We start from the raw sequence: 55392 nt of genomic DNA, 5'->3' as shown, positions 1-55392 counted from the left end.
CCCGGGCCGGCACGGCCGGCGAGGCCGCTGCTGCGACGGCCGCGCCGAAGCCGCCGAAGGGCGCCAGGGCGGTGGTGCAGGTCAGCCCCAATCCCACCACCAGGCGCAGCCAGGAGGTGACGATCACCGGTCACTGCGGCGGCGGCAAGGGGCTCAAGGCCGTGATCGCCGGGCTCGACAGGGAGCACCCGGTGCTACGGAACATCCGCATCGTCGAGGACGACCCGAAGGGGTTCATGGCGAAGGCGACCCTCGCCCCCAGGATCGGCAACGGCGTCGGTCCTGTCCTCGTCGACTGCGGCGGCGAGGCAGGCGTGACCCTCCTGGTCACCCACGTCTGATTCACGTGGCCGATCCGCATCCGCGACGTGGGCCCGCGCCGGTCCGGCACCTGGCCCGGATCACCGACATCACGCTCGCCGCCCTCACGCTGGTCTTCTTCGTCGCCGTGGCCCTCGCCACCGGGGTGCACAACCCCTGGGAAGGCGCGATCCCTCTCGGGCTGCTGCTCGGAGCGCTCCTGCTGGTCAGACGCCGCCGGCCGATGACCGTGCTGCTGCTGTCGATCGCTGGGATCCTCGTCTATCACCTCACCGGACACTGGTCTCCCGCCGGTTGGATCTGGCCGGCCGCGGTCGCCTACTTCACCGCCGCCACCACGCCACACGTGCGGTGGGTGCCGGCCATCGGCCTGGTCCAGCTGGTCTACTCCGCCGTCGACTTCCGCGGGGTCCTGGACCGCAACCCGGTCCGCTACCTGGTCCACGTCGCGGGGGAAGGACTGCTCCTGGCGGTTCTCATCGCCGCGGGTCTCACGTACGCCGCCGCGATGCGCTGGCGCGAACGGCTGCGTGAGACCGACAGACGCGCGCACGCCGCCGAGGAACGGCTGCGCGTCTCGCACGAGGTTCACGACGTCATCGCCCACACGCTGGCCGTCGCCGGCGTTCAGCTCAACGTCGCCGCCGACGCTCTGGAGGAGGACCCCGCCGCGGCCGCCGAAGCGCTGCACCTGGCGAAGAACGTCAGGAACCGGGCGATGGCCGACCTCCGCTCCCTCGTCACGGTCCTGCGCGACGACCCCGCCGGCACCGCACCCCAGGCGGATCTGGCCTCCTTGGACACTCTCATCGCCGACACCCGCGCCGCCGGGCTCGAGGTGACCCTCGACGAGCACGGCGACCGCGCGGCCGTCCCCGCCATCACCGCCATCGCCGTCCACCGCGTCGTGCAGGAGTCCCTCGCCAACACGCTCAAGCACGCGGGGGCGAGCAGGGCCGAGGTGACGATCGGCTACCGGCCCCGCTCGGTCACCGTCGAGATCACCGACAACGGCCGCGGCACCCCAGGTGGCGCCGATGCCACCGAAGGGCATGGCCTGACCGGCATGCGCGAGCGGGTGAGCGCACTCGGGGGCGAGCTCACCGCGGGGCCGGTCCCCGGCGGCTTCGCCGTGCGGGCCGACATCCCTGTGGCAGGCTCGGCCGCATGACGATCAAGGTGCTCCTCGCCGACGACCAGGCACTCGTACGGGCCGGCTTCCGCAGTCTGCTGGCCCGGTCCCGGGACATCACGGTCGTCGGCGAAGCCTCAGACGGCGACGAAGCCGTGCGCCTGGCCGCGAGCACCCGCCCCGATGTGATCCTCATGGACATCCGCATGCCGGGCACCGACGGGATCACCGCCACGAAGCGCATCATCACCGGGACGGCCGCTCCGGGTTGCCGGGTCATCATCCTCACCACGTTCGACACCGACGAACACGTCTTCGCCGCCCTGCGCGCCGGAGCCAGCGGCTTCCTCACCAAAGAGGTCGAACCCGCCGAACTACGCCGGGCGGTCGCCGCCGTCGCCGACGGAGACGCGCTCCTGTCTCCGGGGGTGACGCGCCGTGTCATCGAGCAGTTCGCCCACCGGCAGGACCTCACGCCCGGCGCGGGACAGCGGCTGACCGTCCTCACCTCCCGGGAGCTGGAGACGGTCAAGCTCGTGGCGCTCGGACTCTCCAACCACGAGATCGCCGAGCGCCTCGTCATCAGCCCTCTCACCGCCAAGACCCACATCACCAGGGCCATCGCCAAGCTGGACGTGCGCGACCGGGTCCAGCTGGTCATCCTCGCCTACGAGAGCGGCCTGGTACGCCCCGGCACGTGACATCGAAAGCAAAGGCCGGCCACCAACGCCGAATCCCGGCGTCCGTCCGTCCAAAAAAGCGCCCTCCAGACATTGACGGTTTACCACTTGTCAGGTGATCTTTACTAGAAGAGATCATCACGGGAGGCTAGCCATGAATCGACTGAAAAGACGCGTAGCCGGGGCAGTGCTCGCAGCGGCAGGATTCGCAACCGCCAGCGCGCTGGGGACGGGTACCGCGCAGGCGTACACGGAGGTGAACTGTGTCGTGAACCTCGGTTCCTCCGGGTGCACCACCGCCAACATTCCCGCGAGCGGCGCCCACGAGATCGCCTACTACGTGGAAGGCGGCTTCCTCTGCGCTCAGGCCGACTTCCAGATCATCGACGCCGGCAACGGGGTGGTCGTCTACCACCGCCACGTCGGCTCGGGGACCGTGAGCGGCACCGTAGGGGGCCTCTATGGGTCTTACTACCTCCGCATCTACTGGAGCTGCGGCGGCGCCAGTGGGAAGCTTCACAACTGATCACCCAGTCGCCGACCAGTACTCCAGGGAACTTCGCGTTGAGGTGGCATGAGAACAGCCACCACGTGATCATGCGGAGTTCGTGACGCGGATTGCACGTCGGGGTGCAGCCGCAGCTTCGACGGGGAGAGTCACCGCATCAGGCCCCTTCGGGGGACTTCACCGGCGGGTACGAGCCGGCGGGCAGGCACTCGACCAAGATGCCCGCCGGTTACCCCACCTCGCTGGTGTCGTCGCCGGCCGCACGAGCTGACGACATCACCCGGCTCCTGCCGCGCACGGCCGGGGCGCCGGCCGAGAGGTGCTGCGCGACCTCGGCGCCTGACCGCAACGGGTCAGGTGACCGGGTGGCCGTCTTCCAGGTAGGCCATCCGGCCGGCCGCCCGCGCCTGGACGGCTGCTCGCAGGCGGCGCACCCGCTCCGGAGGCAGGTACGCGGCCGCGTCAGCAGGGTCGGCCAGCGTCCAGTCGCTCAGCTCCTCGACCGGCAGCCGGATCTCCGCCAGTTCGCCCGCGGTCATCACGCCGCCGTCGAACACGAGGCGGAACCCCCCGAGGTCGTGGCCACGAGGGCGCATCCAGTCCGCGCACAGCAGCACAGGGGGCATGCGGCAGGTGATGCCGAGTTCCTCGCCGGCCTCCCGGACGGCGGCCTCCCAGGGGGTTTCACCGGGGTCGACGGCCCCGCCGGGAAACTCCCAGCCGTCTTTGTACGTGGGCCGCACCAGCAGAGCCCGGCTCGCTTCGTCGGTGATCAGCAGCGCGGACGCCGACGGGTGCCGGGCCGGCGAACGACCATACCCCTCAGGTGTCATGCCCTCGTTCCTCCCCAACGTGACCGGGTGTGGCAGGTGTACGGAGCACGCGTGCATGCCGATGCCCGTCCGGACAGGAGCAGAGCCGCCATCTCCTTTGACCTGCGCCAGGAGGGCTGAACCCCGGCCCTGAGGCCGGGGAACCCGTCGACGGTGTCGGCGTCTCGTTTTGTCGTGCCGGCTCCCGGCCGCGCCGGGTCAGGAGGCGGGCCAGGTCCAGTCGCGGATCTCGGCGGGGTCCTCGCCGTACTCGCGGGTGTAGGCGCGGGCGCGCAGCCGGGCGTCGGCCATGCGCTGGCGCAGGTGGGCGGCCGTGCTGCCCAGGCCGGGCACCCGGTCGATCACGTCCATCACCAGGTGGTAGCGGTCGATGTCGTTGAGCATCGCCATGTCGAACGGCGTGGTGGTGGTGCCCTCCTCCTTGTATCCGCGCACGTGCAGGTTCTCGTGCCCCGTACGCCGGTAGGTCAGGCGGTGGATCAGCCACGGGTAGCCGTGGAAGTTGAAGATGATCGGCCGGTCGGTGGTGAACAGCGCGTCGAACTCCACGTCGGGCAGCCCGTGCGGGTGCTCGGAGGCCGGCTGCAGCCGCATGAGGTCGACCACGTTGACCACCCGCACCTTCAGTTCGGGCAGGTGCTCGCGCAGCATCGCGGCGGCGGCGAGGGTCTCCAGGGTCGGCACGTCCCCGGCGCAGGCCAGCACGACGTCGGGGTGGGCGCCCTCGTCGGTGGAGGCCCACTCCAGGATGCCCAGCCCGCGTGCGCAGTGGACGGCCGCCTCGTCCATGCTCATCAGGTCGAGCACGGGCTGCTTGCCGGCGACGACGACGTTGACGTAGTCGCGGGAGCGCAGGCAGTGGTCGGCCGTCGACAGCAGCGTGTTGGCGTCCGGCGGCAGGTAGACCCGCACCACCTCGGCCTTCTTGTTGACCACCACGTCGAGGAACCCGGGGTCCTGGTGGCTGAACCCGTTGTGGTCCTGCCGCCACACGTGCGAGGACAGCAGGTAGTTGAGCGAGGCCACCGGCCTGCGCCAGGGGATCTTGCGGGACGACTCCAGCCACTTGGCGTGCTGGTTGAACATCGCGTCGACGATGTGGATGAACGCCTCGTAGCAGTTGAACAGCCCGTGGCGGCCGGTCAGCAGGTAGCCCTCCAGCCAGCCCTGGCACTGGTGCTCGCTGAGCACCTCCATCACGCGGCCGGCCGGGCCGAGGTTCTCGTCCGTCGGCAGCAGGGCGGCCTCCCACTCCTTGCCGGTCGCCTCGAACACCGCCGACAGCCGGTTGGACGCGGTCTCGTCCGGGCCGAGGAGCCGGAAGTTCTCCGGGTTGGCGGCGATCACGTCCCGCAGGAAGCCGCCCAGCACGCGGGTCGGCTCGGTGGAGGCGGTGGCCGGGCTCTTGACCTCGACGGCGTAGTCGCGGAAGTCGGGCAGCACGAGCGGGCGCAGCAGCTCCCCGCCGTTGGCGTGCGGGCTGGCGCTCATCCGCAGCGGCCCGTCCGGCACCGTGGCCGTGACGGCCTCGACCGGCCGGCCGTCCGCGTCGAACAGCTCCTCGGGCCGGTAGGAGAGCATCCACTCCCGCAGCGTCTCCAGGCGGTCGGGGCGGTCGCGCACGTCGGTCAGCGGCACCTGGTGGGCGCGCCAGGTGCCCTCGACCGGGAGCCCGTCGACCTCGCGCGGCCCGGTCCAGCCCTTCGGCGTACGCAGGATGATCATCGGCAGCGGGCCGCCGTCGGCCATCTGGTCGAAGACCGTGTCGAGGGTGCCGGCCATCAGCTCGTGCATCTCGGCCGGTTCGTGGCCGGAGACGATGTGCGGGCGGTAGCCGTACCCCTCGAACAGCTTGAGCAGCTCGGGTTCGGGGATGCGGGCCAGCACGGTGGGGTTGGCGATCTTGTAGCCGTTGAGGTGCAGGATCGGCAGCACCACCCCGTCACCGCCCCGGTTCAGGAACTTGTTGGAGTGCCAGGCGGTGGCCAGCGGGCCGGTCTCGGCCTCGCCGTCCCCGACGACGCACGCCACCACCAGGCGGGGGTTGTCGAAGGCCGCGCCGTACGCGTGGGACAGGGCGTAGCCGAGCTCGCCGCCCTCGTGGATGGAGCCGGGGGTCTCGGGGGCCACGTGGCTGGGGATGCCGCCGGGGAAGGAGAACTGGCGGAACAGCCGGCGCATGCCGGTCGCGTCCCGGGTGATGTGGGGGTAGCGCTCGGTGTAGGTGCCCTCCAGCCAGGCGTGCGCCACCGCGGCCGGGCCGCCGTGCCCGGGACCGGCGATATAGATCATTTCCTGGTCGCGTTCCCGGATGACGCGGTTCAGGTGGGCGAAGCAGAAGTTGAGCCCGGGGGTGGTGCCCCAGTGGCCCAGCAGCCGCGGCTTGACGTGCTCGGCACTCAGCGGTTCGGTCAGCAGCGGGTTGTCCATCAGGTAGATCTGCCCGACGGACAGGTAGTTCGCGGCCCGCCAGTAGGCGTCGATGCGCTCCATTTCGTCCATGCCCCTGAGACTTTCCTGCACGGAACGATCGAACCAGGGTCTTTGGCCCACAAAGATTGTGCCGACCGACCGGTAGTCTTGGCGCATGTCCGGCACGCGATGGCTCGACGATGAGGAGCAGCGCACCTGGCGCGCCTACATCAGGACGAGCCAGCTCCTCCAGGACGCCCTAGAGCGGCAGTTACAGCGTGACTCGGGCATCCCGCACGCCTACTACATGATCATCGTGGTGCTCTCCGAGTCGCCGGGCCGGACCATGACGATGAGCGAGTTGTCCTCCATTCTCCGCTACTCCGTCAGCCGCCTCTCCCACGCCGTCTCCCGCCTGGAGGAGAAGGGCTGGGTGCGGCGGGTCAAGCGGCCCGAAGACCGGCGCACGACCGTCGCGGAACTCACCGACGAAGGCTTCGCGGCACTCGTGGAGGCCGCGCCGGGCCACGTGGAGGAGGTCCGCCGCGTGCTGTTCGACCCCCTCACCACGACCCAGGTGCGGAGGTTCCGGGAGGTCCTCACCACGATCCTCACGGCCCTGGAGTCCCAGGAGCCGCCGGACGAGGCCGAGCGCTCCCCCCAGCTCGACCCCGCCGCCCAGTAGCCCCCGTCCCCGACCCGTCGCGGAGTCCGCGCGCCGCGGCCCCCCGTTACGCCTTTTCCGGCGGGTTCCGGCGGGCGATGGAGGCGTTGAGCGCGGTGGCGAAGAGCGTCCACCCCGTGTACGGTAGCAGCAGAAGGCCCGCCGCGCGGTCCTGACGGAGGAAGCGGCGGGTCAGCAGGACGTTCGACGCGTTGAGCGCGACCAGTTCGGCGAGCGCGATGCGCGGGCTGCGGGCCTTGAAGAACAGCGGCGGCCAGGCCGCGTTGAGCGCGAGGTTCGCCGCGAGCGCCCGGCGCAGGGCCGGCCGGGAGCGCTCGTCCCCCAGGGACAGCGCGCGGGCGGAGGCGTAGGCGATCGTCGCGTACAGCGGTGTCCAGACCAGGCCGTACGCCTGCCGGGGCGGCTGCCAGGACGGCTTGCGCAGCCGGTGGTACCAGGAGGAACGGGGGTCGGTGCCGAGGCCGCCTGCCACGGCGGCGGCGGTCACGGCGAGGGCGGTGCAGGTCAGCGTCTTCTTCGATGTGCGTCCCATAAGGGGCCTTTCTTCCCTTTCAGCCCGGTGTACTCACGGATGCGGCGGGCCCGTCAGGCGGGGACGTGGTTGCGCAGGCGCAGCGCGTCCGGGTAGGGCGACAGGTAGGTCTGCTCCTGGACCTGACCCGCTCCGGCGCCCTTCGCGTGGTGGCGCAGCAGGGCCAGCGGCACGGCGAGGGCGACCCGGTGCGCCCGGTACGCCTCGATGACCTCGGTGAGGTCGGCCCGGCGGACCGGGTCGAGGTCCGCGCTGATCCTGCCGAGGAAGTGGTGCAGCACGTTGACGTGACGCCCGATGGTGGCCCGCACCAGGAGGGCGGTGCGGAAGGCCCAGCCGTACTCGCGGGCCAGCGCCTCCCTGGGCAGGTCGCCAGCGGCGGCGACGAGCCGCCCGATCACCCGGTACGCCCCGGGCGAGTGGGCGAGGATCTGCATCTTGTGCCGCGCGTGGAAGTCGACCAGGTCGCGGGGGCGCCAGTCGCCGGACAGCAGCGCCCGCAGCCGGGCCGCGGCGAAGATCCGCTCGACGAACGCCTCCCGCAGCACCGCGTCGTGCAGCCGGCCCTCGTCCTCGACGACCAGCGACGGGTGGGCGTCGGTGACCGCGGAGGCGAAGAGGCCGGGGCCTCGGCGCCCGGGGGCGCCCGGAGCGGACCCGCCGTACACGGGGACGCCGTGGAGCCCGCAGCTCGGGCTCTTCGACTTGAACACGTAGCCGTCGACGGCACCGATCTCCGCCGCCCGATCGGCGGCGAGATCGGCCATCTCGGCGGTCAGGTCGCGGCGCGTCCGCCGGGTCAGCAGCCGGGGCCCGTCCGGGCCGCCCTCCAGGCGGAGCGTCTCGCGGGGCGCGCCGAGGCCGATCTCCATCTCGGGGCAGATCGGCACCCAGTCGACGTGCTCGTCCAGCTCGCCGGCGAGGAACCGGTCGCGGCTGTGGCCGCCGTTGAACCGCACGGGAGCGCCGAGCAGGCAGCTCGACACCGCCACCCTGGGCCTGACCTCCGCCGTCATGCTCTCCATGGTGCTCTCCGTGGTGCTCTCCGTGGCGTTCTCCATCGTGCTCACGCCGCCTCCAGCAGTGCGGACAGCCGGTGCAGGCCCCGGGCCGTCCGGGCCTTGACGGTGCCGAGCGGGACCCGCAGGTGCTCGGCGATCTCACGCTGAGTCAGATCGCCGTAGTACGCCAGCTCGATCGCCTGGCGCTGCACCTGGGGCAGCGCGGCCAGCGCGCGGAGCACCCGGTCGCGGTCGGCGAGCTCGTCGCCGTCCCGCCGTCCGTCGTGTCCCGCCGGGTCCGGGACCGCCTCCAGCGGCACCGTCGTCGGCGTACGCGCCCTCAGGTGGTCGACGGCGCGGTTGTGCGCGATGCCGAACAGCCAGGCCGCGAGGCTGCGGCCCGGATCGAAGCGGTGCCTGAACCGCCAGACCTCGGTGAAGACGACCTGGAGGACGTCTTCCACGTCTTGTGGCGGCACGAGCTTGCGTAGGTAGGAGCGCACGGCCGGGGAGTGCTCGCGGTAGCACTCCCCCAGGGCGCCCGTGTCTCCCGCGGCGAGGCGGAACTCCAGCGTCGTCTCCATGGTCCCCCCATGCCCCGAAAACCTATTCAAAACCTATTCATAGCCCCCCGCGCGTCGTCATGACAACCAAACCGGCCGGACCTCAGGTCAAGAGTGCGCCAAAGAGGGCGAATTACCGCAGAGTGGTCATTACCGCCGAGATGGCGTCACGAAACGTAGTCACCCGAACGACTTCCGTAGGCACGCCGTCGCCCCATCCGGGGCCGCCGGCGATGATCCGGCAGGCGGGGCGGAGCCCCGGCAGGCCGCCGAGCGGGGCCGGATCGCCGGTCTCGGGGGTCTGCGACCAGACGAACACCGCCGCCGGGCCGACGCGGCGCATGGCGTCCGCGAGCGCGGAGTACGGCGTGCGGGCCCCGAGCACCCGGGTCTCCACGGCGAGCCCGCCGAGCGCGGCGGCCAGCGCCTGGATCGCCAGCGTGTGCTGCTCCTCCTCGGCGGCGGCCAGCAGGACCGGCCGGGGGTGGACGGGCGCGGGCGCGTGCGCGGCGAACCGCACCAGGGCGGCCTGGAGCCGGTTGGAGAACAGGTGCTCGATGTCGATCCCGGCCCCGGTCTCCTGCTGCCTGCGGCTGATCGCCGCGAACACGGGCAGCACGAGCCGCTCCCACGTCCACAGGACGCCGTGCGCGGCCAGTGCCGCGTCCAGCGCCACGCTCACGGCCGGGGCGTCCATCGCCGCCACGACGCGGGCCAGCATGGCCGCGGACAGCAGGCCGGGTTCAGCGGCCGGGAGTTCGGGTGCGACTCTGGGCGTGACCTCGCGCGCCGATGTGGACGGGGACGTGAGCCCGGATTCGGGCGGCGCGGCGGAACCCGCCGGACCGCCGGTCAGGCCGCGCGCCGGACGCGGCGCCGGACGGCCCGGCGCCGCGGCCACCCCTCCGGCCGGGAACGCCGCCTGCTCGGCGGCTCCCTGCTCGGCGGTCCTCGCCCTACCAGTCCTCGGCTCACCGGCCGCCGGCTCGCCGGTGCTCCGCTCCCCCGCCGCCGCTGGGCGCTGCCGGAGCGCCAAATTGGCGGCGTCGGCCGGCGGCATCCCCGACCGGACCAGCCGGTTCATCTCCTGGAGCCGGCGCAGGTCCGCCTCGTCGTAACGGCGGTGCCCGCCCGGGCTGCGCCGGCTCGGGCCGATGCCGTACCTGAGGTTCCAGGTGCGCAGCGTGGACGCGGGCACGCCGAGCCGGCGGGCGACGGCTCCGATGCCGTAGCCCGGCTCCTCCTCGGAGACGGCGTCGCCGTCCGTCCCCGGCTGCCCGTCCCGCCTCACCCGCTCACCCCCGTGTCCGCCGTGTCCGCCGTGTCCGTCCGCTGCTTCCGATCCGTGCTTCCGGCCACTGCGTGCGGCCTGTGCCGGCCGCCGTTTCCCGAGGCCCGCCGTCGCTCAGGCCCCTGCCGCCCCACCGCTCCCACCCTCCGGCCACCATGCCGTGCCGGTCGTCCCTCGCCTTGTTTCGGCCCGGAGGCCCGGTGCGGATGCACGCACGGATGCGATCGCATGGATGCAACCGCCGGAGCGGGAGGGCGCGAAAACTCTACTGACGGCACCGCCGATCACCGAAACGGCCGCCGATCGCCGGACCGGCCGCGATCACCGGAACGACCGAAGGAGCAGCGCGCATGACGACGACGACCCGCAGGACCGTCTGATGGCCGCGGGCGGGCCGGTCGTGGTCGTCGGCGCGGGCCTCGGCGGCCTGGCCGCCGCGATGCGCCTGGCCGGGACCGGCCGTGAGGTGATCGTCGTGGAGGCCGCCGACGTGCCGGGCGGCTGCTGCGGCACGGCCGTCCTCGGCGAGCACCGCGTCGACACCGGCCCGTCGGTGCTGACCATGCCGGGGGTGCTCGCCGACACCTTCGCCGCGGCCGGGCAGGACATGGAGCGCTGGCTGCCGCTGCGCCGGCTCGACCCGTACTACCGGCTGACCTTCCACGACGGGTCGCGGCTCGACGTGGTCGCGGGCGCGGACGCCATGGAGGACCAGGTGCGGGCGCTGTGCGGGCCCGCGGAGGCCGCGCGCTACCGCCGGTTCCGGGGGCTGCTCGGCGAGATGTTCGCGGCCGAGTGGGACGCGTTCATCGACAGCGACATGACCCGGCTGCGCGCGCTGGCCCGGCCGTACGCGCTGGCCCGGCTGACCGCGCTCGGCGGCTTCCGCCGGCTGGACCGCCTCGTGCGGCGCCACCTCACCGACGAGCGGCTGATCAGGGCGCACACGTTCCAGTCGTTGTACGTCGGCCGGTCGCCGCAGCGCGCGCTCGGCGTGTACGCGGTGATCGCCCACATGGACACCGTCGGCGGGGTGTACTTCCCCCGCGAGGGCGGCATGCACGCCGTCCCCCGGGCCATGGCCGCCGCCGCGGAGAAGGCCGGGGCGGTCTTCCGGTACGGGGTGCGGGCCACCCGCATCGAGACCGACGGCGCCGGGGTGAGGGCCGTACGGCTCGACACGGGCGAGCGGATCGCGGCCCGGCACGCGGTGGTGGCCTGCGACCTCGTCGGCGCCCACGGCGCCGGCGGCGACGGCCTGCTGCCGGAGGAGGCGGCCGACTGGCGGCTCCGCCGTCCCCGGTTCTCCCCTTCGTGCCTGGTCGCGCACTTCGCCCTCGACCGGCGGCCGGACGGCCAGGCCCACCACACCCTGCACTTCGGCCGGGAGTGGCGGGCGACGTTCGCGGCGCTGGAGGCGGGCGCCCCGCAGCCGGACCCGAGCCTGCTGGTGACCTGTCCTGAATACCACGGGCCAGACGACCACGGGCCCGGCGGCGCGGGGCCCGCCGTGCTGAGCGTGCTGGAGCCCACCGCGAACCTGACGGGCGGCGCCGGCTGGGCCGCCCTCACCCCCCGTCTGGTGAACCGCATGCTCGACCGGCTCTCCGGCCTCGGGTACGGCGACCTGTCCGCGACGCCGCGGCTCGTGTTCGATCCCCCCGCCTGGCGGCGGCGCGGCCACTCCGCGGGCACGCCGTTCGCCCTCGACGCCCGTTTCACCCAGACGGCCTGGTTCCGGCCGTCCGGCGCGGCGCGGCGGGTCCCCGGCCTCCACTTCGCGGGCATGTACACCGCCCCCGGCGTCGGGGTGCCGCCCGTGCTGATCTCCGGCCGCCTGGCCGCCGAACGCATCCTGGAGAGCACTCCATGAGAACGTCGCCCCCACCGTCGTCCGCACCGTCGTCCGCCACGCTGACGGCGGCGTACGAGCGGTGCCGCAGGCTGCACGCCCGCTACGGCCGCTCCTACTACCTCGCCACCCTGCTGCTGCCCGCCTGGAAACGGCCGCACGTCCACGCGTTGTACGGCTTCGCCCGCTACGCCGACGAGATCGTCGACTCGTTCTCGATGGGCGGCGACCGGTCCCGGGCGCTGGAACGGCTCGCCTCCCGGCTGACCGCCGCGCTGGGCGGGGAGCCGGTCCGCGACCCGGTGCTGCCCGCCTTCGCGCACACGGTCAGGGCCTTCGGGATCGACCACGCCGACGTGGCGGCGTTCCTGGCGTCCATGCGGGCCGACCTGACCGTGCGCAGGTATGCGACGTACGACGACCTGCTGGGGTACATGGAGGGCTCGGCGGCGGCCATCGGGACGATGATGCTGCCCGTGCTGGAACCCCTGCCAGGGGAGGACGAGCGGGCCCGCGAGCCCGCACGGCAGCTCGGCCTGGGGTTCCAGCTCACCAACTTCGTTCGCGACGTACGCGAGGACCTGGCGCGGGGCCGGATCTACCTGCCGCTGGCCGACCTCGACAAGTTCGGCGTGACCCCGGCCGACCTCGCCGCGCCGCGCGCCACCCCGGCCGTACGCGATCTGGTGGCCCTGAACTGCGAACGCGCCCGTGACCACTACCGCCGGGCCTGGGAGGGGATCGCGCTGCTCGCGCCGTCGTCGCGGCCCTGCATCCGGGCGGCGTACGAGCTGTACGGCGGCATCCTGGACGAGATCACGGCGGCCGGCCACGACGTGCTGGCGCGGCGGGCCACGGTGCCGCGCGGGCGCAGGCTCGCGATCTTCACCCGTAACCTGCTCGCCGCCCGCGCCGCCGCGCAGGCCGAGCGCCGGGTGGGGGTGGCCTGACATGCGGGACGTGCCGACCGCCTCCCCGCCGGTCGTGGTGGACGCCATGGGTGGAGACCACGGGCCCGCCGAGATCGTGCGGGGGGCGGTCCAGGCCCGGCGGGAGCACGGCGTGCCGGTCGTCCTCGCCGGCCGGGCGGGAGTGGTGCGCGCGGAGCTGGCCCGGCTCGGGGCGGTGGGCGAGATCGACGTGGCGCACGCCGACGACGTCGTCCCGATGACCGAGCGCGGCGCGGGGGCGATCCGCATGGCCCGCTCCAGCCTGGCGGTCGGGCTCGGCCTCGTCCGGGACGGAGCCGGTGCGGCCTTCGTGTCGGCCGGGTCCACGGGAGCCGTCGCCGCCTGCGCGGTCGACCGGCTGGGCACCGCGCCCGACATTCTGCGCCCCGCGCTGGCCGTTGCGCTGCCGACGACGGCGGGCGGGGCCACCGTGCTGATCGACGCCGGCGCCACCGTGGACCCCACTCCCGAGATGCTCGCGCAGTTCGCCCTGCTCGGGGCGTCGTACGCGCGGCTCGTGCTGGGCGTGGCCGATCCCCGCGTCGGGTTGCTGTCGATCGGCGCCGAGCCCGGCAAGGGAAACCGCCTGACCCGCCGGGCCGAGGCCCTGCTGCGCGACCTGCCGCTGCGCTTCCACGGGCCGGTCGAGGGCGGCGACGTGCTCACCGGGGTGGCCGATGTGATCGTGACCGACGGCTTCACCGGCAACGTCGTGCTGAAGAACGTCGAGGGCACCGTACGGGCGACGCTCGCCCTGCTGGCCACGGAAGTGGGCAGCAGTGGGGTGGGTGACGGGGCGGGCACGCGGGACGCGGCCGGCGCCGAGGCGCTGCGGCGGGTGGCCGGCCGCTACGACCCTGAGACGCACGGCGGCGCGGCGCTGCTGGGCCTGACCGGCACCGTCGTGGTGGCCCACGGCTCCTCGCGGGCCCGGACCATCGCGCGGGCCTGCGTCGTGGCCCACGACCTGGCCCGGGGCGAGGTCGTGGCCCGCCTGGGCGATCGTCCCGCCGTCCGCCCCGCCCGTTGAGTCAGCGGTGGGACAGGGCGAACCCGGGCGAACCGGGGCCAAGACCGGCGAGGGGATCGGTCCCGTCCCAGGTGCCCGCGCTCGCGTACGGCACGAACCGGGCGAACAGTTCCTCGGAGTACCAGTCGTGCGCGCGGACGCGCTCGATCACCTCGCGGTGCGCGCGTCCCGCGTAGGCGAACGCGCGGACGGCGGCGGCGTCACGCCACACGGAGAAGGTGGCCTGCCGCGCCAGCGGCCACTCCCCCAGGCCGACCGAGGCGAGGCAGCCCTCCTGCGCGCGCAGGAGCCGGTCGACGGAGGGGACGGACCGGTAGAACGCCAGGAGCCGCGACGGCCTGATCGACGCCCGGGTCAGCACCGCCACCGGCCCGCCGCCCGCCCGCTCCCCCGAAGACACCACTGGAGACACCACCGGCGAGGACGCCTTTCCCGGCGCGAGGCGCTCCAGGGCTGGGAGGTTCGTCCCCTGATGTTCCGTGCCCGGCGGCGTCGTGCCCTGGATCAGGCCCTCCGCGATCCGAGGGCCGAAGGGCGCGGGAGTGAGCGGCGCGGAGGCGAGCGGCGGCGCGGGGGTGAAGGGTTCGACGCCGTTCCAGCGGCCGCGCGAGGAGATCGGCGCGAGCCGTACGTGCCAGGTCTCGACGGCCTCGCGCCGCCAGCGCGCCGGGATCGGCGAGCGCTCCAGGAAATCCTCCAGCGCCCGCTCGTCCCGCCACACGGCCAGCAGCGCCCAGCGGCGCAGGTCGGCGCCGAGCGTCGTGGACGGCCCCCGGCCCGTGCCGAGCAGCCGCCAGAACAGCAGTCCCGGGGTCCGGCGCAGCACCGGACGGTCGAAGGCCATGTGGCGCATCGCCCCCCGATCCGCGTACCTGTGGAGGTGGAACGTGACGACGCTCCCGCTGCTCGTCCCCCCAGCCGGTTCCCCGCCGGGCCCCTCGTTCGTTTCCTCGTTCGTTCCGCTGCTCGTCGCGGTCATCGGTGGCTACCTTCTCGGCTCGATCCCGGTGGCGGTGCTGGTGGCCGGGCGGCGCGGCGTCGATCCCCGTGAGGAGGGCGACCGCAACCCCGGCTTCTGGAACGTGCGCGAACGGCTCGGGGCGCGGGCGGCGGCGCCCGTCTTCGCCGGGGACATGGCGAAGGGCGTGGCCGCCGGGCTGCTCGGCCTGGTGGCCGGGGGCGCCCACACGACGGCACTGGGAGTGGTCGCCGGGCCGAGCGTTCCCCTGGCGTACCTCGCGGTGGGAGCGGCGATGCTCGGCCACGCGTGGCCGGTCTTCGCCGGGTTCCGCGGCGGGCGGTCGGTGCTGACCTTCGCCGGGGGGATGGCCGTGATCTGCCCGCCCGCGTTCGTGCCGGCGCTCGCCGTCCTGGCGGTGACGCGGCTGGCCACCAGGTCGTTCGCGCTGGGAGCCAGGGCCGGGGTGTTCGCGCTCCCGGTGCTGCAACTGGCCTTCGCGCCGATCGGGCACGTCGCCGCGACCGGCGCGCTGATGTGCCTCATCGGTCTCCGCTTCGGGCAGGCGGCGCTGGCCGCCCGCCGTCCCTGACCGGCATGGTGGGGTAGGAGCGGTCGCGCCAGGTGCGCACGGGCCGCAGCGTCGCCTGCGTCAGCCGTACGGCGGTCGCCGGGTCGAGCAGCAACGACAGCGCCACGCCCGCCCCCGGCCGGGCGTAGGCCGGTCGCAGGGCCGTTGTGAGCAGCAGTCGCACGGCGAGCAGCCCGAGATCGAGCCGGGTCGGCCGTCCGGCGGCCAGGCGGAGCACCGGCAGCGCGGCGGCGAGCCAGACGACGGCGAGGTCGGCGGCCTGCCAGGCGGGGCGGGTGACGTCGCCCAGCGGCAGCGACCGTCCCCATTCCCGCCACACCTCGGCGGCCGACTCGTGCATGTCGACCTCCAGCAGATCCCGGGCGTCGAGGAAGCCGACTCTCCAGCCGTCCGCCGCGAGCGCCCTGGCCAGGGCGACGTCGTCGGTCATGTGCCGCCGCACCCGGGCGAAGCCGTCGGCCCGGAGCATCGCCGCACGGCGGAAGGCCAGGCACTGGCCGTTGGCCATGACCCGATGCGGGGGCGGCGGGGCCGGAGGACCGATCGGGCCGAACCGGTACACCAGCGTGGCGAGGAACGAGGCGTGCAGCGCCTGCTCGGCGAGTCCGTCGCAGACGAAGCGCGGACCGGCGCTGACCAGGTCGTGGTCGTCCAGCGCGGCGGCCAGCGCCGCGCACAGGCCGGGCCGGGGCCGCGTGTCGGCGTCGAGGGTCATGACGATCTCGCCGCGCGCCTCCCGCAGCCCCTGGTGCAGCGCCCACTGCTTGCCCACCCAGCCGTCCGGAAGCGGCCGTCCCGGCACCACGCGCGCGCCGTGCGCGGCGGCGAGCCGGGCCGTGCCGTCGGAGGACTCGTCGTCCACCACGATCACCTCGATGACGGCGGGGTCGGCCAGCACCGCGCGCAGGCAGGGCGCGAGGCGGTGCTCCTCGTTCCTCGCCGGGATCACCACCGATATTCCCCTGCCCCCACCGCCCGGCGTCCCGCCGCTCCGTGCCCCGCGATCCGGCGCCCCACTGCCGGGTGTCCCGCCGCCTTGTGGCTCGCCGCTCAGTGCCTCGCTGCTCAGCGTCCCGCCGCCCTGTGTCCCGCCGCGGGCGGCCGATTCTGATGCGGCGACTTCCCGGCCGTCGGGGCCCGCCGTTTCCGTGCGCGCGGCGGGCGGGCTGAGCGGGGGCAGGCGCCGGCGTCCGCGGGCGAGCCGCGCCAGCACCACGAGGGCGGCCGCCGCCTGGGCGGCCCCGAGCACCCACCGGCCGGTCGTCACGGTCTCGCCCTTCCCCGTCACGGTCTCGCCCTTCCCCGCCGCGGGCCGGAACGGGAGAGGTCGCGGGCCACGAGTTCGGCCACGATGCGCCCGCCCATCGCCACCAGCGGCAGGCCGCCCCCGGGGTGCGCGGTCCCGCCGACGAGGTAGAGGCCCCGCCGGGGCCCCCGGTTGCCGGGACGGCGGAAGGAGGCGAACGGGCCTCCGTACGCCCCGCCGTAGATCGCCCCGCCCCAGGCGCCGTACCGGTCCCGCAGGTCGGCCGGGGTCAGCAGGTCGAGGAAGCGCAGCCGCCCGGACAGGTCGTGCCCCCGGCTCGCCAGGCGCTCCAGGACGAGTTCCGCGTACGCCTCGGGCGGCATCGGCCATCGGGCCGGGTCGCCGGCCGGGACGTTCACCAGCATGCTCCAGCTTTCCGCGCCGTCGGGCGCCATCGTGGCGTCGTGCCCGGACGGGCAGCCGATGTAGACCGTGGGGTCCTCCGGCGGCCGTCGCCGGTCGAAGATGTCGCCGAACTCCCGCCGGTAGTCGCCGGAGAACACGATCGAGTGGTGGGGCATGCCCTCCGTGCGGCCCTCGACGGCGGCGAGCATCAGGAAGGCGGACGAGGACAGGCCCAGCCCGGCGATCCGGCGCAGCCGGGTGCGGTCGGGCAGCAGCCGCCCGTAGAGCGCGGCCGCGTCGGCGTTGACGACCACGACGTCGGCGAGAGTCACCTCGCCTCCGGCCGTACGGACGCCGTGAACCCGGTCCGCGCCCGCGATCACCTCGGTGACCTCGGTCTCCGTACGGACCTCCACGCCCGCCTTGTCGAGTGCCGCGGCCAGCGCGTCGGCGATGCGGGGCAGGCCGCCCCGGACGTACCACCCGCCGTCGCCGTGCTCGATCGCGGGGACGCAGCCGAGGGCGGCGGGCGCGCGGTAGGGGTTCGATCCCGCGTAGGTCGCGTAGCGGTCCACGTACTGGCGCAGGCGGGCGTCCCGGAAGAAACCGCCCGCCAGCGCGTCCAGGGTGCGGCCGGGCGCGACCGCGAACAGGTCACCCAGCCGTGCCCGCGGAACCTGCCCGCCCCGCCAGGGGGCCGGTGGCTCGACGACGGGCCCGGTGAGCGGCCCCACGAAGAAGGTGCGCATCGCGGCGTCCAGGCAGCGCTCGGCCCAGCGGTGGTAGGCCCGCCAGTGGCGGCCCTCGCCCGGCGCGAGCCGGTCCACCTCCCCGGCCGTACGGCCCGGGTCGCGGTAGGTGGACAGCACCGAGCCGTCCGCGAAGCGGTACCGGCACAGCTCGTCGAGTTCGAGCAGGTCGAGCGGGATGCCGAGGTCCAGGAAGAGGCCGGGCAGCGTGAGCAGCGAGGGTCCGATCGAGAACGTGAAGCCGTCGCGCCTGTGCTCGGCCAGCTTGCCGCCGAGCCTGGGCAGCCGCTCGTGGATCCGCACGTCGTGCCCGTCCCGCGCGAGCAGCAGGGCGGCCACCATGCCGCCGACGCCGCCACCGACCACGATCACTTCCGCCATGTGCCCCTCCAGGCGAGCAGCGCGCACATACCCATCGCGGCCCCTCCGGCGGCGGCCACCAGCAGGTCGGGCGGCCGGAAGACCACGGCGAAGCCGACGGTCTCCATCACCGCCATCACCGTGTAGAGGGCGACCAGCCCGGTGGCCCCCGCCCGGGCCGCCGTCCCCGGCGCCGCCGGGGCGGGGTGGTGCGCGATGCGTTCGATCAACGTCATGACCAGGAGCGAGACCAGCAGCCACCCGGCGAAGTTACCGAGCGGCACACCGCGGTACGGCCCGGGCTCGGCCCAGACCCACAGCCCGAGCCTGAGCATCTGGGGGTCGAGGAAGAGGTCCCACGCGGTGAGCGCGACGGCCCCGAGGCAAACCCGGCCCGCCACGCCGTACGGCACGGCCCGGGCGGCGGCAGCACGACCGGCCGCGGCACGACCCGCGGCAGCACGGGTGGCGACGGCGTGGGCGGGGACGGCGCGTCCGGGGACGGCACGGGTGGCGACGGCGTGGGCGGGGACGGCGCGTCCGGGGACGGCACGGGTGGCGACGGCGTGGGCGGCCAGGCCCATGCCGCCCCACGCGAGGGCGACGATCAGCGGGACGCCACCGGGCCGCGGCCACAGCACATCGGTGTAGTGGTAGTCGCCGAAGGGCAGGCCCGTCCTCGTGCCGATCCACTCGGCGGCGTAACCCGCCGCCACCGCCGCCCCGAACGCGCCCGCCGCCCTAGCTGGGGTCGTGGCCGCGGACGCGAAGGCGAGCGCGCTCGCCGCGATCAGCACCACGACCACGGTGGTCAGGCGCAGGTCGTCAGGCCGCAGCCCGGTCGCGATCTGCGCGGCCACCATGACGCCCAGCAGCGCGACGCCGACGGCGTTCAGCCACCACCCGCGTCTGCGGGCGCCGCGCGGCGCGGGGGGCGTGCCGTCCGCCTCGGCCGCCCGTTTCTCAGCGGTCTCCCATCTCTCCACGTACGGTCATTCGATCGGACGCCGGCGACCGGATGCCCCGGGCGGGCACATCCTCATATCACCGCCTCGATCGCCGACGACCCGAAGGATTCCGACGCCTGGGCGGCGCTTCGGGCCCGCCGCCGGTCAGGCCGGTGGGGCGGTGCTCCCGCGTACGACCAGGTGGGTGGCGAGCTCGATGCGGTGGTGTTCGGACGTGTCGCCCGCGCTGACGGCCATGACGAGCTCCGCGGCGGCGGCGCCCATCTTGGCCAGCGGCTGATGGACGGTGGTCATCGGCGGGTCCGTCCAGTGGGCGAGCGGCAGGTCGTCGAAGCCGACGACGCTGAGGTCGTCGGGCACGCGCAGCCCGGCCCGCAGGGCCGCCTGGTAGACCCCGAGTGCCTGCAGATCGTTGCCGGCGAAGACGGCGGTGGGCCGGTCGGGGAGGGCGAACAGCGCCCGCGCCTCGGTACGGCCGGTCTCCACGTAGAGCGGGCCGGTCCGCAGGAACCGGGGGTCGACGGGCACGCCCGCGGTCTCCATGGCCGCGCGGTAGCCGTCGAGCCGGGCGCGGCAGCACATCAGCGCCGCCGGGCCGTTGATCATCGCGATCCTGCGGTGCCCGAGCTCCAGCAGGTGGCGGGTGGCCGACAGGCCGCCGTTCCAGTTCGTCGCGCCGACCGAGGGGACGCGATGGCTTGGCTCGCCATGCGGGTCGAGCGCGACGAGCGGGATGGACCTGCTGGCGAGCTGCGCGTACTCGTGGTCGCTCAGCTCGGCGGAGACGGCGATCACACCGGTGGGGCGCCGGGCCAGGACCTCCTCGATCCACTCGCGGTGCGGGGAGTTGTGCCCGTGCATGTCGGTGACGGCCACGGTCAGGCCGTAGGACTGGGCGACCTCGTTGACACCACGGATGAGCTCCAGCGCCCACAGGCTGTCGAGAGCCTGGAAGAGGACCTCGACGATGGCCGCGGACTCGGTCCTCTCCGGCCTGCGCTGCCAGCCGTGCTCGCGGATCAGTTCCTCGATCCGGCGCCGGGTGGCGACCGACACGCCGGGGCGTCCGTTGATCACCTTGGACACGGTCGGCGGGGACACCCCGGCCAGCCTGGCGATCTGCGCGACCGTGATCTCCTGGCGGCGCCGCGGTCCTAGCTCGGTGGGAAGGCTTGTGCCGGTCACACGCGAAAGTTTAGAGAGTCCGCGAAAGCGTTCGTGAAATATTCAGAATCATTCGTCAGCCCGATGCGATGACCTGCGGGTGCGAAACGCGTGATGACTGAGGAATGTCTCACGGCCACGTCTCCCCCTCATGATGCGGTCACGAAACATAAACGCCGGAGGTGTTAATCATGAAGAAGCCAGGATGGACACGTCGCCCACGCGCGGCGCTGTCCCTGGCGCTTGCCGTCGGCGCGGCGTCGTTCGCCGTCGTGACCGCGACGAGCCCGGTGCACGCCGTCACGCGACCGCCGCTCGGGCAGAACATCAAGGTCAACCAGGTCGCCTACGCGCCGGGCGCGGCAAAGCAGGCGACCGTCGTCAACTCCTCCTCCTCGCCGCTGACGTGGAGCCTGCTCAATGGCTCCGACCAGGTGGTGGCGACCGGGACCACGACCGTTTTCGGGCAGGACGCGCCGTCGGGCGACACCGTTCACAAAATTGACTTCTCTTCGTACACCGGGACGGGCACGAACTTCGTGCTCACCGTGGGCAACGAGTCCAGCCGGCCCTTCGACATCGGCGCGGACGCCTGGAAGAAGCTGCCGTACGACGCGCTCGCGTTCTTCTACCACCAGCGCAGCGGCATCGCGATCAACGGTCAGTACGTGGGAAGCCAGTACGCCCGGCCCGCCGGGCACCTGAACGTCTCGCCCAACCAGGGCGACAACAACGTGCCCTGCCGCACGAGCTGCGGGTACACCCTGGACGTCCGCGGCGGCTGGTACGACGCCGGCGACCACGGCAAGTACGTGGTGAACGGCGGCATGTCGGCGTGGCAGCTCGTCAACGTCTACGAGCGGGCCAAGTATGTCTCCGGCGCCGATCCCGCGGCCTTCGGCGACGGCACCATGGCCATCCCGGAGCGGGGCAACGGCGTGCCCGACATCCTCGACGAGGCCCGCTGGGAGATCGACTTCATGCTGAAGATGCAGGTCCCGGACGGGAGGCCGCTGGCGGGCATGGCACACGCCAAGATCCACGACCAGGCGTGGACCGGCCTGCCGCTGCGGCCCGACCAGGACCCCCAGCCCCGGCTGTTGTCGGCGCCCACCACCGCCGCCACGCTGAACCTCGCCGCGTCGGCCGCGCAGTGCGCCCGCGTGTGGGCCTCCATCGACTCGGCCTTCTCCAGCCGCTGCCTCACCGCCGCCGAGAAGGCGTACGCGGCGGCCAGGGCCAACCCGTCCATCATCGCCCCGAGCAGCGACGACCAGGGCGGCGGCTCGTACGTCGACACCAAGGTGACCGACGAGTTCTACTGGGCGGCCGCCGAGCTGTACGTCACCACGGGCAAGCAGACCTACCGCGACGGCCTCACCGGCTCGTCCCTCTACTACGGCAAGAGCTTCTCCAACGAGGGCGCCCAGTGGTCGGAGGTCGGCTCGCTCGGCGACATCACGCTCGCGCTCGTCCCGAACGGCCTGACCTCCACGATCGGGACGCAACTGCGCAACCGTTTCGTGAGCAACGGTGACACGTTGCTCACCGCGATGCGCAACCAGGGCTACCCCGTCCCGTTCGCACCGTCCGGCGGAGGCTACATCTGGGGCTCGAACAACCTCATCCTCAACAACGCCGCGCTGCTCGCGCTCGCCTACGACTTCAGCGGGCAGGAACGCTTCCGCAACGGGGTGTTCGAGACGATGGCCTACGAGTTCGGCCGCAACCCGCTGGGCCAGTCGTACGTGACCGGGTACGGCGACCAGCCCTCGCGCAATGTCCACCACCGGTTCTGGGCCCACCAGCTCGACTCGTCGCTGCCGATCGCGCCACCCGGCGCGCTGGCCGGCGGCCCCAACAGCGGGCTGCAGGACCCGGTCGCCCAGGAGAGGCTCGGCGGGTGCAAGCCGCAGAGGTGCTACCTGGACGACATCAACGCCTGGTCGGTCAACGAGGTCGCGATCAACTGGAACGCGGTGCTGGCCTGGGTGAGTGCCTGGACCGCGGAGAAGGCCGGCACCTCCGTGAGCCCGTCGCCCTCGGCTTCCCCCTCGGATTCGCCCAGCCCCAGCCCGTCACCGTCCCCCTCACAGAGCCCGTCCCCCTCTCCTTCGCCGAGTCCCTCCCCGTCGCCTTCGCCTTCGCCTTCGCCTTCGGCGAGCCCCTCCTCGTCCCCTTCACCCTCGGCGAGCACCGGCAAGGCGTGCACCGCGACGTACGCCGTCACCAGCCAGTGGCCCGGCGGCTTCGGGGCGACCGTCACCGTGACGAACACCGGCACCATCGCCACCAGCGGATGGACGGTCGCCTGGACCTTCCCCAACGGCCAGACGATCACCCAGCTCTGGAACGCCTCGCACACGGTGAACGGATCGAACGTGAAGGCTACGAACCTGTCCTGGAACGGCGCGCTCGGCGCCGGCGCCTCCGCCTCGTTCGGCTTCAACGGCTCCTGGAACGGCGCCAACTCGAATCCGTCCCAGGTGACCTGCACGGCCGTCTGACGAGCACGGGCCCCGCGCGGCGACCCGCGCGGGGCCACCCCGGGTGGTCGCCAGGGCGGTGGTCACCAGTGGTGGCCCGGACGACACGGCTGGCGTCCCCGGCCCGCCGGTCCGTGACAGCGCTGATTCTTCAGGCGGCGTGCTGGTAGGCGGAGTAAGTGAGGTAGCCGGCGTCGCCGCCCTGGTACCAGGTGGACTCGTCGTGCGGTGCGATCGGCAGCCCCTGGCGCAGCCGCTCCACGAGGTCGGGGTTGGCGATGAAGGCGCGGCCGAAGCTGATCAGGTCGGCGCCGCGCTCCAGCCAGTGGTCGGCCGCCACCCTGTCCGTCTGCCGGGGGCCCATCGGGAAGACGGGGTTGACGATGAGCGTGCCAGGCCAGGCCTTGCGCAGCCCGACGAGCACCTCCTCGTCGGCCGTGGCCTCGAGGTGGACGTACGCCAGGTCCAAGGGGGCCAGTTCGGCGAGCAGCGCGCCGTACAGGCCGGGAACCTCCGCGTCCTCCGCGCCCCAGAAGCCGGCGCCGGGCGAGAGGCGGATCCCGGTCCGGTGGCCGCCCACCGTCTCGACGGTCGCGGACACCGCCTCGACGGCGAACCGGATGCGGTTGGCCACCGAGCCGCCGTAGGCGTCGGTTCGCAGGTTGGCGGTGCTGGAGAGGAACTGGGCGATGAGGTAGCCGTTCGCGCCGTGCAGCTCCACGCCGTCGAAGCCGGCGTCGACCGCCCGGCGGGCGGCTTCGGCGTAGGACCGGGCGTGCTCGGGCACCTCGGCGGTGGGCAGCGCCCGCGGCACGGGCGCCGGCTTGGGTCCAGCCGGGGTGAACACCTCTCCCGGGGCGGGGACGGCCGACGGGGCCACCGGCCGCATGCCCGTGGTGTCGGGGTGGGAGACGCGGCCCCCGTGCATGATCTGGGCGAAGACACGACCGCCGTTGGCGTGGACCGCACCGGTGACCGGCCGCCAGGATTCGGTCTGCTCGTCGGTGTACAGGCCCGGGGTGCCCGGATTGGACTGCCCGACGAGGCTCGGCTGCACCCCTTCGGTCACGATCAGCCCGGCGGTGGCGCGCTGGGCGTAGTAGGTCGCCATGGACGGCGTCGCCAGGCCGCCCGCGGCCGCGCGTACGCGGGTCATCGGGGCCATCACCACGCGGTTGGGCAGAGTCAGCGCGCCGAGACGGTAGTGATCGAACAGGGACGTCATTACTGCGTGCCTCTCAGGTGCTTCGTGGATGGTCACGTCCGCCGGCTGGACAGGACCACGCTAGAACCTGACACTGACGTTAGATGCAAGTGTTTCGAGTGGAGATTTTCCCAGGGGGAGGCTCGATGCGGATCGGGGAACTGGCGGCACGGGCCGGGGTGAGCGTCCGGTCCCTGCGTTACTACGAGGAGCAGGGCCTCATCACCAGCACCCGCAGCGCCGGTGGCCAGCGCCACTACGCCGACGGCGACATCGAACGGGTGGCGTTCATCCAGCGCCTGTACGCCGCGGGGCTCTCCAGCCGTACGATCGCCGAGTTGTTGCCGTGCGTGGAGTCGCCGAGCGAGCAGAACTCCGCCGAGGCGTTCGAGCGGCTGGTGCGGGAGCGGGACCGGATCAGCCGGCACGTCGAGGAGCTCGTGACGGCCCGCGACGCCCTCGACCGGCTCATCGACGCCAACCGCGCGCACCACGGGCGGCTCGCCGCCGCCCGCTGACCCTCGGGGACGCGCCGCCGTCGTGCGGGTGGGTGAGCCCGTACGGACGGCGGCGGACCCCCGTGGTCACCAGCGGTGGTGGACCTGGGGGCGGATGAGGTCGTCGTAGATGTTGCGGACCTCGTCCTGCGCCTCGGCCGTGAGGGGCGGGAACTGCGCCGCGGCGGCGTTGGCCTGGGCCTGCTGGGGGTTGCGGGCGCCGGGGATCACGACGCTCACCCCCGGCTGGTCGATGATCCAGCGCAGCGCGAACTGCGCCAGCGTCATGCCCTCGGGCACGAGTCCGCGCAGCCGGTCGACGGCCTGGAGGCCCACGCCGTACTCCACCCCGGAGAAGGTCTCGCCGACGTCGAACGCCGCGCCCTGGCGGTTGAAGTTGCGGTGGTCGTTCTCGGCGAAGACCGTCTGCGGGCCGTACTTGCCCGACAGGAGGCCGCTGGCCAGCGGGACCCGCGCGATGATGCCGACGCCGGCCTTCTCCGCGGCGGGCAGGACGTCTTCGAGCGGCTTGAGCCGGAAGGCGTTGAGGATGATCTGCACGGTGGCCACTCCCGGCCGCGCGATCGCGGTCAGCGCCTCGGCGACCGTCTCCACGCTGACGCCGTACGCGGCGATCCGGCCCTCGGCCACCAGCGTGTCGAGCCCGTCGAAGACCTCGTCGGTGTCGAAGACCGTGCTCGGCGGGCAGTGCAACTGCACCAGGTCGAGCGTGTCGACGCCCAGGTTCTCCCGGGAGCGGTCGGTCCAGGCGCGGAAGTTGTCCAGGGTGTAGACGTCGGGGGTCTGCTGCACCCTGCGGCCCATCTTCGTGGCCACCGTCAGGCCGGGCCGTTCTTTGATCAGCTTGCCGATGATCTTCTCACTGCGGCCGTCGCCGTACACGTCGGCCGTGTCGATGAAGGTGGTGCCGGCCTCGACCGCGGCGTTCAGCGTGGCCAGCGCATCGGCCTCGCTCACCTCGCCCCAGTCGGCTCCGAGCTGCCAGGCGCCCAGCCCGACCACGCCCACCTGCCTGCCTGTCCTGCCCAAAACGCGCTGCTCCATGACGTCAGATCGTAGCGGGGCAGCTCAGGGAGCAGGCGGCATGGCCTGGAGGTGGCGTACGAACCAGTCGCGGGCGAGCCGCGCGACCGTCTCCAGGGCGCCGGGCTCCTCGAACAGGTGCGTGGCGTGGGGCACGACCTCCATGCGGACGTGCGCGGTGAGCGACTCCATCGCCTCCCGGTTGAGGTCGATCACGATGGGGTCGCGCTCCCCCACGATCAGCAGCGTCGGCTGGCGCACCGTCCGCAGCGCGTTCCCCGCGAGGTCCGGCCGCCCTCCGCGGGAGACCACCGCCTGTACGACGCCCGGCCGGGTGGCGGCGGCGACGAGCGCGGCCGCGGCGCCCGTGCTGGCCCCGAACAGCCCGACGGGCAGGCCCCGGGTGAGGTCGTCGCCGGGCAGCCGGTCGGCCAGCGCCCCCACCCGCGTGGCGAGCAGGCCGATGTCGAACCGCAGGTGCCCGGTGAAGGCGTCGGCCCGCTCCTCGTCGGCGGTGAGCAGGTCGGCGAGTACGGTGGCCAGCCCGGCCCGCTGCAGTTCCCCCGCCACGTAGCGGTTGCGCGGGCTGTGCCGGCCGCTGCCGCTGCCGTGCGCGAACAGCACCACACCCCGCGCGTCCCGCGGCACGGCCACGTCCGCGTCGAGGACGACCTCGCCGACCGGGATCCGCACACTGAGCTCGACCTCGCTCATCGCAGCCCTCCCTCTACGCCGCGCCTTCGCGGGCCATACCCCCCGCGAATTACGACAAAACGGACATCAGGTGGTCAGGCGCCGGCGCGGGAGGGGGCCGGCGGGCGCGGCTCCGGGATGAGGCGCACGTCGTCGGGCAGGCCGGTCACGTGCGGCACGCCGCTGCCCTCCCGGACGTCCAGGTCGACCCGCGTCCCCGCGAGGTGCATGCCGGAGATGTGCAGGTCGCCGAACCCCTCGGGCAGCGCGGGCGCGATCCACACCTTGCCGTGCGGCACCCAGGGATCGATGCGCAGCAGCAGGCGCACGAGCTGGATCGGCGCGGCCGACGACCACGCCTGCGGGGAGCACGAGGTCGGGTACGGCACCGGGAGGCGGAACTCCCCGCGGTCGAAGCCGCAGAACAGCTCGGGCAGCCGGTCGCCGAAGGCCCGGGCGGCGTCGAGCAGGCCGCAGGCCACCCGCTGGGCCTCCTCCACGAAGCCGTACCGCATGAGCCCGGCCGCGGCGAGCGCGCTGTCGTGCGGCCACACCGACCCGTTGTGGTAGCTCATCGGGTTGTAGGCGCCCATGTCGGAGGCGAGCGTGCGGATGCCGAAGCCGGTGAACATCCGGGGCGACAGCAGGTGCCCGGCCACCGACGCCGCCTTGTCCCGGTCGACGATCCCCGACCACAGGCAGTGGCCCATGTTGGAGGCGAGGGCGTCGATCGGCCGGCCCTCGTGGTCGAGCCCCACGGCGAAGTAGCCGCGGTCGGGCAGCCAGAACCGCTCGTTGAACCGGGCCCGCAGCTCCGCGGCCCGGCTCCGGTAGTGCCGCTCGGCATCGGCGTCCCCGGCCTCGCGGGCGAAGTAGTGCCGGGCGACGTAGGCGGCGTAGACGTATCCCTGCACCTCGGCCAGCGCGATGGGCGGCCGGGCGAGGGTTCCGTCGGCGAAGTTGATCCCGTCGAAGGAGTCCTTCCACCCCTGGTTGACCAGGCCCTGGTCGGTCTTGCGCCGATACCAGAGGAACCCGTCACGCGTGCCGTACCGCTCGATCCACTCCAGCGCGGCGTCGGCGTTCGGGAGCAGCCGCCAGGCCGCCTCGGAGTCGAGGCCCCAGCGGCGCAGCTCGCCGAGGAGGACGACGAACAGGGGGCTGGAGTCCACCGAGCCGTAGTAGGCGTGCCCGCCCACGCCCGCGGCCGCGCCGTCCTGCCGGGCGCCGTACCGCAGCTCGTGCAGGATCTTGCCCGGCTCCTCCTCGGTCATCGGGTCGGTCTTCGTGCCCTGCAGTGAGGCCAGCCGGCACAGCGTGCCGTACGCCAAGCCGGGGTCGAGCGGCAGGACCAGCAGCGAGGTGAGCAGCGAGTCGCGGCCGAACAGGGTCATGAACCAGGGCGCTCCCGCCGCCACGCTGGGCGGCAGGTCGGGGCGCTCGGGATCGAACAGCCGCAGCGCGCCGATGTCCCGGTGGGACTGCCGCAGGATCGCGCCGAGGGCGGCGTTGGAGGTGGTGACCTCCGGCAGGCTCTGATCCCACTCGAACAGCCGCCCCGCCTGCTCGGCGAGCGCGGGCGTCAGCCGCTTGTCGCAGTACCACGCCTCGGTCTCGCCCCCGTCGATGATCGGGTTGACCTTCAGCGCGGCCCTCCACTCGCCCCGCGGGGGAACCACCGCCCGGAACAGGAGCATGCGCGGGGCGGGCACCGCCAGGACCGGGGTGTCGCCGGCTTCGGCCGTCACCCGCGCTCCCCGGGCTCTGCTGACGGAGACCATGCGCAGCGAGCCTTCCTCCGTCGCGGTCGTCACGTCGGCCACCCAGTGCACCCTGTGGGTCTTCACCTCGAACAGGTCGCACACGTCGGATCCGACGAGCAGGGTCACGACGAGGCCGGCCGGCTCGAGGGACATGTTGCGGATGACGAGGTCCTCCGACAGCCCTCCGCCGACGTACCGGTCGCGCGTCACCAGCAGGGTGCTCTCCGCCTGGCCCGGCCGCCGCGGGGCCCGGCCGAGGAACGTCGCGTGGTACGGCTCGCCGGTGACGACCTGCAGCTCCTCGATCGGGCCGTCGTCGACGCGCAGCTCCCACTGCGACAGCAGCCGGGTGTCGGCGTAGTAGATCCCCTGGGCCGATCCCGGCAGGATGTCGCCGTTGCGGGACGACACGCAGAACGAGCCCCCGGCCACCAGCGTCACGGCGCCCGCGCCGATGGGGCTGGGCTGCCCCTCGAACGTCCACCCGCCCGTCATGCCGACCCCCCGGCCCGCCCGCCCGTCAACGGTGCCGTCATACCCTCTGGGTACGCCGGTTTTCACCTGATATCGCCGCTTATGTCGGGCAGGGTGTCCTGTCAGCCCAGTCTTCGAGCCGAGTCGGCCGGATGGTGCCGGGGTCGTGAGGCTGGTTGAGATCCGCGACGATCTCCGCCGGCACGGTGGTGCCCGCAGCTCGGTAGAAGAAGATCTCAATGCGGCGTGGCCGGCCGGTGTGGCGCCCCAGCGTCGTGATGCCGATGATCCGTTCGCTGGTGCCTGCTGCGGGTGTGATCTCGATGGCTCGCCGGATGTGATCGGGCAGGTGCGACAAAGACGCGTCACGTGCGGAGTCGTTCCATCCGGTCGTGTCTGGACTGCTCATGCGGTCTCGGTCTGAAGGGCGGGCCCGAGGAGGAGCCCACCGTCGATGACGTACTCCGACCCCGTGATGAACGACGCGTCTGATGACGTGAGGAACAGGAGAAGCCGGGTGACGTCGGTCGGCTCTCCAAGTCGGGGGATGGCGAACGGCTCGGGTGAGTAGAAGTCGGCGATTGCCGCAGTGGCGCCGGCTGCTGGTTCTTGGATGAAGGGGGTCGCGATCACGCCAGGGTGGATGGTGTTCACGCGGATGTGGTCCCGGCCGAGCTCGAGCGCTGCCGTTCGGGTAAGGCCTCGCACGGCCCACTTGCTGGCGACGTACGGCGCGTAGTGCGCCGTGCCGCCCAGGCCCATCGTCGAGGCGATGTTGACGATGGCTCCCCCTGTTGCGCGGCGCAGAGCGGGGGCGGCGACCTTGATGCCGAGGAAGGTCCCTGTGAGGTTGATATCGAGGATGCGCGACCACGTGGCCTGGTCCGTGTTCTCAATCGGCGCCGGCGGGTTCTGGACGCCCGCGTTGTTGACGAGCACGTTCAGGGCGCCGAAGGCGCTCTCGGCGGCTAGCACAGCAGCGGACCACGAACTCTCGTCGGTGACGTCGAGGCGGGTGAAGTGAGCGCGGGTCCCGAGCTCGTCGGCGAGAGCGGCGCCACGTTCGGTGTCGACGTCGCCGATCACCACGTTCGCTCCCTCCGCGTGAAAGGCGCGTACGTGGCTTGATCCCTGGCCACCGGTCCCACCGGTCACGAGCACGGTCTGGTTGTCGAAGCGGTTCATCCGATGTTCCTTCGGTAGGTGGGTGACTGACCGGGATCATCGGCGATGAACGGCCGGCCGATGGCGAGCCGAGCGACTCGCCACTCGTTCGACACTAGGTTGGGGGCAGTGGCGAGTCAAGCCACTCACCTCGTATGCTCAGTCCATGAGCAGGGTCGTACCGACGTACCACCAGCGCGTCGCCCAGGAAAAGCGCGCGCTGATCGTGACGGCCGCGACCGCACTGTTCCTCGAGTTGGGCTACGACCGGACATCGCTGGCGCGGATCGCAGAGCGCTCGGGTGTCTCGCGGGCCACCTTGTTCAAGCAATTTCCGAGCAAGGCCGCCCTGTTCGACGCCATCGTCACCGAGTCCTGGTCAACCGCTGACGAGGAGGATCCTCCGCCGGCAGGCAACGTCGTTGACGGGCTCAGCGCCATCGGTCGCCGTTACGCCGAGCTGTTGAGCCGGCCCCAGATGACCGACCTGTTCCGGATCGTCATCGCCGAGCTGCCGCGGTTCCCGGAGCTGGCCCATGCGCAGTTCTCGCACGGGAAGATGCCCTACTTTGAGTCCGTACGCAGCTACCTCCTGGCTGAGCACGAGGCGGGAACGGTGCGGGTCGAGGACGTGGACCTCGCAGCCACCCAGTTCCTGGGCATGATCTCCAACTACGTCTTCTGGCCAACGCTCCTGGTGCCGGGCTGGGAGGTGAGCGCCGAACGCGTCTCCCAGGTAGTCGACGAGGCCGTCCGCACCATCGCCGCACGGTACGCCGCGACCGGGCCGGGGGCGTCCACCAACGACTGAGTCCCGCCGCCACGAGCCTTCCGGGCTCCGCCGGAACGCCCACAACAGCGGGGTCCTGCCGGTTTTACCCCCTCATGACCTGGGGTTTTCTAGTCTGCCGTCATGCGCAGGTGGGTGAGTGCGGAGGGACACGAGGTGGACTCCGTCGTCATCGAGGGCCGGTGCCTCCTGCGGGTGCGCCATCTGGGGTATCACGTCGGCTTCTGCGCCACCGTCGAAGAGGTGGCCGCCCACGTGGACCTGGCCGACCTGGTGGAGGTCGTCGACCTGCGACGGCCCGGCCGCCGGCGCGCACGGCGATGAGGGGTGAGCCGGTCCCGGCCGGCTCACCCCTCTGTCGGTTCACCCCTCGGTCGTCTCACTGCCGGCCACGCGGCGGTGAGGATCAGCCCCAGCCCGGCATCGAGAAGGGATCGGCGCTCCTCGGCCTGGCCTTGCCCTTGGCCCTGATCACGCTCTTGGCCCCGGTGGTCGCCTTCGCCGGCCGGAGCCAGGCGTCCGCCGCCTCGTCGTCCTCCTTCTTCTGCCGGCCGGCGGGCGCGCCGGTCAACTGGTCGCCGGACAGCTTCGCGTACGTGGGCTTCTGCGCGGAGGGGTGGAGGAAGATGTCCCGCGGCGCGTTCTGGGCGTTGTCGCCGCTGTTGTCACCGCTGTTGTCGTCGCTGCTGTTGCTCTTCGCCGGCATGGTGAACATGCCGCCGTTGCCCAGCGGCATGAAGCCGCTCGTCTCGCCGGGCTCCTGACCGGCGGGCCCCTGGTTGTCGCCCGCCTGGCCCGCGCCCTGCGGCGCCCCGGCCGCCTGGTCGCCGACCGCCTGGCCGTCGGCGTTCTGACCCTCCGCGGCCTGCCCCGCGTCCTGCGGCGCCGCGCCGGCCTGGCCGGCGTTCTCCGGGCCGTTGGCGGCCGGGCCCATGTTCTGCGGTCCTCCGGCCGCCGGGCCGCCCATGCCCTGGGCGTCGGACGCGTCGTCCGGCGAGAAGTACGGGCCGACCTTCGCGCCCTTGTCCAGGATCTCCAGAGCCTTGGACGCGACGAAGTCGGGCTCCTCCGGGTGGTTCATCGCCATCGCCGCGATCTGCTTGCCGGGCGACAGAGGCTCCTTGGCCGCCATCGGGCTCTGGTCGGCGGGCGCAGGCCCCGACAGGAGCGCCGCGGCGAGTATGGCAGTAGCTATAGGCATGAGTAATTCCCCCGAATATTGGTGGACGGTACAAGAACGAAGGTAAGCGCCCGATGCCGGGCGTTCACGGACCCGACACTCAGTGTCCGGTCAAATAAGAGAATCGGCCGCTTCAGGACATAGACCGCCGAAAAAAACAAAAAAAGGGGGGGTGTGCCGCAGGCGGCACACCCCCGGAAGACGCCGTCGCCGGACGGCGGCCGGTCACTTCGGCATGAGGACCTTGTCGACGAGGTAGACGGTCGCGTTGGAGGTGGCGAGGTTCCCGCAGGTCACGGCGGCGTCGTTGACCTTGAAGCTGGGCGCCGCGCCCGAGACGGTGAGCTTGCGGCCTTCCAGGCTGGTCAGCTCGCCGTGCAGGTCCGCGGGCGCCTTCCGTCCCTTGACCACGTGATAGGCCAGCAGCGCCCGGAGCGACTTGCGGTTGGTCAGCAACTGGTCGAGCTGGTTCTTCGGAATCTTGCCGAACGCCTCGTTGGTGGGCGCGAACACGGTGATGTCCTGGGCGGAGTTGAGCGTCTCCGCGAGCCCGGCCTTCTTCACCACGCGGGCCAGCGTGGAGAGCGACGGAATGTCGGAGATCGCGGCGCCCACCGGCACCTTGGCCAGTTCGGCGGGACTGCCCTTGCCCGAGGCCGGGAGCGAAGCGCAGGCGGGCCCGACCGGCGACGCGGACACCGGTGCCGAGGGCGTCGCGGAGGCGCCCTCGCTCGGCTCGGCGCTGGTGCTGGGGGTCTCGGTGGTCATGTCGGTGGCGGTCTCGTTGACGGCGACCGGGGCCGCGGAGTTGCCGCCCTGGCTACCGCACGCCGCGGACATCGACAGCGCCGCGGTCAGCGCGGCAAAGGCGAGCAGACGGGTATTCATGATCGTGTTTCCTTAGTGGTGGAAAGGTCGTTGCTGGGTGGCGGGGCGGGCACACGGGCCTGTCCGTCAGGCCGTCTCGGGCGCGTGGTTCACCAGCCGCGCGGCCACTGCTGCTGCCGGGGGCGCTGGATCACCTTCTTCCGCACGTGGACCGCCGGGAACGACCTGGCCTTCTGCACGCCCTGAACGGAGTGGAAGGTGAACGGCTTCGGCGCCTCGCCCGGCTTGCCGGACACCGGCTGGATCACGACGTCGCGCGTCTTCGGATCGATCAGCGGGATGACCGAGGTGTCCCCCGACGCGGCCTGCCCGACGGGCGCCACGCCGCCGGCCATCGCCTTCGGCCGGACGACGTCGCCGTCCGTACCCGGCTGGACACCCGGCTTGACGTGCAGGCCGGGGGCGTCCGGCAGGTCCGGGCCGCTCTCCGGAGCGGGGCCCGCGCCGCGCCCGCCCGCCGTTCCCCCGGGCGCCATCCACGGCGGCGCCTGGGGAAGCATGAACGGAAACTCCCCGGCCTGCGGCGTCCCGCCGGGTGTGAGAGCGACTGGTCCCGCCGGCCGCCACTGCGGCGTGGCGTCGTTCGTGTCCGCGGCGGCCGTCGTCCCGGTCGGAGCCGGGTCCGGCGGCACGACGGCCGGCCCAGAGAGGAGGGCGGCGGCCAGTACGGCTGTGCAGAGAGGCATGAGACTCCCCCGAGGTCATGGATGGTACGAGCACGACGGTAAGCGCCGCACCAGGGAGTGATCACGCATCCCACGGCCAATGTCCGGTCAAGCATGGTGATCGGGCGCTTCACCCGAAAAGATCCCGTCGCGCCCTGCAAGCGGCCCGCGCGACGCACGGCGCGGCGGCGCGAATCATCGGGGGTTCGGCGCCCCGGGAAAACGCCGGGAAAACGGTACGGAGATCAGGGGGCCAAGGAATCGCCCTTTTCCTGGAATGTCATCCCGAGTGGCGGTGGGACGAGGGGGTATGCGCGGGCCCATGAGTGACAAGCGCGAATCCGAGGAACCGAAGGTCGGCGACGAGGTGACCTGGAAGAGCCACGGCGGGACCGCCGAAGGCAAGGTCGAGAAGAAGATCACCGAACGTACCGAGGAGGCCGGCCGTACCGTGGCCGCGTCCCCGGAGGAGCCGCAGTACAAGGTGCGCAGCGAGAAGAGCGGAGGCTCGGCCGTGCACAAGCCCTCGGCCCTGCACCCCAAGAAGTGAGCCCTGAGAGGTGAGCCCCGGGAAGTCAGCCCAAGAAGTGAGCGCAGGAAGTGCCGCCTGGAGAGGTGACCCCGAGAAGTGGCGCCGCCGGGAGGTCCGGCGCCGGGCGGGCCGGAGGCCGCGCCCGGCGCGTCACGTACCTGCTCTAGCTGAGCGTCTTCTTCCAGTGGAAGCCGCCGGGCAGGTTCACCGTGAGGGTGCGGCGTCCGTCCGCCGTCTTGGTCACGCGGAAGGCGCGGCCGCCGTAGCTGTGGCCCACACCGCTGCGCGACAGGTTGAGTCTGAAAGGCCCCATCTTGACTGACTTACGGTAGCTCCAGCCCATCGTTTTCCCTCCGTGTTTTCCGTGCCCTCGCGACTACCCACAGAAGCGATCAGCACACGCGCTCGCACGGAGGAGCATGTCAGGACGCACCGCCGCCGTCGTCGCCGTACAACCCCTGGTCACAGGGCGGGAACCTTTGTCTGGTGCAATGACGCGACGGCGACAGGGACCGTGTAAAAACGATGCCTATGGCTAAGGATGGGGACGAGGAGCCGATCGCGGACGACCTGGAGGCCGTCACGTCCGCGGTGCTCACCGCGTCGCGGGTGCTCGTCGCGATCTCCGCACGTTCCCTCGCCGCCGCGGAGGACAGGGTCACGCTGCCGCAGTTCCGGATGCTGCTGGTGGTCGGGCAGGGCGAGACCAAACTGGTGACGCTGGCCGAGAGGCTCGGCGTGAACCCCTCGACCGCGATGCGGATGGCGGACCGCCTCGCCGCCGCCGGGCTGCTGAAGCGTGAGGTGAACCCGCAGAACCGGCGTGAGACGCTGCTGCGGCTGACCGGCATCGGCCGGCGCATCGTGGACGAGGTCACGGCCCGGCGCGAGGCGGAGATCGCGGCGATACTCGCCCGGATGCCCGCCCCCCGGCGTCAGGCCCTGATCACCGCCATGCGCGAGTTCACCGACGCGGCCGGCGAACCACCCACGACCGCATCGTTCCCGCTGGGCTGGCCCGACCCGTCCTCCTGACCCCGCGCCCTGGGCGCTCGATCACCCTAGACGCCCGCCGGAGCCCGGCCGGGTACGCGGCAGCGGCGCACCCATCGGACCGGGGCTTGCGACCCGCTCAGCACCCGGAGGTGGCGCGCTCACCCCGAGACCGCGGCCGGGTCAACACCCAGAGACGGCGCGCTCACCCCGAGACCGCGGCCGGGCCGACGTCCAGAGGCGGCGCGTTCACTCCAAGGCCGCGGCTTGCTCAGCGCTGCGGCCTGCTCAGCATCCGGAGGCGGCGCACTCACCGGGGATGAGGCCGCCGGGGTCGCCGGCCGTCGAAGGCGTGTCGTCGTCCCGGCTCGACCCGGTCCCCGTGCCGCCCTTCGTGCCGCCGCCCGCCTTTCCGGCCGGCGCGGTCTTCGCCTGGCCCGTGCCGCCGGCCGCCTGGTCGCCGGACCCGTCCGCGCCGGAGCCTGTGCCGGAACCTGTGCCCGCAGTGTCTCCGGCGGGCGCCTGTGCGGAGCCTCCGTCCGCGCCACCGCCCTCGGAGCCGTCCGCCGAGCCGTCCTCGGATCCGGCGCCGGAGTCCGGCCCGGAGTCGGCGGGGTCACCGGCGCCGTTCTCCTGCGCCGGGGCCGTCGCCTGCCCGGCAGTGCCCGCGGAGGGGCCGCCGGCGTCCGTGGCGCCGCGCAAAGCGAAGCCCGCGCCCGCCGCCGCGAGTACGGCGACCAGGATCACGGCGACGACGACGAGGGGCTTCCTGCTCTTCGTGCCGGATGGTTCGTCCTGACTGGAGAGGACCTCCTGACGAAACTGATCATCCTGGCTCGTCGGTGAGGGGACGCGCCCGTACATGTGAGACAACTCCCAGCGGTCGGATCGGGGGAAAGCTCCACGGCTTCCGCGGGTGGCTGCCCACCTTAGCCGCGCGAGTCACCGAATTTCACAGACACCCGCAAACGATCTCAAACTCCCAGAATGTTCCCAGGCGTCTCTCCGGCCGGTCAGCCGAGATAGGGGAGATGGAGCGGCTCCTGAGCTGCGGCCGGGCCGGGCACCCCGGCCCCGGCGGTCTCCCGGCCGCGCCGCTCGCCGCCGTCCCCCGCCTGCCGCGGGCCGCCCTTGCGGTGCCGCCCGCCGGACGTCGCCGCCGCGGCGGCCCTGAACCGCAGGCCGGTCACCGCGGTCGAGACGAGCGCGAACAGCAGGCCGGCCGGCAGGACGGCGTCGCCCGGCGAGAAGACCGCGCCCAGCGACTGCCCGTGGCTCGCGGCCATGTTCCGCGTGGCCGACGCCGCCCCCTGGACGGCCGCGTCCGCCGCCCCCTGGACCGTGGCGTCCGCCGCCACCGGCTGGACGGTGACGGTCACCTTCGGGGTCGCCTTGACCTTGCGCGGCAGGCCGTACCCGACGATCTTGCTGGAGTCGCGCACCTTGCGCTTGAGCCAGACGCCGTCGACGTTGCCCTCGATCGTGTGGACCTTGCCGCCGACGACCTTCTCGACGATACCGACGTGGTCGATGTCCTTGATGCGCTTCGACCCCGACCAGGCGAAGAAGACCACCGCTCCCGGTTCCGGCTTCCGGCTCCAGGCGCCCTGCTGCTCGAACCACTTGGCGTGCTTGGTGGTCAGCGCGAACTCGCCGACGTGGTCCCGCACGCCCGCGCGGTCGGCCGCCCACGAGACGAACATGTCGCACCAGGGAGCCGCCTTGAAGTCGGAGTCCATGGCGATGTTGTCGGCGTACCACTCGCCGAACTTGGTCAGCTTCCCGGGCCGTTCGCGGTAGCCCAGTTCCGGGCGTACGGCGTCGAGCAGCTGCTGTGCAATCGGATCGGTAGAAATCGAAGGCTCCTATAGCGCGCGTCAGAACATGACGAACCCGCCCGCCGGGCACGACGGCATGGAGGCATGACCGTCACGCCGACGGACACGGCCGCGGCGGGCCGGAGTCGGACGGGATCGGACGGGTTTCAGAAACGGGAGATGTGGCAGCCCGTCACGGGCGCGCCGTCACCCCGGAAGCCTGGAGACGTTCCAGGGCGGGCATGTGGGCCGGGAACGGAACCCGGGCCGGGTGGGCAGGTGGAGCGGACACTCCACGCGCTCTCCTCTCCTTGGCCGCCTACCGGGTTAGCTGACGGGTTCGGGCCAGGAGTAGCCCTACCGGATGGTCCGGATTCACCCCAGAAGAGACGTGGGTCCCCGGTTCCCGGGTTCGATGACATCCGGGATTCGGCGGTCGCCGGTCGTCCTCGGGTTGAGGACCACGCACCGGCGCACTGACCGGAAGCATAGTAGATCACGAGTAGGACACGACCGAAATCCCGGCAAATAGGTCTATTTCCGCCCCTTCCGCATCATGCTTCCGCAGGTCCTCGCACCGGCGGCGCCCAATCGTGATTTGCGCCACATCACCCCGTGAGGGCTCAGCGGTGCCCTGCGGCCTGCCTGAACGGCCTGGAGCACGTGAACGGCCGGGCCGGCGTCATCGGCTGCTGCCCCGGCGCGGCAGATATTCGATCGTCCACTCGTCCGCCCCGGGGAAGATCATGATCAGGAGGTCCTGGGTGCTCCCCGGCTCCCCGGCCGGCACGCGGTAGTGCACCCGGATGCGATACCGGCCCCTGCCCCGGAAGGCGAGGTTCGGCAGATCGCTCTCCCCCTGGATCGGATCCATCAGCTCTATACGACCGGCCAGGCTCCGGTAGCCGACCTCGACCACACGGTCCCAGCCACTCGCCTCGACAGGTGGTCGGCGACGGTACAGCTCCGCCGTCAGGCAGTTGTCGAAGTCGGAGTGCGTGATCACCATCAGATGACCGGGGAGAGCGGCGACCAGGCCGTTCGCCTGCGCTCTCGTCAGCAGGTCGTCGTCGAGCGCGGCCTCCGTCTCCAGGGACTCGATCACCCCGTAGTCGGTGCCCATCAGAGCCCTCACGACTCGGAGCGGCCTGACCCGCGGCCGGTGAGTGGCGCTGTCGCAGGCCCGCTGGTTCACCGCCTCCTGCTGCCGGTACGCGGCCTCGTCGGCCGCCTGCTTCTTCCGCAGATCCACCGCTATCGGCGGGCAGACGGCGGCGAACACGTAGGCGTCGTCGTCACCCGGCCGGTAGGCGTCGCAGGCGGCGTGCCCGTAGGTGAGCAGGTCCTGGTCCGAGATGTCCGCGAAACGGCCGCTCTCGCGTGCGTCGCAGAGGAACCTGCGCTCACCCGCGCCGTAGGGCGGCACGGCGTGCGCGCCGCCCGAGCGCCCGTCCACGAAGCGCGCCTCGCAGGGACGGGAAGTGATCTCCCCCACCGCCAGGTCGGCCACCGGCAGGAGGGTCAGGAGCACCAGTACGGCGAGCACCGGTGCCGACCTGCGCGGCAGTCGGAGGAGCGCCAGGCTCAGCGCCCGGCGGAGCCGGTGGCGGGGCATGCGCACCGCCGCGAGCGCGCACAGGGCGGCCACGGCGGCGACGGCGTCCGGGAGGAGAATCAGCCTGACCCCCAAAGCCCCGCCCCACCTGTCCAGGCAGGCCGCGTCCCTCGCGAGGTCCAGCGCGAACGCGAGCGGGGCGAGGCCGAACAGGACGAGCAGCGGCGCCGCCGCGACGCGGGCGAGCACCCGCCCGGCCCGGGGACGTCTCGCCCGGATGGCGGCCCAGTGCGCGGCGAACGCGACAACGATGCCGGGGAGCCCCGAATACCAAGCCAGGGGGAAGTACGTACGGGCGGGCCACCACACATCGGTGGCTGCGTCGTAGAGATCGCGCACGGGGCAGTATCCGAACGAGAACCAGGTGAAGCCGTGCTGGGCCAGGGTCAGGCTGTAGGCGAGCCCTGCCGACGACGCCGCCAGAGCGGCGGCCCACCACCACCGTGATCTTCGCGACACGAGCCGACACGTTATCGCCCGCCCCCGACAGAGTCGCGGCGGAAAGGCGGGCCGCGGCAGGCGCCGGCCGCGGGACGGTCCTGGGACGGGGAGACCGGCGGAGGACAACCTCCGCCGGCCGTCCGCCGTACGCCACGCGCGCCGGCTGGGGCGCGGCGGCGCCGGCTACCACTCGCCGCCGGGTGAGCCGACTCCCCTGCGCCGGCCGTGCTCGTGCTGCCGGTAGTTGGCCGCGAACGCCAGCGCGCCGAGGCCGAACAGGAAGATGATCGCTCCGGTGACCACGTTGTTCCAGATGGTCGCGGTGGTCGCCGGCTGGCCTCTGATCACCCACGGCGCGATGATCGCCCAGACGCCGAGCACCGGTGTCACCCAGCTCACGCCGTACGTCCGGCCGAACGCGGAGGCGCAGCTCAGCGCGAGCGCCGTGACGACCAGCCCGACGATCAGGTTGTTGACCGTCAGGCCGCCGAACCCGGTGAATCCCACGATCCACGGCGAGATGGCGAGATAGAGCCCGGCGAGGAGCGTCACCGCGTCCATCACCTGCGCCGGCGCGGTGGATCCCGCCCTGTCGTACGTCTGGCGTAGCTCCGTCGCATCCGGGCGTCGAGCCAGACCTGGTCGCACCATGATGTGTCACCTCTTCTCCCAGGTGGCCGGGGGCCCGTGACCCCTCTCTTGCATCATGCGTCCGTAGGCGCCGCCGAGGGGAGACCGCGAGACGCGCCGAATGCAGATTAAGTACATCTGTCAGGCAGATCGCCCCGGCGCCGCGAGGGCGCCCGCCGTGTTGACGATCGAGACATGGCTGTAGGCCTGGGGAAAGTTGCCCGCCTGGCGGCGGCGGCCGGGGTCGTACTCCTCCGCCAGCAGGCCGACGTCGTTGCGCAGGGACAGCAGCCGCTCGAACAGCGTCCGTGCCCGCCTGCGCCGGCCCAGCAGGGCGAGCGCGTGGGCGAGCCAGAAGGAGCAGGGGACGAAGACCCCCTCCCCGCCCGGCAGCCGGTCCACCTTGTCGGCCTCCGGCCGGTAGCGCAGCACGAACCCGTCCTCCGTCAGCTCGCGGCACACGGCGTCGACCGTCCCCGCCACGCGGGGGTCGTCCAGCGGCAGGAAGCCGAGCCGGGGGATCAGCAGCAGCGCGGCGTCCAGCCCCCTGGAGCCGTAGAACTGGGTGAAGGTGTTGCGGCCGGGGTCGTAGCCGTGGGCGCACACGTCCCGGTGGATCTCCTCGCGCAGCGCGCGCCAGCGGCCCACCGGCCCGTCGAGCCCCTGCCGCTCCACCGAGGCGACCATCCGGTCGGCGGCCACCCACGCGAGGACCTTCGCGTGGACGAACGGGCGGCGCGGCCCGCGCACCTCCCAGAGCCCGTTGCCGGGCTCGCGCCATGCGCCCTCCAGATACTCCATGAACGCGCGCTGCAGGTCCCAGGCGTCCTCCTCCGGCCCGAGCCCCGCCTCCCTGGCCTGGTAGAGGCAGTCGATCACCTCGCCGTACACGTCGAGCTGGAACTGCCGGGAGGCGGCGTTGCCGACCCGCACCGGCCGGGATCCCTCGTATCCCGGCAGCCGGTCGAGGGTCCGCTCGGGCATCCGGCGTCCGCCGTCGATCGTGTACATGATCTGCAGGTCGGCCGGGTCGCCGGCGACGGCCCGCAGCAGCCAGTCGCGCCAGGCGGTCGCCTCCTCGGCGTACCCCGCCTCGATGAGCGCCCGCAGGGTGAACGAGGCGTCCCGCAGCCAGCTGTAGCGGTAGTCCCAGTTGCGGGAGCCCCCGATCCGCTCCGGCAGGGACGTCGTCGGCGCCGCGACGATCCCGCCGGTCGGGGCGTAGGTGAGTGCCTTGAGCGTGACGAGGCTGCCGGACACCGCCTCGGCGTAGTCCCCCCGGTAACGGCACCGGCCGAGCCACTCCCGCCACACGCGCTCGGTGGTCGCCAGTTCCTCTGCGGCCTCCAGCCGGCGCGGGCGGCCCCGCCACGACTCCTGCCAGGTGAGCACGAACGGCACCCGCTCCCCCGCCGCGACGGTGAACGAGGCGGTCGCGGCGCCACGCCGGGACTCCTGCGTCAGCGTCACGGGAGACTGGAGCCACGCGGCGTTCGGACCGGCGATCACGGCCAGTTCGCCGCCGCGTTCGCGCGTCCAGGGCACCACCTCGCCGTAGTCGAAGCGCAGGAGCAGTTCCGTACGCATCTCCACCCGGCCGTGCACGCCCTCGACGATCCGGACGACGTCGGGCGCCTCCTCGCGCGGCGGCATGAAGTCGAGGACCCGCGCCCGCCCGCCGGGCGCGTCCCAGGTCGTCTCCAGCACCGGCGTGCCGTCGCGGTAGCGGCGCCCGGCGCACGTCCCGCCCGCGGCGGGCGCCAGCAGCCAGCGTCCGGCCCGGTGCCCGCCCAGCAGGGCCGCGAAGCAGGCGCCGGAGTCGAAGCGGGGCAGGCACAGCCAGTCGACCGAGCCGTCCCGGCCCACCAGGGCGGCGGTGTGCATGTCGCCGACGAGCGCGTAGTCCTCGATCCGCATGGCGCTCCCCCTCACCCGTACGGCCGGGGCCGGGGGCGGGCCCGTACGCCGGGGACGCGGCCGCAGCACACACCTACCCCGGCACGTCCCCGCGAATCGGGTCTACTCGCGTCCGAAGACGTACCGCTCGACGTAGTCGTTGGCGAAGACGCCCCGGGGGTCGTGGTGCCGCGCCAGGGCGGCGAAGTCGTCCATGCGCTCGTAGCGGGAGCGCAGGACGTCCGGCGGGAGGGTGAAGATCTTCCCCCAGTGGGGCCGCGCCCCGAACGGCGCCAGGCGCTCCTCGATCGCGGTCAGCACCGGCGTCACGGCGGCCGGGTCCTTGACCCAGGTGAAGTGGAAGGCCACGGTGTCGCGCCCCTGGCTCGGGCTCAGCCACAGATCGTCGGCGGCGATGCTGCGGATCTCCGAGATCTGCAGGACCGGGGCGATGCGGTCGCCGATCGCGCCGAGCGCGCGGAACGCCTCGGCCGCGTGCCGCCGGGGCACCATGTACTCCGACTGGAGCTCCTCGCCGCTGCTCGGGGTGAAGTCGGGCCGGAAGTGCGGCAGGCGCTCGAACCAGGGGCCGGGCGTCCCCATCTGGGTCGTGCAGTGCACCGGGGACACGCCGGGCACGGGGTGGCGCGGGCCGTCGGCCGGGGCCGCCCCGAAGAAGCCGCCGCCCGGATCCGATTCGTCGAGCCCGGCGGAGGCGGTCGTCCCTTCGGAGCGGGAGGCGGGGGTGAGGCGTTCCTTGACCCAGACCTGGTTGACGCGGGAGGTCCGCCAGTCGGTGAACAGGCTCACGCTGTAGGCGGCGGACATGACGGCGTCGAACCGGTCGTCGAGCACCTCCGCCGGGAGCGCCTCGTACACGCGCTGCCGGACGTCGAACGCCGGGAGGAGATCGAGCGTCAGGGCGACGACGGCGCCGAGCGCGCCGAGCGACACGACGGCGCCCGCGAACCGGTCGCCGTCCGCGTCCCGGCTCAGCGTGACGAGGTCGCCGCCGGCGGTCACCATCTCGATCGCGCGGACGGACGTCGCGAGCCCGCCGTTGCCGTCGCCGGAGCCGTGCGTGCCGGTCGCGCAGGAGCCCGCGACCGAGATGTGCGGCAGGGACGCGAGGTTGGGCAGAGCGTAGCCCTTCTCGTGCAGGCGCCGCCCGAGCTCGCCGTACCGCACGCTCGCGGCGACCCGGACGGCCGCCGCCGCGGAGTCGACGTCGATCTCGGGGGGCAGGCCGTCCAGCGAGACGAGCGCGCCCGGCGAGTCGGCGATGTGGTTGAAGGAGTGGCCGCTGCCGAGGACGCGGACCCTCCCGCTCCGGGCGACCAGCCCGCGCAGTTCCTCCAGGGAGGAAGGCCGGTCGACCCGCTCGGCCCGGAAGGTGATGTTGCCCGCCCAGTTCGTCACGTCTTGAGTCACCAGATGAGTTTTACCGGAACATCACCGGCGTGCCGGGCCCGGCGGCTCAGACGACGGCTCAGATGGGGCGGCCGGGGAGGCTGGCGAGGTACCAGTCGACGAGTTTGACCCTCTCGTCGGCCTGCCTGGCCTCCACCTCAGCCTGGGTCCGCGGCGCGCCCAGCAGCACGTCGTCTCCCGGACGCCAGTTGGCCGGGCAGGAGACGCCGTCGCGGTCGGCCGTCTGCAGCGCCTCGACGAGCCGGAGGATCTCGGGGACCATGCGCCCCGCGTTCATCGGGTAGTAGAGGATCGCGCGCACGACCGACTCGGGGTCGATGACGAAGACCGCCCGCACCGCCGCCGTGGTCGACGCGTTCGGGTGGAGCATCCCGTACGCGCGGGAGATCCGCGTGCCGACGTCGGCGACGACCGGGAACGGCACCCGTACGCCGAGCCTGTCCTCGATCGCCCGGGTCCAGGCGAGGTGGCTGTGCACGGAGTCGACCGAGACGCCGAGCAGGGCGACGCCGCGGGCCGCGAACTCCTCGGCGAGCTCGGTGAAGGCGACGAACTCGGTGGTGCAGACCGGGGTGAAGTCGGCGGGGTGGCTGAACAACACCAGCCACCGCCCCGCGTAGTCGGCGAGCCGGACCGGCCCGTGCGTGCTCTCGGCCTCGAAGCCGGGGGCCCTGTCGCCGATGAGCGGCAGCCGGGTGGCCGGCTCCGCGGCAGAAGTCATGACGTGCTCCTCTCCATCCGCTCACTGCGCCCGTACCCACGATGAGCGGTCACGACGACGCGCCGTCCGCCCCGGTTCGGTAATCGCGCACGGCGGCGTCGCGACAGTCCGCCGCGCCGGGGGAATGAACCTCGCGAGGGGGCTGCCATGACCGTGCCGGTGACGACGGAGATCAGCCATCCGCTGTTCGCGCGCTTCTACACCTGGTTCAGCCAGGTGCTCGACCGGCGGGGCCTCGCCGGGCAGCGGGAGGCGCTGCTGGCCGGGCTGTCGGGCCGGGTGATCGAGGTCGGCGCGGGCAACGGGCTGAACTTCCGCCACTATCCGCCGTCCGTGACCGGTGTGCTGGCCGTCGAGCCGGAGCCGCGGCTGCGGGCGGCCGCCCGCCGCGCCGCCGAGGCGGCGCCGGCGCGGATCGACGTGGAGGGCGGCCTGGCCGAACGGCTCCCGGCCGCCGACGGGGGGTTCGACTCGGCGGTGGTCACGTTCGTGCTGTGCTCACTGCCCGACCCCGGCGCCGGGCTGCGGGAGATCCGCCGGGTGCTCGCGCCCGGCGGACGGCTGCGCTTCCTCGAACACGTCCGTGCCGGGAGCCCCGGCTGGGCCCGCGCCCAGGACCTGATGGACGCGACGGTGTGGCCGCGCCTGACCGGCGGCTGCCACACGGGCCGGGACAGCGTGGCGGCGATCGAGGCGGCGGGTTTCACCGTCGAGGCCCTGGACCGGTTCGTCTTTGCCTGCGGCGTGCGCAACCCGATCTCCTTCTGCGTCCGCGGCGTGGCCCGCCGCTGAAGCGCGCCCGTCCCGGCGGACCCGCGCGGTCCGTCAGAGGCGTGGTCAGTCCGCGCTCGCCTGTGGCTGCCGGTCCGCCGTCTCGGACCGCGCGGTCCCGGCCTCGTACCGGCGGAAGGCCGGGACGGCGAAACCGGCGACCAGCACGAGGAGGGCGCAGACGAGACCGCCGCCCGCCCAGGAGGGCACCAGCCCGAAGGCGTCCGCGGTGGCGCCCGCCCGGAGGTCGCCGAGACGCGGGCCCCCGGCCACCACGACCATGAACACGCCCTGCAGCCGCCCGCGCATCTCGTCCGGCGCGTACGTCTGCAGGATCGTCTGCCGCCACACGGCGGAGGCGAGATCGATCGCGCCGCCCACGGCCAGCAGCGCGACGACCAGCCACAGCGGCTGCGCCAGCGCCGCCGCGGAGACCGTGACCCCCCACAGGGCGATCACGAGCGTGAGCGCCACGCCCTGCCGCCGTACGCGGCCGATCCAGCCGGACAGCAGCCCGGCGGCGACCGCGCCGATGGCGATGCTCGCCGACAGCCAGCCGAACGCCACGGCCGACCCGCCGAAGCGCTCGGCCGTCATCTCGGGGAACAGCGCCCGCGGCATCGCGAAGGCCATCGCGATGATGTCCACCACGAACGACATCAGCACGACCGGCCGGCTCACGACGTAGGCGAGCCCGTCGGCGACCGACCGCAGGCCCGGCCGGGAGATCTCGCCGAGGGGCGCGAGCGACGGCAGCCGTACGGCGGCGTAGAAGCCCGCGCCGAACAGGACGGCGTCGATGAGGTACGCCAGGGCGTAGCCGCCCCGGGCGAGCACCACCCCGGCCAGCAACGGCCCAACCACCGTCCCGACGCTGCTGACCAGGAAGTTCAGGGTGTTGGCCGCGGCGACCCGCTCGGTGGGGACGATCCGGGGGATGATCGCGCCGCGCGTCGCCGAGGTGACGGCGAAGCCGATCGACTGCAGGGCGATCACCGCGAGGATGAGGTGCACGCTCCCCAGCCCCGACCAGGCGTGCAGCAGCAGGGCGAGCGTCGACACCCAGGCCACGACCGACCCGGCGAGCAGCAGCCGGCGGCGGTCCATCGCGTCGGCCACCGCGCCGCCCCACAGGCCGAAGACGACCAGCGGCACGAGGCTCACCGGGCCGAGCATGCCCACCCACAGCGACGAGCCGGTGATGCTGTAGACCTGCCCGCTCACGGCCACCGCCGTGAGCTGGAAGCCGACGAACGACACGCCCTGGCCCACCAGCAGCCGCCGGTACGCCGGGATGGCCAGGGGCCGGGTGTCGAGTGCGACGCGCTTCAGAACTGCCTGAACCCCCGACACCCTTTACCTCACTGATCTGGGTAAATCGACCAATTCGCGTACTTTACCCTGATCGTGTTATCGGGCCCCTCCGGGGTGGGCCGCCGGTGGCGGGGTCACTCGAACCCGAAACCCCGGGGAAGCGGCTCGTCGCGGAACAGCCGGCCGGGGACGGCGTCCGCGAGCGCCCGGTAACCGGCCGGGTTCAGGTGCAGGCCGTCGCCCACGTCGTACGCCGGGAGGAGCCGCCGGGGGGCGGCCGGGTCGCGGGCGGCGCGGTCGAAGTCGACGACGGCGTCGAAGCGGCCGCTCGTCCGGATCCACTCGTTGACCACCTGCCGGGACCGCTCCCGGTGCCCGTCCGGGTCGTCGTAGGCGTCGTTGCCGCCGAACGGCGTCAGCGTCGCGCCGTACACGCGGATGCCCCGGGCGTGCGCGCGGCGGACGATCTGACCGTACGCGGCGATCAGGTCCTCGGCCACCTGCTTCTGAGCCGCCTCCGCCGCCCCGGCCGTGCCGATGTCGTTGATCCCCTCGAAGAGGACCAGCCAGCGCACTCCGCTCTGCGCGAGCACGTCGCGGTCGAGCCGGGCGAGGACGTTCGGGCCCAGGCCGTCGTCGAGCACCCGGTTGCCGCCGGCCCCCTGGTTGACGATCGCCACTCCCGAGGTGGCGCGCCGGGCGTGCAGGCGGTCGGCCAGCCGGTCCGGCCAGCGGTCGTTCCCGTTGGTGGTCGAGCCCCTGCCGTCGGTCAGCGAGTCGCCCACGACGACGACCGCGGCGGCCGAGTGCCCGGCCCACACCTCCACGCCGCTGAGGAAGTACCAGTGGTCGGCGAGCGCCGCGCCGGGGAGTGCGGCGTCCTCGGTGTGGTCCCCGGCCAGCAGGTGTGACGTGGTCCTGGAGCCCGGGTGCGAGGTGACGGCGGAGGAGCGCTGCCCGTCCGCCAGGTGGACCGTCACCGTGAGGACGGACCGGGGCGCCAGGTCGAAGCTCAGCGGGTCGGAGACCGCCTGCGCCCCCGCCGGGATCACGACGGACGGACGACCGTGGAAGGTCACCTGCCGTGAGGTCTCCGGCCGGATCTCGCCGGTCCCCGCCCGCCCGCCGCCGGGAAGCGCGACGGCGACCCTGGTGAGAGGCAGCGGCGCGCCACCGAAGGCGTTGGAGAAGCGCAGCCGCGCCCGCCGCCCGCCCACGGTGACGCGCAGGGTCTGGCGCAGCGTGCTGCCGGCGAAGACGAGGCCGTCCCCGGCGAACGGCGCGGGCGGCATGTTCTCCGGCTCCGTGAGCTGCGGCATCGACGCCCAGGTGGCGACCCAGTGGCCGGCCGGCCCGCGCGCCGCCGGAACGGCGCGCCGCCGGGTGGATCTTGACGCGTTGCGGATCATCCGCCTATGGTCCCGTCCAGCCAGGCCTGCGATCCACCCCGGCGCACGCACGGAAGGGCGGACCCTGCTTATGCGGACGTACCGGAATCCCGTGATCGGCGGATTCCACCCGGACCCGAGCGTCTGCCGGGTGGGTGAGGACTACTACCTGGTCTGTTCCAGCTTCGAGTACTTCCCGGGCGTGCCGATCTTCCACAGCCGCGACCTGGTCCACTGGCGCCAGATCGGCAACGTGCTCGACCGGCCGTCCCAGCTGCGCCTGCCACCCGAGGCCGTCGCCTCCGGCGGGATCTTCGCCCCGACCATCCGGCACCACGACGGCCTGTTCTACATGATCACGACGAACGTGAGCGAAGGCGGCAACTTCCTGGTGACCGCGGAGCGCCCCGAGGGCCCGTGGTCGGACCCGGTCTGGATCGACCTGCCCCGGGTCGATCCCAGCCTGGCCTGGGACGACGCGGGCGACTGCTGGCTCACGACCTCCGGTCCCCGGCTGGCGCGGATCGACCCGGCGTCCGGCGAGGTCCTGGAGGGCCCCGTCGACATCTGGCCGGGCACCGGCGGCAAGTATCCCGAGGCGCCCCACCTGTTCCAGGTCGGGGGGTGGTGGTATCTGCTCCTGTCGGAGGGCGGCACCGAACGCGGCCACGCCGTCTCCATCGCCCGCGCCCGCTCCCCGCGCGGGCCGTTCGAGCCCGGCCCGGTCAACCCGATCCTGACCCACCGCGGCACCTCCCGCCCGATCCAGAGCACCGGCCACGCGGACCTCGTGTGCGCGCCCGACGGCACCTGGTGGATGATCCTGCTCGGCGCCCGGCCCCGCGGCTACTCCCCCGAGTTCCAGGTGCTCGGCCGGGAGACCTTCCTTGTTCCGGTGGAGTGGGTGGACGGCTGGCCGGTGGCGGGGCCGGTCGAGGAGCGTCACCCCGCCCCCGCCGCCTGGCACCCGCTCCCCCCGCCCCCCGTCCGCGACGACTTCGACGGACCCGGCCTGGCGCCCTGCTGGATCTCGGTGCGCTCCCGCCCCGACGGCTCCTGGTCGCTGACCGAGCGCCCCGGCCGCCTGACGCTGCACGCCACCGGTCCCACCCTGGACCGTCCCGGCCACACCTTCTTCGGGCGGCGCCAGCAGCATCACGACTGCCGCGTCAGCGCCCGTCTCGACCCCGACCCCGGCCGGGCCGGGCTGTCCGTACGGCTCGACGAGGCCCACCACTACGACCTCGAGGTGTCCGGCGGAGAGGCGTCCGTGATCGCCAGGATCGGCCCGTTGCGCCAGGTCGTGGCGCGTCGCCCGGTCGCTCCGGGGCCGCTCACCCTCACGGTCCACTGCCGTACGGCCGATCCGCTGCCGCCGTCCGTGACCAGTGCCGCCGAGGCCGGCGCCGGGCCGGTCGGCGTGGGCGCCCGCGGGCCGGACACGATCGCCTTCTCGGCCGGCGGCGTCCTCCTCGCCGAACTGGACGGCCGCTACCTGTCCACGGAGGTGGCGACCGGTTTCACCGGCCGGGTGATCGGCATGTACGTCACCGAGGGCAGCGCGGCCTTCGACTGGTTCGACTACGAGGGCACCGACGACGAACCGGTCGTTCCGGTTGCCTGACGAACCGGCGGGCGGTTCCCCGTTCCGCCTGCCCTCGCCGGTGGAGGAACTGGTCGACCCCCGCCTCGAAGCGCGGGGCGTTCGCCTCCTGCTGAAGCGCGACGATCTCATCGATCCCGAGATCCCCGGCAACAAATGGCGGAAGCTGAAGTACAACCTGGAAGCCGCCCGGCGGTCCGGTCAGGGCGGCATTCTGACGTTCGGCGGCGCTTACTCCAACCACATCAGGGCGACGGCCGCGGCGGGCGCCCGTTTCGGCCTGCGCACCATAGGCGTCATCCGGGGCGAAGAACATCTCCCCCTCAATCCCACGCTTTCCTATGCGGTCGAACAGGGAATGATCCTGGCCTACCTGGACCGCCAGACATATCGGAGAAAAACCGAAAGCGATGTGACAGAGGACCTCCGCCGCCGATTCGGCGACTTCTACCTCATTCCCGAGGGTGGAAGCAACGGGCTCGCGGTCCGGGGATGCGCCGAGATCCCGGACGAGATCACGCGGGACTTCGATCTCGTCTGCTGCCCCTGCGGCACGGGCGGCACGCTCGCGGGCATCGCCGCGGGCCTGCGTGGCGAGCGGGAGGCGATCGGCTTCTCGGTGCTCAAGGGAGCCCGCTGGCTGGACGACGAGATCCGGCGCCTCCAGGAAGACGCGTACGCCACAACACGCGGCAGGTGGCGGGTGAACCTGGATTATCACTTCGGCGGATACGCGAAGACGAGGCCGGAACTGCTGTCCTTCATCGAGGACTTCGAGAGGCGGCACGGCCTGCGCCTGGACCGGCTCTACACCGGCAAGATGATGTACGGGATCTTCGACTTGGCCGACAAGCACACGTTCCCAACCGGTACCACGATCGTCGCAATCATCACCGGCCCGATCTGACACCCGAAACCCTCAATTACCGCTTTCGTCAACGTGCGCTTTCTGCTGACCGGGTGGCGCTGAAGCACTTCGTCCCGCACAGTGAAGATGCCCCGGCCATGGACGATCGCAAGGAGGGGAGAGAAACGTGGGCAAGGACGAGGACGACAGGCCGCCGAAGCATGCGGGACCGCAGAAGCAGGACAAGCCGTTCATCCCGGAGAAGCCGACGAAGGAAAGCGGAGACGGTCAGGGGAAAGGCGGAGGGACACGGGGCAAGTGAATCTCCGTGAACGTATCGGCGCACTCGCCGACACGCTGGCGGCCAATGGCGAACTGACCGATGAGAAATGGCGCGCGGCTCTGCACGCCGTGCCGCGTCATCTGTTCGCCCCGGCGGTGGCCTGGGCGGAGCCGTACGCGGGGCCGGGCTACCGCATCGATCGGGACATCGACGCGAGCGCCTGGTGGGATGCGGTGTACGCCGACCACCCCATCATCACGCAGCTCGACGACGGAGCGACCGAGGTGGGCGGCGGGGAGGGCGTGTACTCCTCCTCTCTATCGGCTCCCGGTGTCGTCGTGGACTTCCTCGAACTGCTGAGCCCTTATGACGGCGACCGTGTCCTGGAGATCGGCACGGGAACCGGGTGGACGGCCGGGCTGCTGTCCCATCGCCTGGGTGACGGGAACGTGGTCAGCGTCGAGATCGATCCGGCGGTGCATGAGAGGGCGGCGGCAAGCCTCAAGAAGGCCGGTTTCGGTCCCCGCCTGGTACTGGGAGACGGCGCGGACGGCTGGGCGGAGCAGGCTCCGTACGACCGGGTCCATGTCACCTGCGGCGTGCGGGAGGTGCCGTACGCGTGGGTGGAGCAGACCCGCCCCGGCGGAGCGATCGTGCTGCCCTGGATGCCGGGGTTCGAGCCGGGCCACAAGCTGTGGCTCACGGTGGGACGGGACGGCACGGCGACCGGCCGGTTCGCAGGGGGCGCGCACTACATGATGATGCGGGCTCAGCGCGTTCCCGCTCCCCCGGAGCATGAGGGCGGTTACGGCAGGCGAGCGGCGACGGTGGATCCCCGCCGAGTGCTGCGGGCAGGACTGGGCGCCGATGTCGCGATCGCGGGATGCCTGCCCGACGTCTCGGCGAGTCTCGGCACGGGCGAGGAGTTCGAGATCTGGTTGTGGGCCGGGCGGTCCGGGGCCTGGATCACCGGATCGGAGGTCCGGCAGTTCGGTGCGCGCAATCTGTGGGACGAGGTCGAAGAGGCGTTCTTCCGCTGGGTGGAGTGGGGAAGCCCGGGCCGGGACCGGTTCGGGCTGACCGTCACCCCGGATGGTCAGCACCTCTGGCTCGACAGGCCGGACAACGTGATCCCCTGACCGGTGGCGGCGCCGGTATTCGCGATTACCTGACAGGTCGGTCAAATCCGCCGTGAGCGTCCCTATGATGGTCGAAGATCGAGACGCTTGGGGGCAGAGCGTGCACGACGAGCAGGCACCGGACTGGGTGATCGACCCCTCCACGCCGAGCGTGGCCCGGATGTACGACTACTACCTCGGCGGCAAGGACCATTTCGCCGCCGACCGCGAGGCGGCCGAGAAGATCATCGAGATCCTGCCGAACGCCCGTGACGTGGCCCGGGCCAACCGCGCCTTCCTCGTACGGGCCGTACGGCACCTCGCGGGGGCGGGCATCCGGCAGTTCCTCGACGTCGGCACCGGTCTCCCGACACAGGAGAACGTGCACCAGGTGGCGCAGGCCGTCGCGCCGGACGCGCGGGTCGTCTACGTCGACAACGATCCGATCGTGCTCGTCCACGCCCGCGCCCTGCTCGCCGACAACCCCCGGTCCATCGTGGTCGCCGGCGACATGCGCGAGCCCAAGGCGGTGCTCACCCACCCGGCGGTCCTCCGCCACCTCGACTTCGGCCGGCCGATCGCGTTGATCATGCTGGCCGTCCTCCACTTCGTCGTCGACGACGCGGAGGCGGCGCGCATCGTCGGCACGTTCCGCGAGGCGCTCGCCCCGGGGAGCCATGTGGTGATCTCCCACGGCACGCCCGGCGACCTCGACGAGGACGCGGTCCGGCGCAGCCGGGACGTCTACACCGCCACCACCAGCGGAGGCGCCGTACCGCGCACCGCGGCCGCGGTGCGGGGCCTGTTCGACGGCCTGCGCCTGCTGGAGCCCGGCGTCGTGCCGCTGGAGGACTGGCGCCCCGAGCCGTCGGAGACGCCCCTGGAGAGCAGGCCCGGAGCCGGCATCGTGGGCGGCGTCGCCGTCGTCCCCTGACCGGGGACCCCGGTCAGGCTCCATGGTCACTCCGCGGTGAGGACGAGGATCAGGCCGTGGACGGAGGCGTCGTCCTCGTGCAGCGGCGTCACCGTGACCGACAGCCGGGTGGCACGGCCCCGCCGGTTCACGGCCTCGACGCTCGTCGTGGCCGGCTGCGGCCCGCCCGGTGGGCCGCCGTCCAGCACGCGCCGCAGTTCGGGCTGCAACGTCGCGACGGGCAGCCCTATGTCGAGCGTGTGCAGGGCGCGGCCGGCGGCCTCCCCGGCGCGCAGCCCCCACAGCTCCTGCGCCCCGGAACTCCACAGCAGCACCCGCAGGTCCCGGTCGAGCACGATCACGGCGTCCCCCAGCGAGCGCACCACCGAGTCGACGAAGTGGTTGGCCCGGTCGAGCTGCACCGTCCGGGCGTTGAGCGTGTCGTTGATCTGCTGGAGCTCGTCGTTGCTCGACTGGAGCTCCTCGTTCATCGTCTCCAGTTCCTCGTTCGTCGACTGGAGCTCCTCGTTGGTCGTCTCCAGTTCCTCGTTCGTGGACTGGAGCTCCTCGTTGGTCGTCTCCAGCTCCTCGTTCAGCGACTGCAGCTCCTCGTACGCGTGCTCCAGCTCCTTGTTGGTCTGCTCCAGCTCCTCGCGGAGCCTCCGGTTGCGGGTGACGTCGTGGAAGTTGACCGTGGCCCCGATGAGCTCGCCGGTCGTGTCGATGAGCGGGACGACGACGATGTCGAAGACGCTCGGCTCCGGCGCGCCCGGCCGGTTCCAGACGACGTCCTGCAGCTCGACCGTACGCAGGTCGAGCTCGGCCTGTTCGATGACCGACCTCAGCTCGACCGGGCGGTAGGACACCTCCAGGTCCTGGAACGGGCGCCCCAGATCGCGGGCCTGCAAACCGAAGAGCACCTCGGCTCGAGTGTTGATCAGGGCGAGCGCGCCCGACGCGTCCAGCGTGAGCTGGGCGACCGGGCCGGAGGCGTTGGCCGCGCTGTGGAGCCGCGCCAGGCGCGTCTGCGACTCCGGCTGCGCGGAATGGTCCCAGCCCAGCCGGGTCGCGGCCAGAGGCTGCGGCCTCTTCCTGAACAGGCGCATGCGGAGATCGACGGGATCGAACCTGTCGCTGTGGTTCAGCAGCATCTCGGCCTTGCCCAGGAAGAGATAGCCGGGGTCGCAGAGCGCGAAGTGGAACCTGCGGACGACGTCGAGCTGGGTCTCGCCGTTGAAGTACATCAGGGTGTTGCGGGCGAGCAGGATGTCCACCCGCGAGATGGGGGCGTCCCTGGTGAGGTCGTTGCGCCCGAAGATGAGCTGGCGGCGCAGGTCCCGGCGGAAGGCGAACCCGTCCTGCGCCGGCTCGAAGTACTTCTCCCTGAACTCCGCCGGCACCCCGGCCATCTGGCGCTCGCCGTACACCGCCACGCGCGCCACGTGGAGGGCCTTCTCGTCGATGTCCGTGCCGTAGATCTTCACCCGGTCCCGGAACTCGTCGAAGCCGAGCTCCTCCGCCAGCAGCATGGCCAGGCTGTACGCCTCCTCTCCGGTGGCGCACCCGGCGCTCCAGCCCCGGATCGCCCGGCCGCCCTTGGCCGCGAGGATCGAGGGGATCGCCCGCTCCCGCAGCACCTGCCAGGCGGTCGGATCGCGGAAGAACCCGGTGACGTTGATGAGCAGGCTGTCGAACAGGGTGGTGAACTCCGCCGGCTCCAGCTCCAGGTAGTCGCGGTACTCGTCCACGCTCTCCAGCTTGAGCGCCTGCAGCCGCCGGCCGACGCGGCGCCTGAGCGTCGTGCGCTTGTAGCCGGTGAAGTCGAACCCCCGGGTCTCCTTGAGCATCGTCAGGAGGTCGTCGAACTCCCGATCCTCGCCGGTGTGCATGGCGCCCCCACTATCGCCGCCGGTCGCCCTCGGTGACCGCGACCGGCGACTCCCAGCCGCTCTGGCTCTGCAGGCGGCGCAGCGCCTTCACGGTGTCCCGGTCCTGCTCGACCTGCCTCCGCAGCCACCGCGCCGTCACCGTCTGCCCGTGCCGCTGCGCGGTGGACAGCATCCGCGTCAGCAGGTGCAGCCGTTCCTCCAGGCGCAGGATGGTCACCCAGAAGGCGCGCTCGACGGCCTCGCCCTGGCCGTCGATCATGCTCTCCAGGGACCAGGCGTGTCCCACGATGCACTGGTAGTGCCCGTTGGGAGAGGTGGGCACCTCGTACAACGGGCCGTTGCAGTCGGGGCAGGTCAGGGCGCTCAGGTCGCCGGGCGGCCGGGGCAGCGCCCCGGCCGAGTAGAACGGCGACAGCTCCCGTTCGAGCTCCTGGTCCACCGCCTCCCCCTTCACCTCGCGGGCGCCGTCGCTCTGCCGGACGATCCACTCCGCGATGTCCGCCAGGCCGGCCACCATCGGCCGCGCCGTCGCCGCGATGGCCGCGCGCGGCATGCCGTCGAACGGGCTCTCCTCGGGGTCCTGCACCGCGACCAGGCCGCCCCGGCTCTCCACCTGCGCGCACCCGCGGGCGCCGTCGTCGAGCGTGCCGCTGAGGACGACGGCGAGGGTACGCGGCCCGGCGAAGGCCGCCGCGCTGAGGAACAGCGGATCGGCGGCGGGCCGGTGCCCGTTGTGCCGCGGGCCACGGGACAGCCGGACGGCGTCCCCGTCCAGCAGCAGGTGGAGGTCGGGCGGGGCCACGTACACGCGCCCGTGCCGCAGCGGCTCGCCGTCCTGCGCCGCGGCGGCCTTCAACGGTCCCGACCGGTCGAGGATGCCCGGCAGGGCGCTGCCCGCCCGCGGCGAGATGTGCAGGACGACCATGACGGCCGCCCTCAGGTCGCCGGGCAGGCCGCCGAGCAGCGACCGCAGGGCCTCGACTCCGCCGGCCGAGGCGGCCACCACGACGACGTCCCGCCCGATAATCGCGCCCACGATTGGCACATATCCTCGGAAGTCAGGATTCATGCGGCAGGCGTGGGCAGCGAAATCCGATCGCCCGATTCCCGTTTCCCCACTTCACGCGGGGAAAGGAGGCCGATATGGAGCTCTTCATCGAGGTCATTCATCGGGAGCCCGACTCCGCGGTGGTCACCGTGGGCGGGGAGCTCGACGTGTTCAGCGCCGCGCGGCTCGAAGCGGTCATCGCGCCGCTGGTGGCCGACGGCCGCGTCCACCTGGTGATCGACGCGGTCCGCCTGCGGTTCTGCGACCTCGCCGGGGTGCGCCTGCTGGAGCGCGTGCACGACGACGCCGCCGCGGCGGCCGGCGGCCTCATCGTCTGGGCGAGCCGTCCGCTCCGCCGCCTGCTCTCCCTGCTCTGGCCCGAGGGACTGCCGGGACGCCCCACCGTGGTGCGCGCCGCCCCGGCCATACCGTCGCGGAGACCACAGCCCGTGCTGCTGCACGGTTCCTCCCTGGACCTCCTCCCGCCCGCGCCGGGCCCGGACCGGGCCTCCACGAGGACACCGGCCGCCGCCGACCGGGAGCGCCGGGCGGCGCTGCTGGATCAGTCGCGGCGGCTGCGCGCGGAGGCCGCGGCCCGCAGGGAGATCCTGTGCGAGCGGGCGCGGTCGTTGTGCGCGAACCTCGCGGCCGCGCACGAACGGCTGGCCGCCATCCACCTGGCGCTACGGGACCGGCAAAGCGATGTCCTGACCTGCGACGGAGTCGCCCACCGGAGGAAGGCGGCGCACGTCCGCCGCCAGGCCGAGGTCTTCTCCCGGAGGTGACCGCCCCTCAGGGCGGTACGTCTCAGAGTGCCCTGGTCATGAAAACGCTGAGCGGATCGGGACGATAGTCGCCGAAGGGCTCGCAGTAGGTGAACCCGAACTTCTCGTACAGCTTCCTGGCGGGCAGGAAGTGCTCTTCCGAGCCGGTCTCGAGGCTCAGCCGCGCGAAGCCCATCCGCCCGGCCTCGGCGAGGATGTGCCGCAGCAGCAGGGACGCGATCCCCGCGCGTTTGCGTGCCGCCGCCGTCCGCATCGACTTCAGCTCGGCGTGGGCCTC

At 72.6% G+C, this 55392-nt stretch carries 55 protein-coding genes and 1 riboswitch (2 of these 56 running past the window's edge); of the genes, 22 read left to right on the top strand and 33 right to left on the bottom strand.

Annotated features, from left to right (window positions below; all coding sequences use genetic code 11):
* From F5972_RS30775 to F5972_RS30760, 4 genes are all read left to right on the top strand, one after another.
* Window positions 1–341: the 3' portion of a hypothetical protein gene (locus F5972_RS30775; protein WP_150938571.1), read on the top strand. 82 nt of this gene lie to the left of the window's left edge; only the last 341 of its 423 coding nucleotides appear in the window; its start codon lies beyond the left edge, outside the window; it ends in the stop codon at window positions 339–341.
* Window positions 342–346: 5 nt separating this feature from the next.
* On the top strand, window positions 347–1492 hold the full coding sequence (locus F5972_RS30770; protein ID WP_150938569.1) for a sensor histidine kinase: 1146 nt from the start codon (window positions 347–349) through the stop codon (window positions 1490–1492).
* Complete coding sequence (locus F5972_RS30765; RefSeq protein ID WP_150938567.1) at window positions 1489–2154, top strand: response regulator transcription factor; 666 nt, start codon at window positions 1489–1491, stop codon at window positions 2152–2154. Before F5972_RS30770 ends, F5972_RS30765 begins: the two co-directional genes overlap by 4 nt.
* Before the next feature lie 247 nt (window positions 2155–2401).
* A complete protein-coding gene (locus F5972_RS30760; protein ID WP_150938565.1) occupies window positions 2402–2659 on the top strand; it encodes a hypothetical protein in 258 nt (85 codons plus the stop codon).
* Between the two features lie 335 nt (window positions 2660–2994).
* Here F5972_RS30760 and F5972_RS30755 read toward each other — a convergent pair whose 3' ends face one another.
* Both F5972_RS30755 and F5972_RS30750 read right to left on the bottom strand, forming a co-directional pair.
* Entirely contained in the window at window positions 2995–3474 is a 480-nt protein-coding gene (locus F5972_RS30755; RefSeq protein ID WP_150938563.1) for an NUDIX domain-containing protein, read from the bottom strand.
* A gap of 198 nt (window positions 3475–3672) precedes the next feature.
* A complete protein-coding gene (locus tag F5972_RS30750; RefSeq protein WP_404803089.1) occupies window positions 3673–5976 on the bottom strand; it encodes a phosphoketolase family protein in 2304 nt (767 codons plus the stop codon).
* Window positions 5977–6061: 85 nt separating this feature from the next.
* On the opposite strand from F5972_RS30750, the gene F5972_RS30745 reads away from it, so the two are divergent.
* Window positions 6062–6571: a MarR family winged helix-turn-helix transcriptional regulator gene (locus F5972_RS30745; protein ID WP_150938559.1), complete on the top strand. Its 510-nt coding sequence runs from the start codon at window positions 6062–6064 to the stop codon at window positions 6569–6571.
* A 46-nt stretch (window positions 6572–6617) separates the two neighbouring features.
* Here F5972_RS30745 and F5972_RS30740 read toward each other — a convergent pair whose 3' ends face one another.
* The 4 genes from F5972_RS30740 to F5972_RS30725 form a co-directional block, all read right to left on the bottom strand.
* Window positions 6618–7103 (bottom strand): TspO/MBR family protein, encoded by a 486-nt coding sequence (locus F5972_RS30740; protein WP_150938556.1) that lies wholly within the window; start codon window positions 7101–7103, stop codon window positions 6618–6620.
* A 53-nt stretch (window positions 7104–7156) separates the two neighbouring features.
* A complete protein-coding gene (locus F5972_RS30735; protein WP_225312052.1) occupies window positions 7157–8164 on the bottom strand; it encodes a DUF523 and DUF1722 domain-containing protein in 1008 nt (335 codons plus the stop codon).
* Between the two features lie 5 nt (window positions 8165–8169).
* Window positions 8170–8688: an RNA polymerase sigma factor gene (locus tag F5972_RS30730; RefSeq protein WP_150938554.1), complete on the bottom strand. Its 519-nt coding sequence runs from the start codon at window positions 8686–8688 to the stop codon at window positions 8170–8172.
* Window positions 8689–8800: 112 nt separating this feature from the next.
* A complete protein-coding gene (locus F5972_RS30725; protein ID WP_404803088.1) occupies window positions 8801–9958 on the bottom strand; it encodes a MerR family transcriptional regulator in 1158 nt (385 codons plus the stop codon).
* Between the two features lie 232 nt (window positions 9959–10190).
* Between F5972_RS30725 and crtI the strand changes: the two genes are divergently transcribed.
* Genes crtI through plsX form a run of 3 tightly spaced genes read left to right on the top strand, consistent with a single transcriptional unit; the run spans window position 10191 to window position 13790 of the window.
* A complete protein-coding gene (gene crtI, locus F5972_RS30720; protein ID WP_225312044.1) occupies window positions 10191–11831 on the top strand; it encodes a phytoene desaturase family protein in 1641 nt (546 codons plus the stop codon).
* Complete coding sequence (locus F5972_RS30715; RefSeq protein ID WP_150938550.1) at window positions 11828–12760, top strand: phytoene/squalene synthase family protein; 933 nt, start codon at window positions 11828–11830, stop codon at window positions 12758–12760. The genes crtI and F5972_RS30715 overlap by 4 nt, the downstream gene beginning before the upstream one ends.
* A 1-nt stretch (window position 12761) precedes the next feature.
* Window positions 12762–13790: a phosphate acyltransferase PlsX gene (gene plsX / locus F5972_RS30710; RefSeq protein ID WP_150938548.1), complete on the top strand. Its 1029-nt coding sequence runs from the start codon at window positions 12762–12764 to the stop codon at window positions 13788–13790.
* Between the two features lies 1 nt (window position 13791).
* Here plsX and F5972_RS38495 read toward each other — a convergent pair whose 3' ends face one another.
* Window positions 13792–14634 carry a spheroidene monooxygenase gene (locus F5972_RS38495; protein ID WP_225312043.1) on the bottom strand — a complete coding sequence of 281 codons (843 nt, stop codon included), beginning with the start codon at window positions 14632–14634 and terminating at the stop codon, window positions 13792–13794.
* Window positions 14635–14677: 43 nt separating this feature from the next.
* Between F5972_RS38495 and F5972_RS30700 the strand changes: the two genes are divergently transcribed.
* Window positions 14678–15340 (top strand): glycerol-3-phosphate acyltransferase, encoded by a 663-nt coding sequence (locus F5972_RS30700; protein ID WP_225312042.1) that lies wholly within the window; start codon window positions 14678–14680, stop codon window positions 15338–15340.
* On the opposite strand, the gene F5972_RS30695 is transcribed toward F5972_RS30700, so the two are convergent.
* From F5972_RS30695 to F5972_RS30680, 4 genes are all read right to left on the bottom strand, one after another.
* Window positions 15291–16628, bottom strand: a complete 1338-nt coding sequence (locus tag F5972_RS30695) for a glycosyltransferase (protein WP_225312041.1) — start codon at window positions 16626–16628, stop codon at window positions 15291–15293. The genes F5972_RS30700 and F5972_RS30695 overlap by 50 nt on opposite strands.
* A complete protein-coding gene (locus tag F5972_RS30690) occupies window positions 16625–18121 on the bottom strand; it encodes a phytoene desaturase family protein (protein ID WP_225312040.1) in 1497 nt (498 codons plus the stop codon). Before F5972_RS30690 ends, F5972_RS30695 begins: the two co-directional genes overlap by 4 nt.
* On the bottom strand, window positions 18109–19086 hold the full coding sequence (locus F5972_RS30685; protein ID WP_150938544.1) for a carotenoid biosynthesis protein: 978 nt from the start codon (window positions 19084–19086) through the stop codon (window positions 18109–18111). The genes F5972_RS30690 and F5972_RS30685 overlap by 13 nt, the downstream gene beginning before the upstream one ends.
* 126 nt (window positions 19087–19212) lie before the next feature.
* Window positions 19213–20253, bottom strand: a complete 1041-nt coding sequence (locus F5972_RS30680; RefSeq protein ID WP_204288001.1) for a LacI family DNA-binding transcriptional regulator — start codon at window positions 20251–20253, stop codon at window positions 19213–19215.
* A gap of 170 nt (window positions 20254–20423) precedes the next feature.
* On the opposite strand from F5972_RS30680, the gene F5972_RS30675 reads away from it, so the two are divergent.
* The gene (locus F5972_RS30675) at window positions 20424–22739 is read left to right on the top strand and encodes a glycoside hydrolase family 9 protein (RefSeq protein ID WP_150938541.1); all 2316 of its coding nucleotides are present in this window, start codon (window positions 20424–20426) and stop codon (window positions 22737–22739) included.
* Between the two features lie 130 nt (window positions 22740–22869).
* On the opposite strand, the gene F5972_RS30670 is transcribed toward F5972_RS30675, so the two are convergent.
* A complete protein-coding gene (locus F5972_RS30670) occupies window positions 22870–23943 on the bottom strand; it encodes an alkene reductase (RefSeq protein ID WP_150938539.1) in 1074 nt (357 codons plus the stop codon).
* 125 nt (window positions 23944–24068) lie between these two features.
* Between F5972_RS30670 and F5972_RS30665 the strand changes: the two genes are divergently transcribed.
* A complete protein-coding gene (locus F5972_RS30665; protein ID WP_150938537.1) occupies window positions 24069–24440 on the top strand; it encodes a MerR family transcriptional regulator in 372 nt (123 codons plus the stop codon).
* A gap of 66 nt (window positions 24441–24506) precedes the next feature.
* Here F5972_RS30665 and F5972_RS30660 read toward each other — a convergent pair whose 3' ends face one another.
* From F5972_RS30660 to F5972_RS30640, 5 genes are all read right to left on the bottom strand, one after another.
* A complete protein-coding gene (locus F5972_RS30660; protein ID WP_150938535.1) occupies window positions 24507–25484 on the bottom strand; it encodes an aldo/keto reductase in 978 nt (325 codons plus the stop codon).
* A gap of 24 nt (window positions 25485–25508) precedes the next feature.
* Window positions 25509–26177 (bottom strand): dienelactone hydrolase family protein, encoded by a 669-nt coding sequence (locus F5972_RS30655; RefSeq protein WP_150938533.1) that lies wholly within the window; start codon window positions 26175–26177, stop codon window positions 25509–25511.
* Between the two features lie 74 nt (window positions 26178–26251).
* Entirely contained in the window at window positions 26252–28414 is a 2163-nt protein-coding gene (locus tag F5972_RS30650; RefSeq protein ID WP_150938531.1) for an amylo-alpha-1,6-glucosidase, read from the bottom strand.
* Window positions 28415–28493: 79 nt separating this feature from the next.
* The gene (locus F5972_RS30645; RefSeq protein WP_150938529.1) at window positions 28494–28802 is read right to left on the bottom strand and encodes a hypothetical protein; all 309 of its coding nucleotides are present in this window, start codon (window positions 28800–28802) and stop codon (window positions 28494–28496) included.
* Window positions 28799–29578, bottom strand: coding sequence for a glucose 1-dehydrogenase (locus F5972_RS30640; protein ID WP_150938527.1), 780 nt, complete (start codon window positions 29576–29578; stop codon window positions 28799–28801). The genes F5972_RS30645 and F5972_RS30640 overlap by 4 nt, the downstream gene beginning before the upstream one ends.
* A gap of 145 nt (window positions 29579–29723) precedes the next feature.
* On the opposite strand from F5972_RS30640, the gene F5972_RS30635 reads away from it, so the two are divergent.
* Window positions 29724–30368, top strand: coding sequence for a TetR/AcrR family transcriptional regulator (locus F5972_RS30635; RefSeq protein WP_150938525.1), 645 nt, complete (start codon window positions 29724–29726; stop codon window positions 30366–30368).
* Window positions 30369–30470: 102 nt separating this feature from the next.
* Complete coding sequence (locus tag F5972_RS30630; protein WP_150938524.1) at window positions 30471–30671, top strand: transposase; 201 nt, start codon at window positions 30471–30473, stop codon at window positions 30669–30671.
* 82 nt (window positions 30672–30753) lie between these two features.
* Here the strand turns inward: F5972_RS30630 and F5972_RS30625 are convergent, their stop codons facing one another.
* The 3 genes from F5972_RS30625 to F5972_RS30615 form a co-directional block, all read right to left on the bottom strand.
* Complete coding sequence (locus F5972_RS30625; RefSeq protein WP_150938522.1) at window positions 30754–31548, bottom strand: hypothetical protein; 795 nt, start codon at window positions 31546–31548, stop codon at window positions 30754–30756.
* A gap of 204 nt (window positions 31549–31752) precedes the next feature.
* Window positions 31753–32415 (bottom strand): fasciclin domain-containing protein, encoded by a 663-nt coding sequence (locus tag F5972_RS30620; protein ID WP_150938520.1) that lies wholly within the window; start codon window positions 32413–32415, stop codon window positions 31753–31755.
* An 89-nt stretch (window positions 32416–32504) separates the two neighbouring features.
* The gene (locus tag F5972_RS30615; RefSeq protein WP_150938518.1) at window positions 32505–33101 is read right to left on the bottom strand and encodes a hypothetical protein; all 597 of its coding nucleotides are present in this window, start codon (window positions 33099–33101) and stop codon (window positions 32505–32507) included.
* 301 nt (window positions 33102–33402) lie between these two features.
* Here F5972_RS30615 and F5972_RS30610 point away from each other — a divergent pair, with 301 nt between their 5' ends.
* Entirely contained in the window at window positions 33403–33630 is a 228-nt protein-coding gene (locus tag F5972_RS30610; RefSeq protein WP_150938517.1) for a hypervirulence associated TUDOR domain-containing protein, read from the top strand.
* A gap of 145 nt (window positions 33631–33775) precedes the next feature.
* On the opposite strand, the gene F5972_RS30605 is transcribed toward F5972_RS30610, so the two are convergent.
* Window positions 33776–33955 carry a DUF4236 domain-containing protein gene (locus tag F5972_RS30605; RefSeq protein WP_150938515.1) on the bottom strand — a complete coding sequence of 60 codons (180 nt, stop codon included), beginning with the start codon at window positions 33953–33955 and terminating at the stop codon, window positions 33776–33778.
* Window positions 33956–34143: 188 nt separating this feature from the next.
* Here F5972_RS30605 and F5972_RS30600 point away from each other — a divergent pair, with 188 nt between their 5' ends.
* The gene (locus F5972_RS30600) at window positions 34144–34647 is read left to right on the top strand and encodes a MarR family winged helix-turn-helix transcriptional regulator (RefSeq protein ID WP_150938512.1); all 504 of its coding nucleotides are present in this window, start codon (window positions 34144–34146) and stop codon (window positions 34645–34647) included.
* Between the two features lie 246 nt (window positions 34648–34893).
* Here F5972_RS30600 and F5972_RS30595 read toward each other — a convergent pair whose 3' ends face one another.
* The 7 genes from F5972_RS30595 to F5972_RS30565 all read right to left on the bottom strand — a co-directional run bounded on the left by F5972_RS30595 (window position 34894) and on the right by F5972_RS30565 (window position 43156).
* Window positions 34894–35469 carry a hypothetical protein gene (locus F5972_RS30595; protein ID WP_150938510.1) on the bottom strand — a complete coding sequence of 192 codons (576 nt, stop codon included), beginning with the start codon at window positions 35467–35469 and terminating at the stop codon, window positions 34894–34896.
* 149 nt (window positions 35470–35618) lie between these two features.
* Entirely contained in the window at window positions 35619–36344 is a 726-nt protein-coding gene (locus tag F5972_RS30590; RefSeq protein WP_150938508.1) for a CHAP domain-containing protein, read from the bottom strand.
* A gap of 378 nt (window positions 36345–36722) precedes the next feature.
* A riboswitch (cyclic di-AMP (ydaO/yuaA leader) is annotated at window positions 36723–36867 on the bottom strand.
* Window positions 36868–37104: 237 nt separating this feature from the next.
* Window positions 37105–38496 (bottom strand): hypothetical protein, encoded by a 1392-nt coding sequence (locus tag F5972_RS30585; protein WP_150938506.1) that lies wholly within the window; start codon window positions 38494–38496, stop codon window positions 37105–37107.
* Window positions 38497–38661: 165 nt separating this feature from the next.
* Window positions 38662–39129 carry an SPW repeat protein gene (locus F5972_RS30580; RefSeq protein ID WP_150938503.1) on the bottom strand — a complete coding sequence of 156 codons (468 nt, stop codon included), beginning with the start codon at window positions 39127–39129 and terminating at the stop codon, window positions 38662–38664.
* A 120-nt stretch (window positions 39130–39249) separates the two neighbouring features.
* Window positions 39250–41025 carry a glycoside hydrolase family 15 protein gene (locus F5972_RS30575; protein WP_150938501.1) on the bottom strand — a complete coding sequence of 592 codons (1776 nt, stop codon included), beginning with the start codon at window positions 41023–41025 and terminating at the stop codon, window positions 39250–39252.
* 102 nt (window positions 41026–41127) lie between these two features.
* Complete coding sequence (locus F5972_RS30570) at window positions 41128–42435, bottom strand: D-arabinono-1,4-lactone oxidase (RefSeq protein ID WP_150938499.1); 1308 nt, start codon at window positions 42433–42435, stop codon at window positions 41128–41130.
* Window positions 42436–42493: 58 nt separating this feature from the next.
* On the bottom strand, window positions 42494–43156 hold the full coding sequence (locus tag F5972_RS30565; RefSeq protein ID WP_150938497.1) for a peroxiredoxin: 663 nt from the start codon (window positions 43154–43156) through the stop codon (window positions 42494–42496).
* A gap of 147 nt (window positions 43157–43303) precedes the next feature.
* Here F5972_RS30565 and F5972_RS30560 point away from each other — a divergent pair, with 147 nt between their 5' ends.
* On the top strand, window positions 43304–43948 hold the full coding sequence (locus F5972_RS30560) for a class I SAM-dependent methyltransferase (protein ID WP_150938495.1): 645 nt from the start codon (window positions 43304–43306) through the stop codon (window positions 43946–43948).
* Between the two features lie 45 nt (window positions 43949–43993).
* On the opposite strand, the gene F5972_RS30555 is transcribed toward F5972_RS30560, so the two are convergent.
* A complete protein-coding gene (locus F5972_RS30555; RefSeq protein ID WP_150938493.1) occupies window positions 43994–45280 on the bottom strand; it encodes an MFS transporter in 1287 nt (428 codons plus the stop codon).
* A gap of 95 nt (window positions 45281–45375) precedes the next feature.
* Window positions 45376–46650 (bottom strand): SGNH/GDSL hydrolase family protein, encoded by a 1275-nt coding sequence (locus F5972_RS30550; RefSeq protein ID WP_150938491.1) that lies wholly within the window; start codon window positions 46648–46650, stop codon window positions 45376–45378.
* A 91-nt stretch (window positions 46651–46741) separates the two neighbouring features.
* On the opposite strand from F5972_RS30550, the gene F5972_RS30545 reads away from it, so the two are divergent.
* The 5 genes from F5972_RS30545 to F5972_RS30530 all read left to right on the top strand — a co-directional run bounded on the left by F5972_RS30545 (window position 46742) and on the right by F5972_RS30530 (window position 51414).
* Entirely contained in the window at window positions 46742–48253 is a 1512-nt protein-coding gene (locus tag F5972_RS30545; RefSeq protein WP_263641875.1) for a glycoside hydrolase family 43 protein, read from the top strand.
* A 40-nt stretch (window positions 48254–48293) separates the two neighbouring features.
* The gene (locus F5972_RS30540; protein WP_225312039.1) at window positions 48294–49139 is read left to right on the top strand and encodes a 1-aminocyclopropane-1-carboxylate deaminase/D-cysteine desulfhydrase; all 846 of its coding nucleotides are present in this window, start codon (window positions 48294–48296) and stop codon (window positions 49137–49139) included.
* Between the two features lie 127 nt (window positions 49140–49266).
* Window positions 49267–49401, top strand: a complete 135-nt coding sequence (locus tag F5972_RS39030; RefSeq protein WP_263641874.1) for a hypothetical protein — start codon at window positions 49267–49269, stop codon at window positions 49399–49401.
* Window positions 49398–50501, top strand: coding sequence for a methyltransferase domain-containing protein (locus F5972_RS30535; RefSeq protein WP_225312038.1), 1104 nt, complete (start codon window positions 49398–49400; stop codon window positions 50499–50501). The genes F5972_RS39030 and F5972_RS30535 overlap by 4 nt, the downstream gene beginning before the upstream one ends.
* Window positions 50502–50601: 100 nt before the next feature.
* Complete coding sequence (locus F5972_RS30530) at window positions 50602–51414, top strand: SAM-dependent methyltransferase (protein ID WP_225312037.1); 813 nt, start codon at window positions 50602–50604, stop codon at window positions 51412–51414.
* Window positions 51415–51440: 26 nt separating this feature from the next.
* On the opposite strand, the gene F5972_RS30525 is transcribed toward F5972_RS30530, so the two are convergent.
* Window positions 51441–53282, bottom strand: a complete 1842-nt coding sequence (locus F5972_RS30525; protein ID WP_150938482.1) for a CheR family methyltransferase — start codon at window positions 53280–53282, stop codon at window positions 51441–51443.
* Between the two features lie 10 nt (window positions 53283–53292).
* Window positions 53293–54318, bottom strand: coding sequence for a chemotaxis protein CheB (locus tag F5972_RS30520; RefSeq protein ID WP_191910392.1), 1026 nt, complete (start codon window positions 54316–54318; stop codon window positions 53293–53295).
* 107 nt (window positions 54319–54425) lie between these two features.
* Here F5972_RS30520 and F5972_RS30515 point away from each other — a divergent pair, with 107 nt between their 5' ends.
* A complete protein-coding gene (locus F5972_RS30515) occupies window positions 54426–55115 on the top strand; it encodes an STAS domain-containing protein (RefSeq protein WP_150938479.1) in 690 nt (229 codons plus the stop codon).
* Window positions 55116–55137: 22 nt separating this feature from the next.
* On the opposite strand, the gene F5972_RS30510 is transcribed toward F5972_RS30515, so the two are convergent.
* Window positions 55138–55392, bottom strand: partial view of a GNAT family N-acetyltransferase gene (locus tag F5972_RS30510; RefSeq protein WP_150938477.1) — the 3' portion only. Its footprint extends 201 nt past the window's final position; only the last 255 of its 456 coding nucleotides appear in the window; its start codon lies beyond the right edge, outside the window — the gene reads right to left on this strand; it ends in the stop codon at window positions 55138–55140.

This window comes from Microbispora cellulosiformans (assembly GCF_008728085.1).
Taxonomy (GTDB): domain Bacteria; phylum Actinomycetota; class Actinomycetes; order Streptosporangiales; family Streptosporangiaceae; genus Microbispora; species Microbispora amethystogenes.
The sequence above is the reverse complement of the archived record's forward strand: the minus strand, read 5'-3'. Positions and strand labels throughout refer to the sequence as shown.

Bases quoted from the DNA above. Each gene is read 5' to 3' on its own strand.
- F5972_RS30765 (WP_150938567.1), top strand. From the start codon at position 1,489: ATGACGATCAAGGTGCTCCTCGCCGACGACCAGGCACTCGTACGGGCC.
- F5972_RS30755 (WP_150938563.1), bottom strand. From the start codon at position 3,474: ATGACACCTGAGGGGTATGGTCGTTCGCCGGCCCGGCACCCGTCGGCG.
- F5972_RS30750 (WP_404803089.1), bottom strand. From the start codon at position 5,976: ATGGACGAAATGGAGCGCATCGACGCCTACTGGCGGGCCGCGAACTAC.
- F5972_RS30745 (WP_150938559.1), top strand. From the start codon at position 6,062: ATGTCCGGCACGCGATGGCTCGACGATGAGGAGCAGCGCACCTGGCGC.
- F5972_RS30740 (WP_150938556.1), bottom strand. From the start codon at position 7,103: ATGGGACGCACATCGAAGAAGACGCTGACCTGCACCGCCCTCGCCGTG.
- F5972_RS30735 (WP_225312052.1), bottom strand. From the start codon at position 8,164: ATGGAGAACGCCACGGAGAGCACCACGGAGAGCACCATGGAGAGCATG.
- F5972_RS30730 (WP_150938554.1), bottom strand. From the start codon at position 8,688: ATGGAGACGACGCTGGAGTTCCGCCTCGCCGCGGGAGACACGGGCGCC.
- crtI (WP_225312044.1), top strand. From the start codon at position 10,191: ATGCAACCGCCGGAGCGGGAGGGCGCGAAAACTCTACTGACGGCACCG.
- F5972_RS30715 (WP_150938550.1), top strand. From the start codon at position 11,828: ATGAGAACGTCGCCCCCACCGTCGTCCGCACCGTCGTCCGCCACGCTG.
- plsX (WP_150938548.1), top strand. From the start codon at position 12,762: ATGCGGGACGTGCCGACCGCCTCCCCGCCGGTCGTGGTGGACGCCATG.
- F5972_RS38495 (WP_225312043.1), bottom strand. From the start codon at position 14,634: ATGGCCTTCGACCGTCCGGTGCTGCGCCGGACCCCGGGACTGCTGTTC.
- F5972_RS30690 (WP_225312040.1), bottom strand. From the start codon at position 18,121: ATGGCGGAAGTGATCGTGGTCGGTGGCGGCGTCGGCGGCATGGTGGCC.
- F5972_RS30675 (WP_150938541.1), top strand. From the start codon at position 20,424: ATGAAGAAGCCAGGATGGACACGTCGCCCACGCGCGGCGCTGTCCCTG.
- F5972_RS30670 (WP_150938539.1), bottom strand. From the start codon at position 23,943: ATGACGTCCCTGTTCGATCACTACCGTCTCGGCGCGCTGACTCTGCCC.
- F5972_RS30665 (WP_150938537.1), top strand. From the start codon at position 24,069: ATGCGGATCGGGGAACTGGCGGCACGGGCCGGGGTGAGCGTCCGGTCC.
- F5972_RS30660 (WP_150938535.1), bottom strand. From the start codon at position 25,484: ATGGAGCAGCGCGTTTTGGGCAGGACAGGCAGGCAGGTGGGCGTGGTC.
- F5972_RS30655 (WP_150938533.1), bottom strand. From the start codon at position 26,177: ATGAGCGAGGTCGAGCTCAGTGTGCGGATCCCGGTCGGCGAGGTCGTC.
- F5972_RS30650 (WP_150938531.1), bottom strand. From the start codon at position 28,414: ATGACGGGCGGGTGGACGTTCGAGGGGCAGCCCAGCCCCATCGGCGCG.
- F5972_RS30645 (WP_150938529.1), bottom strand. From the start codon at position 28,802: ATGAGCAGTCCAGACACGACCGGATGGAACGACTCCGCACGTGACGCG.
- F5972_RS30640 (WP_150938527.1), bottom strand. From the start codon at position 29,578: ATGAACCGCTTCGACAACCAGACCGTGCTCGTGACCGGTGGGACCGGT.
- F5972_RS30635 (WP_150938525.1), top strand. From the start codon at position 29,724: ATGAGCAGGGTCGTACCGACGTACCACCAGCGCGTCGCCCAGGAAAAG.
- F5972_RS30630 (WP_150938524.1), top strand. From the start codon at position 30,471: ATGCGCAGGTGGGTGAGTGCGGAGGGACACGAGGTGGACTCCGTCGTC.
- F5972_RS30625 (WP_150938522.1), bottom strand. From the start codon at position 31,548: ATGCCTATAGCTACTGCCATACTCGCCGCGGCGCTCCTGTCGGGGCCT.
- F5972_RS30620 (WP_150938520.1), bottom strand. From the start codon at position 32,415: ATGAATACCCGTCTGCTCGCCTTTGCCGCGCTGACCGCGGCGCTGTCG.
- F5972_RS30615 (WP_150938518.1), bottom strand. From the start codon at position 33,101: ATGCCTCTCTGCACAGCCGTACTGGCCGCCGCCCTCCTCTCTGGGCCG.
- F5972_RS30610 (WP_150938517.1), top strand. From the start codon at position 33,403: ATGAGTGACAAGCGCGAATCCGAGGAACCGAAGGTCGGCGACGAGGTG.
- F5972_RS30605 (WP_150938515.1), bottom strand. From the start codon at position 33,955: ATGGGCTGGAGCTACCGTAAGTCAGTCAAGATGGGGCCTTTCAGACTC.
- F5972_RS30600 (WP_150938512.1), top strand. From the start codon at position 34,144: ATGGCTAAGGATGGGGACGAGGAGCCGATCGCGGACGACCTGGAGGCC.
- F5972_RS30595 (WP_150938510.1), bottom strand. From the start codon at position 35,469: ATGTACGGGCGCGTCCCCTCACCGACGAGCCAGGATGATCAGTTTCGT.
- F5972_RS30590 (WP_150938508.1), bottom strand. From the start codon at position 36,344: ATGGACTCCGACTTCAAGGCGGCTCCCTGGTGCGACATGTTCGTCTCG.
- F5972_RS30580 (WP_150938503.1), bottom strand. From the start codon at position 39,129: ATGGTGCGACCAGGTCTGGCTCGACGCCCGGATGCGACGGAGCTACGC.
- F5972_RS30575 (WP_150938501.1), bottom strand. From the start codon at position 41,025: ATGCGGATCGAGGACTACGCGCTCGTCGGCGACATGCACACCGCCGCC.
- F5972_RS30565 (WP_150938497.1), bottom strand. From the start codon at position 43,156: ATGACTTCTGCCGCGGAGCCGGCCACCCGGCTGCCGCTCATCGGCGAC.
- F5972_RS30560 (WP_150938495.1), top strand. From the start codon at position 43,304: ATGACCGTGCCGGTGACGACGGAGATCAGCCATCCGCTGTTCGCGCGC.
- F5972_RS30550 (WP_150938491.1), bottom strand. From the start codon at position 46,650: ATGATCCGCAACGCGTCAAGATCCACCCGGCGGCGCGCCGTTCCGGCG.
- F5972_RS30525 (WP_150938482.1), bottom strand. From the start codon at position 53,282: ATGCACACCGGCGAGGATCGGGAGTTCGACGACCTCCTGACGATGCTC.
- F5972_RS30515 (WP_150938479.1), top strand. From the start codon at position 54,426: ATGGAGCTCTTCATCGAGGTCATTCATCGGGAGCCCGACTCCGCGGTG.